Source organism: Pseudomonas cichorii (assembly GCF_019719005.1).
Classification (GTDB): Bacteria; Pseudomonadota; Gammaproteobacteria; order Pseudomonadales; family Pseudomonadaceae; genus Aquipseudomonas; species Aquipseudomonas cichorii_E.
In genome coordinates, this window is sequence record NZ_JAIGPJ010000043.1 from 1 (window position 1) to 47,181 (window position 47,181).

At 58.4% G+C, this 47,181-nt stretch carries 42 protein-coding genes and 3 pseudogenes; 18 read left to right on the forward strand and 27 right to left on the reverse strand.

Annotation, left to right across the window (positions count from 1 at the left end; genetic code table 11):
• Positions 1–171: 171 nt before the first annotated feature.
• Positions 172–693 carry a lactoylglutathione lyase gene (gene gloA, locus K5D32_RS22810; protein ID WP_221601899.1) on the reverse strand — a complete coding sequence of 174 codons (522 nt, stop codon included), beginning with the start codon at positions 691–693 and terminating at the stop codon, positions 172–174.
• Between the two features lie 154 nt (positions 694–847).
• Here gloA and K5D32_RS22815 point away from each other — a divergent pair, with 154 nt between their 5' ends.
• Complete coding sequence (locus K5D32_RS22815; protein ID WP_221601900.1) at positions 848–1,390, forward strand: DUF4946 domain-containing protein; 543 nt, start codon at positions 848–850, stop codon at positions 1,388–1,390.
• A 573-nt stretch (positions 1,391–1,963) separates the two neighbouring features.
• On the opposite strand, the gene K5D32_RS22820 is transcribed toward K5D32_RS22815, so the two are convergent.
• From K5D32_RS22820 to K5D32_RS22885, 15 genes and pseudogenes are all read right to left on the reverse strand, one after another.
• Positions 1,964–2,329 (reverse strand): histone-like nucleoid-structuring protein, MvaT/MvaU family, encoded by a 366-nt coding sequence (locus K5D32_RS22820; protein WP_221577386.1) that lies wholly within the window; start codon positions 2,327–2,329, stop codon positions 1,964–1,966.
• Between the two features lie 406 nt (positions 2,330–2,735).
• Positions 2,736–3,836 carry a tetratricopeptide repeat protein gene (locus K5D32_RS22825; RefSeq protein WP_221577387.1) on the reverse strand — a complete coding sequence of 367 codons (1,101 nt, stop codon included), beginning with the start codon at positions 3,834–3,836 and terminating at the stop codon, positions 2,736–2,738.
• Between the two features lie 145 nt (positions 3,837–3,981).
• Positions 3,982–5,379 (reverse strand): efflux transporter outer membrane subunit, encoded by a 1,398-nt coding sequence (locus K5D32_RS22830; RefSeq protein WP_221577388.1) that lies wholly within the window; start codon positions 5,377–5,379, stop codon positions 3,982–3,984.
• Positions 5,379–8,570, reverse strand: a complete 3,192-nt coding sequence (locus K5D32_RS22835) for an efflux RND transporter permease subunit (protein WP_221593724.1) — start codon at positions 8,568–8,570, stop codon at positions 5,379–5,381. Before K5D32_RS22835 ends, K5D32_RS22830 begins: the two co-directional genes overlap by 1 nt.
• A 12-nt stretch (positions 8,571–8,582) precedes the next feature.
• Complete coding sequence (mexE, locus tag K5D32_RS22840) at positions 8,583–9,824, reverse strand: multidrug efflux RND transporter periplasmic adaptor subunit MexE (protein ID WP_221601901.1); 1,242 nt, start codon at positions 9,822–9,824, stop codon at positions 8,583–8,585.
• Positions 9,825–10,087: 263 nt separating this feature from the next.
• Positions 10,088–10,855, reverse strand: a complete 768-nt coding sequence (locus K5D32_RS26400) for a methyl-accepting chemotaxis protein (RefSeq protein ID WP_371874282.1) — start codon at positions 10,853–10,855, stop codon at positions 10,088–10,090.
• 90 nt (positions 10,856–10,945) lie between these two features.
• Positions 10,946–12,028 (reverse strand): annotated as a pseudogene (locus K5D32_RS26405) (cache domain-containing protein); the annotation flags it as partial.
• A 167-nt stretch (positions 12,029–12,195) separates the two neighbouring features.
• Positions 12,196–12,975 (reverse strand): IclR family transcriptional regulator, encoded by a 780-nt coding sequence (locus K5D32_RS22850; protein ID WP_221601902.1) that lies wholly within the window; start codon positions 12,973–12,975, stop codon positions 12,196–12,198.
• 6 nt (positions 12,976–12,981) lie between these two features.
• On the reverse strand, positions 12,982–13,545 hold the full coding sequence (locus K5D32_RS22855; protein WP_221601903.1) for a sarcosine oxidase subunit gamma: 564 nt from the start codon (positions 13,543–13,545) through the stop codon (positions 12,982–12,984).
• A 2-nt stretch (positions 13,546–13,547) separates the two neighbouring features.
• Positions 13,548–16,454, reverse strand: a complete 2,907-nt coding sequence (locus K5D32_RS22860) for a 2Fe-2S iron-sulfur cluster-binding protein (RefSeq protein ID WP_221601904.1) — start codon at positions 16,452–16,454, stop codon at positions 13,548–13,550.
• Positions 16,451–16,756, reverse strand: a complete 306-nt coding sequence (locus K5D32_RS22865; protein ID WP_025259939.1) for a sarcosine oxidase subunit delta — start codon at positions 16,754–16,756, stop codon at positions 16,451–16,453. Before K5D32_RS22865 ends, K5D32_RS22860 begins: the two co-directional genes overlap by 4 nt.
• A 13-nt stretch (positions 16,757–16,769) precedes the next feature.
• Positions 16,770–18,011 (reverse strand): FAD-dependent oxidoreductase, encoded by a 1,242-nt coding sequence (locus K5D32_RS22870; RefSeq protein WP_025259940.1) that lies wholly within the window; start codon positions 18,009–18,011, stop codon positions 16,770–16,772.
• On the reverse strand, positions 17,993–18,898 hold the full coding sequence (gene folD / locus K5D32_RS22875) for a bifunctional methylenetetrahydrofolate dehydrogenase/methenyltetrahydrofolate cyclohydrolase FolD (protein ID WP_221601906.1): 906 nt from the start codon (positions 18,896–18,898) through the stop codon (positions 17,993–17,995). The genes K5D32_RS22870 and folD overlap by 19 nt, the downstream gene beginning before the upstream one ends.
• The gene (purU, locus tag K5D32_RS22880; protein ID WP_221577396.1) at positions 18,895–19,761 is read right to left on the reverse strand and encodes a formyltetrahydrofolate deformylase; all 867 of its coding nucleotides are present in this window, start codon (positions 19,759–19,761) and stop codon (positions 18,895–18,897) included. The genes folD and purU overlap by 4 nt, the downstream gene beginning before the upstream one ends.
• Positions 19,762–20,031: 270 nt before the next feature.
• The gene (locus K5D32_RS22885) at positions 20,032–20,637 is read right to left on the reverse strand and encodes a cupin domain-containing protein (protein ID WP_221577397.1); all 606 of its coding nucleotides are present in this window, start codon (positions 20,635–20,637) and stop codon (positions 20,032–20,034) included.
• A 287-nt stretch (positions 20,638–20,924) separates the two neighbouring features.
• On the opposite strand from K5D32_RS22885, the gene glnT reads away from it, so the two are divergent.
• The 5 genes from glnT (at position 20,925) to K5D32_RS22910 (ending at position 26,807) form a co-directional block, all read left to right on the forward strand.
• A complete protein-coding gene (gene glnT, locus K5D32_RS22890) occupies positions 20,925–22,259 on the forward strand; it encodes a type III glutamate--ammonia ligase (RefSeq protein WP_221593731.1) in 1,335 nt (444 codons plus the stop codon).
• Positions 22,260–22,394: 135 nt separating this feature from the next.
• Complete coding sequence (locus tag K5D32_RS22895; protein ID WP_221601908.1) at positions 22,395–23,300, forward strand: glutamine amidotransferase family protein; 906 nt, start codon at positions 22,395–22,397, stop codon at positions 23,298–23,300.
• 11 nt (positions 23,301–23,311) lie between these two features.
• Positions 23,312–23,995: a protein glxC gene (locus tag K5D32_RS22900; protein WP_221577399.1), complete on the forward strand. Its 684-nt coding sequence runs from the start codon at positions 23,312–23,314 to the stop codon at positions 23,993–23,995.
• Positions 23,996–24,010: 15 nt separating this feature from the next.
• Complete coding sequence (locus K5D32_RS22905) at positions 24,011–25,333, forward strand: FMN-binding glutamate synthase family protein (RefSeq protein ID WP_201005251.1); 1,323 nt, start codon at positions 24,011–24,013, stop codon at positions 25,331–25,333.
• 148 nt (positions 25,334–25,481) lie between these two features.
• Positions 25,482–26,807, forward strand: coding sequence for an ammonium transporter (locus K5D32_RS22910; protein ID WP_221601910.1), 1,326 nt, complete (start codon positions 25,482–25,484; stop codon positions 26,805–26,807).
• Between the two features lie 61 nt (positions 26,808–26,868).
• Here K5D32_RS22910 and K5D32_RS22915 read toward each other — a convergent pair whose 3' ends face one another.
• From K5D32_RS22915 to K5D32_RS22925, 3 genes are all read right to left on the reverse strand, one after another.
• Positions 26,869–27,906 carry an LLM class flavin-dependent oxidoreductase gene (locus tag K5D32_RS22915; RefSeq protein WP_221601912.1) on the reverse strand — a complete coding sequence of 346 codons (1,038 nt, stop codon included), beginning with the start codon at positions 27,904–27,906 and terminating at the stop codon, positions 26,869–26,871.
• 184 nt (positions 27,907–28,090) lie between these two features.
• Positions 28,091–29,533 (reverse strand): glycosyltransferase family 39 protein, encoded by a 1,443-nt coding sequence (locus K5D32_RS22920; protein WP_221601913.1) that lies wholly within the window; start codon positions 29,531–29,533, stop codon positions 28,091–28,093.
• A 38-nt stretch (positions 29,534–29,571) separates the two neighbouring features.
• Complete coding sequence (locus K5D32_RS22925) at positions 29,572–30,312, reverse strand: SDR family oxidoreductase (protein WP_221601914.1); 741 nt, start codon at positions 30,310–30,312, stop codon at positions 29,572–29,574.
• A gap of 417 nt (positions 30,313–30,729) precedes the next feature.
• Here K5D32_RS22925 and norR point away from each other — a divergent pair, with 417 nt between their 5' ends.
• From norR to K5D32_RS22940, 3 genes are all read left to right on the forward strand, one after another.
• Positions 30,730–32,280, forward strand: coding sequence for a nitric oxide reductase transcriptional regulator NorR (norR, locus tag K5D32_RS22930; RefSeq protein WP_221601915.1), 1,551 nt, complete (start codon positions 30,730–30,732; stop codon positions 32,278–32,280).
• Between the two features lie 125 nt (positions 32,281–32,405).
• On the forward strand, positions 32,406–32,630 hold the full coding sequence (locus K5D32_RS22935) for a DUF6555 family protein (RefSeq protein ID WP_038399834.1): 225 nt from the start codon (positions 32,406–32,408) through the stop codon (positions 32,628–32,630).
• A gap of 98 nt (positions 32,631–32,728) precedes the next feature.
• On the forward strand, positions 32,729–34,207 hold the full coding sequence (locus K5D32_RS22940) for an MFS transporter (RefSeq protein WP_221601916.1): 1,479 nt from the start codon (positions 32,729–32,731) through the stop codon (positions 34,205–34,207).
• Here the strand turns inward: K5D32_RS22940 and K5D32_RS22945 are convergent.
• The 3 genes from K5D32_RS22945 to K5D32_RS22955 all read right to left on the reverse strand — a co-directional run bounded on the left by K5D32_RS22945 (position 34,173) and on the right by K5D32_RS22955 (position 35,247).
• The gene (locus K5D32_RS22945; RefSeq protein WP_221577407.1) at positions 34,173–34,397 is read right to left on the reverse strand and encodes a hypothetical protein; all 225 of its coding nucleotides are present in this window, start codon (positions 34,395–34,397) and stop codon (positions 34,173–34,175) included. The genes K5D32_RS22940 and K5D32_RS22945 overlap by 35 nt on opposite strands.
• Before the next feature lie 115 nt (positions 34,398–34,512).
• Complete coding sequence (locus tag K5D32_RS22950) at positions 34,513–34,707, reverse strand: hypothetical protein (RefSeq protein ID WP_025259955.1); 195 nt, start codon at positions 34,705–34,707, stop codon at positions 34,513–34,515.
• Positions 34,708–34,776: 69 nt separating this feature from the next.
• Positions 34,777–35,247: a DUF3828 domain-containing protein gene (locus tag K5D32_RS22955; protein ID WP_221577408.1), complete on the reverse strand. Its 471-nt coding sequence runs from the start codon at positions 35,245–35,247 to the stop codon at positions 34,777–34,779.
• A 45-nt stretch (positions 35,248–35,292) separates the two neighbouring features.
• On the opposite strand from K5D32_RS22955, the gene K5D32_RS22960 reads away from it, so the two are divergent.
• The gene (locus tag K5D32_RS22960) at positions 35,293–35,445 is read left to right on the forward strand and encodes a hypothetical protein (RefSeq protein WP_221577409.1); all 153 of its coding nucleotides are present in this window, start codon (positions 35,293–35,295) and stop codon (positions 35,443–35,445) included.
• Here the strand turns inward: K5D32_RS22960 and K5D32_RS26150 are convergent.
• Positions 35,376–35,537: pseudogene (locus tag K5D32_RS26150) on the reverse strand (LysE family translocator); the annotation flags it as partial. The gene K5D32_RS22960 and the pseudogene K5D32_RS26150 overlap by 70 nt on opposite strands.
• 5 nt (positions 35,538–35,542) lie before the next feature.
• Here K5D32_RS26150 and K5D32_RS26055 point away from each other — a divergent pair.
• Positions 35,543–35,614: pseudogene (locus tag K5D32_RS26055) on the forward strand (Lrp/AsnC family transcriptional regulator); the annotation flags it as partial.
• A 48-nt stretch (positions 35,615–35,662) separates the two neighbouring features.
• On the opposite strand, the gene K5D32_RS22965 reads toward K5D32_RS26055, so the two are convergent.
• The 3 genes from K5D32_RS22965 to K5D32_RS22975 form a co-directional block, all read right to left on the reverse strand.
• A complete protein-coding gene (locus K5D32_RS22965; protein WP_221577410.1) occupies positions 35,663–35,959 on the reverse strand; it encodes an RcnB family protein in 297 nt (98 codons plus the stop codon).
• Between the two features lie 71 nt (positions 35,960–36,030).
• Positions 36,031–36,330 (reverse strand): RcnB family protein, encoded by a 300-nt coding sequence (locus K5D32_RS22970; RefSeq protein ID WP_221601917.1) that lies wholly within the window; start codon positions 36,328–36,330, stop codon positions 36,031–36,033.
• Between the two features lie 99 nt (positions 36,331–36,429).
• Positions 36,430–37,287, reverse strand: a complete 858-nt coding sequence (locus K5D32_RS22975; RefSeq protein ID WP_221601918.1) for an SDR family oxidoreductase — start codon at positions 37,285–37,287, stop codon at positions 36,430–36,432.
• Between the two features lie 90 nt (positions 37,288–37,377).
• On the opposite strand from K5D32_RS22975, the gene K5D32_RS22980 reads away from it, so the two are divergent.
• Entirely contained in the window at positions 37,378–37,797 is a 420-nt protein-coding gene (locus K5D32_RS22980; protein WP_221593740.1) for a helix-turn-helix domain-containing protein, read from the forward strand.
• A gap of 135 nt (positions 37,798–37,932) precedes the next feature.
• Positions 37,933–39,822 (forward strand): penicillin-binding protein 2, encoded by a 1,890-nt coding sequence (gene mrdA, locus K5D32_RS22985; protein ID WP_221601919.1) that lies wholly within the window; start codon positions 37,933–37,935, stop codon positions 39,820–39,822.
• Between the two features lie 6 nt (positions 39,823–39,828).
• Here mrdA and K5D32_RS22990 read toward each other — a convergent pair whose 3' ends face one another.
• Positions 39,829–41,091 carry an MFS transporter gene (locus K5D32_RS22990; RefSeq protein ID WP_221601921.1) on the reverse strand — a complete coding sequence of 421 codons (1,263 nt, stop codon included), beginning with the start codon at positions 41,089–41,091 and terminating at the stop codon, positions 39,829–39,831.
• Between the two features lie 280 nt (positions 41,092–41,371).
• Here K5D32_RS22990 and K5D32_RS22995 point away from each other — a divergent pair, with 280 nt between their 5' ends.
• From K5D32_RS22995 to K5D32_RS23015, 5 genes are all read left to right on the forward strand, one after another.
• Positions 41,372–42,283, forward strand: coding sequence for a LysR family transcriptional regulator (locus K5D32_RS22995; RefSeq protein ID WP_221601923.1), 912 nt, complete (start codon positions 41,372–41,374; stop codon positions 42,281–42,283).
• Between the two features lie 188 nt (positions 42,284–42,471).
• A complete protein-coding gene (locus tag K5D32_RS23000) occupies positions 42,472–43,098 on the forward strand; it encodes an antibiotic biosynthesis monooxygenase (protein ID WP_221601924.1) in 627 nt (208 codons plus the stop codon).
• A 145-nt stretch (positions 43,099–43,243) separates the two neighbouring features.
• Positions 43,244–45,082, forward strand: a complete 1,839-nt coding sequence (locus K5D32_RS23005) for an amidohydrolase (RefSeq protein WP_221601928.1) — start codon at positions 43,244–43,246, stop codon at positions 45,080–45,082.
• Positions 45,083–45,138: 56 nt separating this feature from the next.
• Positions 45,139–45,762: an isochorismate family cysteine hydrolase YcaC gene (gene ycaC / locus K5D32_RS23010; protein WP_025259968.1), complete on the forward strand. Its 624-nt coding sequence runs from the start codon at positions 45,139–45,141 to the stop codon at positions 45,760–45,762.
• Between the two features lie 517 nt (positions 45,763–46,279).
• A complete protein-coding gene (locus K5D32_RS23015; RefSeq protein WP_221601926.1) occupies positions 46,280–46,600 on the forward strand; it encodes a hypothetical protein in 321 nt (106 codons plus the stop codon).
• Positions 46,601–47,181 lie beyond the last annotated feature (581 nt).

The following is a 47,181-nucleotide window of genomic DNA, read 5'->3' on the forward strand; positions in this document are numbered from 1 at the left end:
CTTCGCGCCCGTGTCCATTGCACCTTCCTGAAAAGAAGTTAGAAGGTGTAAACCTTATTCAGGACGGGACAGCAGATACAAAAAAGCCCCATGAGTGATCATGGGGCTTTTTTTATGTACATGGACCATTCGCGAATAAATTCGCTCCTACGGTGTACATAAGGTGACGGGTTACAGCGGCGTCGGCTGGATGATTTCCACCCAGTAGCCATCCGGGTCCTTGATGAAGGCCAGGTTGTTCATGCGGCCATCGGCCAGGCGTTTCTGGAAGTCCACACCGAGCTTTTCAAAACGCTCGCAGGCCGCATGCACGTCCGGTACGGAGATGCAGATATGTCCGAAGCCACGCGGGTCGCTGTTGCCGTTGTGGTAGCTGAAAGCCGGGTCTTTTTCGGTGCCGTGGTTGTGGGTCAGTTCCAGAATGCCGGGGATGGATTTCATCCACTCGTGGCGAGCCTTGTCGTCGGCAGGGATCTGGGCCTTGTCGACCAGTGCCAGGAAGTACAGGCTGAACTCGGCTTCCGGGAAGTCGCGCTTTTCTACCAGGCTGAAACCCAGTACACGGGTGTAGAAGTCCAGCGAGGCAGTGACGTCCCTGACGCGCAGCATGGTGTGGTTGAACACGAAGCGCTGTGTGGCCGCTTCGGGTTCAGCGGTCACGCCAGGGAAGGTGTTGAGTTCTTGCAGGCTCATGGGGATCTCCAACAGAGTGTTCAAAAATTGCCAAATGATACGGGGCAGGGCGGCCAGTGCCAAACCTTGCGCTGATCAAAAAGTGCTTCGGCCCTTGCTCGTGGCGGGCGACAGGCTCAGAATTTCCAGTTTCCTGTACTGAGTAGCTCCGATCATGACGTTCTTGCCATGCAGATCCTTGTTCATCAGCCTGTGCCTGGCTGCAGCAGGTGCACATGCCGCCGATGCAATGATCATCTGGCCGGCGGGCTGGGAGGTGGAATCGCTGCCGGCAGCGGATCCTGCCACTCAACCGTCCGTGCAAGTCAGACAACGCGCAGTCAAAAACGATCAGGCCGGTAATCCGAGTATGGTGATGGAACTGACCCAGTCACGTCTGGTGCCTGGCCATGAAGTCAATGTTCAGGCTGTTTTGCTGGAGATGCGCAAGTCGATTCAGGTCAATTTCGCTCGCAGCGGCATGCAGAGCGTGTGCACCCATGTGCGCGAAGGGCGGCTCAGTGTGATCCCTTCGCTGGAAACCACCTGTACGGTGACCCAGAACGGCGTGCATGTAATGACCCAGACCCTGGTGGCAGCGGCGAACAAGGAGATGGCGTGGTCGTTGTCCTATGCCGGATCGGTGGATGGTTATGCGGCGAACAAGGATGAGGTTTTGCGTATCAGGGAAGGGCTGAAGCTCGACTCTACGCCTTGATGCTTTCCTGCAGACAAAAAGAAGCCCGCCGAGGCGGGCATGGGGCGCTATTCCTTTAGCGGCCTTCATCTTGTAATAAGACGTGTGAAAAAAATGTGAAGTCCTGACTTGATGCTTATTACCTTGAGGTGCAGGTCGCAAATCATTTGAGCCGGTCTTTTGCACAATCCTGTCGGACACTATTCGCGACTCGTCAAAAAGTTAGCATCTTCGCGTGATCAGTCCTGCAAAGCGGCGATGATTTTCGGTGAAGCAGATGTGTAGTCGTGAGAGGAAAATGATGCACTTCACATCGAGTTACACATCGTCATGAAGCTGTCGGAATGCTGAACGAGGGGGTGAATTCTTCAAGTTGCAACAGTGGCTGCTATGTTGGTGTGCGGAGATTTTATTGGCGTCATTATTTTAACGTGAGCAGGGTCTACGGTATGTCATCAGGTGTTATATGCAAATCGTGCCGAAGTAGGCGGCATGTATATGAATTATTCATGCTTCCCTATTCATATATATGAGTTGGGTCTGTGCAATAAAAAGCCCTGCAGATGCAGGGCTTGCCTTGACGACAAAGTGTGATCAGGCGCGCAGCCAGGAATCGACAGTCTCGACGCCGTATTGCTCTTTCCAGGCTTTGAGGCCGCGGTGGTTACCGCCTTTGGTTTCAATCAGCTCGCCTGTGTGCGGGTTCTGATAGACCTTTACAACCCGCGCGCGACGGCGTTTTGGGCCCGGGGCCGGGGCAACCAGGGACGTGGAGCTGGCAGGGTCGAGGATTGCAATGATGTCGCGCAGGCTTTTGCCGTAGCTGCCCATCAGGTCCTGAAGCTTCTGCTCGAATTCAATCTCTTTTTTCAGTCCGGCATCATTCTTCAGGGATTCCAGCTGTGCAAGCTGTTCTTGAAGGGCTTTCTCTGCTGCGCGGAACTCGGCAAGTCTGGACAAATAAAATACTCCAACGGTGTAGTGGCTGTTGATAGCCCGATAAAGCGATATGACAAAAACGTTAGGCCGACTCGCTCATTTGGTTTCCTACCCGGCCCCCGCCTTTTCAATGATGAAACTAAAGGTTCCGTCAGGCGTGCGGGAGTAGTGGGTAGTTATAATCAGTTGCCCGTAAATAATGCACGTTTTTTACGAGTTAGAAAATAGTATTCTTGAAAATGATTAAATGAAACTGCGTTCATCAGTTGGCGGTTTCTATCACTGCTTGTGATATCGGACGAAGCAGGTTGTAAGTTATTTCCGATATTAGGTGGGGCGTGAAGAAGTGTGAAATATGTCGGAACAGGTTAAAAAAAGACGCGAAATGCTTACTTTCAGGCAGGTAAAAAGCCTGCCTGCCAAGCGTCTAGAGCCCCTGCTGGAGGGCCGGATCATCGGGATTCTGCTGCTCCAGCTCAGCCAGCAATACCTGTACGTTCTGCAATTGGCCGTTTTCTTTCCAGTACTGGATCAGTAAAACCCGGGCACGTCGGTTGGCAGGCTGGTTCTGCAGTATCTGAGCCAATTGTTTTTGCGCGGCTTCCAGTTGATCCAGATCATGCAGCGCTACTGCCAGGTCATAGCGGTAATCATTGTTCCCCGGTTCAAGTTCTGCCGCTTTGGCCAGGCTGAGCAGTGCGTACTCGCTCTGTCCATGGTGCAGCAGCCACATGCCCAATGCGTGTTGCAGCACAGAGGACTCCGGGTTGCGCTCCAGTAACTTCGCGAAAAGGCTGCGGGCCTGATCCGCCTGGCCCTTCTTGTCCAGCAGTTCGATATGCGCAAGGGCGGCTTCGATGTTATCCGGGTCCAGGGCAATGGCGTTCTTCAGGGCTGAAAGCGCAGGTTCCAGATCCCCGGTCTGCAGATAGAGTTTTGCCAGCTGTAACTGGTTCTGCGCTGTCTGTGGCTGGGTTTTCAGGGCTTCCTGATAGGTTTCGGCGCTTTGTTGCAGAACAGCGAAATACAGACCCAGATCATCCGCAGAGAGCCCAAGCAATGCGCGGGTGGCGCTGAATCTCACGGATTGTTCTGTATCTTCCAGCAAGGGGCCCAGCAACAGGCTGCGTTTGTTGTCGGGTATCAGCTCCATACTGGCTTCGATGGCCGCCTGACGCACCTGGGGCGATGGGTCCTTGAGACAGCCATTGAGTAACTTGAGTGCCTGAGGGCTTGGATAATTGCCCAGTTCGGCCAGCAGGGCCATGCGATGGGTAGGTGAAAGGTCCGTACGCGCCAGTTGCTGATAAAGCATGCGCGCTGCGCCAGGCTTGCCATCATGAGCCTGCTGCATTGCCTGAGCGTAGGTGTGATTCAGTTTTGCGGCGGGTTGGGCAGGGGGACTGCGCCATGACCACACGACCAATGACAGCGCCACCAGCATGACGGATGCAACGGCGATACCGACCAGCCTGCGGCGTCGGGTGCCAGGGTGAGGCGATGAGCCCTGTAAAGGCATTTTGGGCATACCGGGTTCCAGTTCCAGACGGCATGAAGCTTCGGGCAGTGACTGGCTGCTGTCAAACTTCAATCTTGAATAGCCTGTGAATACGGGACGAAAAAAAGCCCCGCGCTCAAGGAACGCAGGGCTGATCGGTCATGTAATCAAGCTGTCAGGCTTGCGGTTGCCACCCGCCGCCCAAAGCCTTGTAGATGGCCACGATCCCGCGATAGGTCTCGATCTCTGCCTGAGCCTGGGAATCTTCGGCGGCCAGTCGCTCCCGCTCGGCATCCAGCAGGACCAGGAAGTCCGCCGTGCCTTCGCGGTACTGGATGGACGCCAGCCTCGCTGCGGCACGACTCGATTCGCTCTGGCGAATCAGAGCCAGCAGGCGTTGCTGGCGTTTGTCGTAGTCGCTGAAAGCGTTTTCCGACTCTTCGAGTGCCAGCAGTACTTGCTGTTCATAGTTCGCCAGCGCGCCTTCGGCATCGGCATCGGCGCTGCGGATCTGGGCGCGGACGCTGCCCAGATCGAAAGCGGCCCATGTGATGTTCGGGCCAAGCGCCCAGGCTCGTGCAGCCGAAGAGCCTATCTGCGAACCGCGTCCGGCAGTAAAGCCCAGGAAGCCGCTGAGGCTGACCCGCGGGAACAGATCGGCAGTCGCCACGCCGATACGTGCGGTGGAGGCCGCCAGTTGCCGTTCGGCTGCACGGATGTCAGGACGCTGACGCAAGACCTGCGCCGGATCGCCAATCGGCAAGGCCTTGGCAATGGCCGGCAGTTTTGCCGGGCTCAGGTCCACACTGAGGTTCTCGGGCCGTTCGCCCAGCAAGGTCGCGATGCGGTTGCGCTGACGCACCTGCTCGGCCTGCAACTGCGGCACGCTGGCTTCGACGGCGGCGAGGCGGGCGTCGGCGCGTACCACGTCCAGTTCGTTGCCGACACCGGCATCGCGCAACTGGGTGGTCACGCCTCGGGAGTCCTGCTGGTTTTTCAGGTTGTCCCGGGCAATCGCCTCACGTAGTTGAGCACCGCGCAATTGGCCATAGGCATCGACCACTTCGGCAATCAGCGTTACCTGAAGCTGATACAGGTTGGCTTCGGCGGCTTCCTGATCGGCTTCGCTGGCTTCAAGTTGCCGTTGGATGCGACCGAACAGATCCAGCTCCCAGGCCATGTCCAGACCCAGGTCATAGCGTTCGGTGTTGACCCTGCGCTCGGTGGTGCCCGGTTGCTGGCCTTTGCCCAGATCGCTGCTGGCACGGCTGGTGATCACGGGCATGGCGTCGTTGCTGACGTCATCGCGAATCGCCCGTGCCGATTTCAGGCGGGCAAAGGCCACGCGCAGGTCACGGTTGCCATCCAGTGAACGGCTGACCAGCGTGTTGAGGGTCGGGTCGTCGAACTGCTGCCACCACAGGGTATCCACCTTGCTGCGGTCGTGGTTGCCCTGAGCGGCCGAAGCGAGTTTTGCCGGAGCCGTTTCGGGTGCCTTGTAGTCCGGGCCGACGGCACAAGCCGCCAGCGCCAGAACCAGCAGGGTCGGAGCGAAAAGTTTAAGCGCGCTCATCAATGCATCTCCGCAGGCAAGGTGTTCAGTTTCTGTGCCCTGGCTGCCTTGCGGACTTCCTGGCGCTCTACATAGTTACGGATCAGCACATAGAACACCGGCGTCAGCAGCAGACCGAAGAAGGTCACGCCAAGCATCCCGGAGAACACCGCCACGCCCATGGCATGACGCATCTCGGCACCGGCACCGCTGGAGATCACCAGTGGTACCACACCCATGATGAAGGCGAACGAGGTCATCAGGATCGGGCGTAGACGCAGGCGGCAGGCTTCCAGCACCGCATCCAGCGGGCTCATGCCTTCTTCCTGTTTATCCTTGGCGAACTCGACGATCAGAATCGCGTTCTTGCACGCCAGGCCCACCAGTACGATGAGTCCGATCTGGGTAAAGATGTTGTTGTCGCTACCGGCAATCATGACCCCGGCGATGGCTGACAGCAGCGTCATCGGTACGATCAGGATCACCGCCAGTGGCAGGCTCCAGCTTTCGTATTGGGCCGCCAGTACCAGGAAGGCCAGCAGCACACAGAGCGGGAAGACAAACAGCGCGGTATTACCCGAGAGAATTTGCTGGTACGTCAGGTCTGTCCACTCGTAGACCATGCCGTTGGGCAGTTCTTCCTTGAGCAGTTTCTCGATGGCGGCCTCTGCCTGACCGGAGCTGTAGCCCGGTGCAGCAGCACCATTGATTTCTGCGGTAATGAAGCCGTTGTAGTGCATCACTCGGTCGGGGCCGGCGGTATCGCTGATCTTGACGAAGGTCGCCAGTGGGATCATTTCACCCAGATTGTTGCGCACCTTGAGTTGCCCGATCTGGTCAGACTCCTGACGGAACTGCTGCTCGGCCTGGACGTTGACCTGGTAGGTGCGACCGAAGCGGTTGAAGTCGTTGGCATACAACGAGCCCAGGTAAACCTGCAGGGTGTCGAAGATGTCGCTGATTGCAACGCCGTGGGTCTTGGCTTTTTCGCGGTCGATGGCGGCATCGACCTGCGGCACGTTCACGGTGTAGCTGGTGAACAGGCCTGCCAGTTCCGGCACGCTGCGGCTCTTGGCGATGACGTTCTGGGTTTCCTTGTACAACTCGTCATAGCCCAGGTTGCCACGGTCTTCGACTTGCAGACGGAAACCGCCAATGGTGCCCAGCCCTTGTACCGGCGGTGGCGGGAAGATCGCCATGTAAGCATCCTGAATGGAGGCGAACTTGCCGTTCAGCGCGCCAGCGATGGCATTGGCCGACTGGCTCGGGTCCTTGCGCTGGTCAAAGTCCTTGAGTGCAACGAATACCACACCATTGTTGGGGCTGTTGGTGAAACCGTTGATCGACAGGCCCGGGAAGGCAATGGCGTTTTCCACGCCCGGCTGTTGCAGCGCCAGATCGGACATACGCTTGATGACATCTTCGGTGCGATCCAGGCTGGCGGCGTCTGGCAACTGGGCGAAGGCGACCAGATACTGCTTGTCCTGGCTCGGTACGAAACCGGTCGGCGTGCTGGAGAAGCCCATCCAGGTCATGACCATCAGACCGGCGTAAACCAACAGTGCGATACCGCTGCTGCGGATGACACGGGCGACGGTGCCGACATAGCCATGGCTGGCTTTCTCGAAGAAACGGTTGAACGGACGGAACAGCCAGCCACCGAGTATCCGGTCCAGGAACAGTGAGAACTTGTCTTTTGGCGCACCATGAGCCTTGAGCAGGACCGCGGCCAGAGCGGGCGACAGGGTCAGGGAGTTGAATGCCGAGATCACCGTCGAGATGGCAATGGTCAGGGCGAACTGTTTATAGAACTGGCCTGTCAGCCCGGAAATGAACGCTGCCGGTACGAAGACCGCACACAGCACCAGCGCCGTGGCGATGATCGGCCCGGTCACTTCGCCCATGGCCTTGTGGGTCGCCTCCATGGGCGACAGTCCCAGCTCGATATTACGCTCGACGTTTTCCACCACGACGATGGCGTCGTCCACCACGATACCGATGGCCAGTACCAACCCGAACAGTGACAAAGCGTTCAGGGAGAAGCCGAACATGTGCATGACCGCGAATGTACCGATCAGCGAAACCGGTACAGCCACCAGCGGGATGATCGAGGCGCGCCAGGTCTGCAGGAACAGGATCACCACCAGAACAACCAGAATCAGCGCTTCAAACAGTGTATGGATCACCGCTTCGATGGAGCCGCGCACGAAAATGGTCGGGTCATAGACGATGCTGTAGTCCATGCCTTCAGGGAAGCCTTTTTTCAGCTCGGCCATTTTGCTGCGCACGTCATTCGAGATATCGATGGCGTTGGAGCCTGGGCGCTGGAAGATCGGCAGGGCGACCGCCGGTTTGTTGTTGAGCAGCGAGCGCAAGGCGTACTGGTTGGAGCCCAGTTCCACACGGGCTACATCCTTGAGGCGAGTGATTTCACCATCCGCACCGGCGCGAATGACGACGTTCTCGAACTCTTCTTCAGTGACCAGACGGCCCTGAGTGTTGATCGACATCTGGAAGCTGGTGGCGCTCGGGGAGGGCGGTGCGCCCAGTTGACCTGCAGCGACCTGACGGTTCTGCTCACGAATGGCATTGACCACATCGGTTGCGGTCAGATTGCGTGAAGCGGTCTTGTTCGGGTCCAGCCAGACACGCAGCGAGTAGTCACCCATACCGAACAGTTGCACGTCACCGACGCCGCCCAGTCGTGCCAGCTCATCCTTGATGTTGAGCACGGCATAGTTGGACAGATACAGCATGTCGTAGCGGTTGTCCGGGGAGGTCAAGTGCACGACCATGGTCAGGTCGGGAGACGCCTTGTCCACGGTGATACCGATACGGGTCACTTCCTCGGGCAGCTTGGGTTCGGTACGGGTCACGCGGTTCTGTACCTGTACCTGAGCGTTGTCCAGGTCAGTGCCCAGCGCAAAGGTGATGGTCAGGGTCAGCTTGCCGTCGGCCGTGGACTGCGAGGACATGTACAACATGTTCTCGACGCCGGTGATGGCCTGTTCCAGTGGCGAAGCAACGGTTTCACCGATGACCTTGGGGTTGGCGCCGGGGAAGCTGGCACGTACCACGACTGTGGGCGGAACCACTTCCGGGTATTCGCTGATCGGCAACTGGAACAGCGAGATGGCACCGGCGATCAGGATCAGCAGTGACAGCACTGCCGCGAAGATCGGCCGCGTGATAAAGAATTTGGAGAAGTTCATCGGACGAGTCCCTTAGCCGCGAGGCGCAGTTGCGCTGGCGATTTTGACGGCCGCCTTGGGCGCCACTTGTGACAGATTGCTGGCTTCGAGGGCCTGGCGTTGTTTGAGCAGTGCAGCCAGTGTTTCGCTGGAGGCCATTGGCGTCACTTCAGGGTCTACAGGCTGGCCAGGGCGAACGCGCTGCAAGCCTTTGACGATGATGGTGTCGTCTTTGCCCAGGCCGCTGCGCACGATGCGCAGACCTTCAAGCTTGGGGCCCAGCTCGACGAAGCGATAGGTCGGCTTGTTGTCCTTGTCCATCACCAGCACGAATTTCTTGCCCAGATCGGTGCCCACGGCTTCATCGTTGATCAGCACGGCCGAATAGGTGCCGCTACCCACCAGCTTGAGGCGTGCGTACAAGCCGGGAGTGAAGCTGCCGTCGGTGTTGTCGAACACGGCGCGACCGCGAATGGTGCCGGTCCGGGGATTGACCTGGTTGTCGACGAAGTTCATCTGGCCCAGATGAGGGTTGCCGGCTTCGTTGGACAGCCCCAGATAGACCGGAGTGGTCTGGCCACGCTGGCCCTTGCGCGCCAGTTCGGTGTACTTGAGGAATACGCGCTCGTCGGCGTCGAAGTAGGCGTAGACCTTGTCGGTGGACACCACACTGGTCAGCGGCGTGACATCGGCAGTCACGATGTTGCCGGCAGTGATTTCGGCACGGCTGACGCGACCGCTGATGGGCGCAGTGACGCGGGTGAAGCTCAGGTTGAGTTTGGCCACGTCCAGTTGTGCCTGGATTGCTGCAACGCCGGCTTTTGCTTCCTGGGCCGAGGTGGTGCGCGAGTCGGCCAGTTCGGCGGAAATGGCATTGTTGGTGCGCAGACGCTCACCGCGTTCGGCTTCGTTTTCACTGCGATTGGCTACGGCGCGAGCCTGTTGCAGTTGAGCTTCAAGACGGCGGACTTCCGCCTGGAAAGGACGAGGGTCGATCTGGAACAGCAAGTCGCCTTTCTTCACCAGCGAACCGTCGGTGAAAGCAACCTGATCGATCTGCCCCGAAACCCGTGGACGGACCTCGACGGTTTCCGGCGCTTCGAGGCGACCGGTGAACTCATCCCATTCGTTGATTGGCTGTTCCAGCACCTTGGCGACGCTGACTTTGGCGGCTGCTGGAGCCATGGTGGCCTCTGGTGCGCGTCCACAGGCACTGATCACGATCAGGGCGAGGGCGGTCAGGGGATAGCGCAAATGAGAGAGAGACTTAGACATGGGAAAATCCGCCGATAGTATGAGATGGGCGGATTCTGTTGTGAGGGGGTTCTATTAACGAATCGAATAAACCGAAGGTTATTATCAGCGGGAATGATAAAGGGAACCTTTGGCTTTTTCAGGGATCACGCCATTCGTTGCAGTAGTGGTGTAGAGGGGGGCTGCGGGGTAATGCTGATCAGTCTTGTGGGAGGGGCCTTGGCCGCGACAACTGGCTGTCGCGGCCAAGGCCCCTCCCACGGATTGTGACCAGGTTATCGCTATCAGGTCTTGAACTTGCGTACCAGGGCATCCAGCTCGTTGGAGAGGGTTGCCAGGCTGTGGGAGTCATTGCGGGCCGAGTCGGAGAGGTCGGCAATCAGTTGTGCATCGCCATGGATCTGGCTGATGTGGCGGTTGATGTCTTCTGCTACCTGATGCTGCTCTTCGGCCGCTGTGGCGATCTGAGTATTCATGTCGCGGATCACGTCCACCGATTCGCGGATTTGCCCGAAGCTGCTGCGAGCCTGACCGATCTTGGTGACCGATTGCTGCGAGACATCCAGGCTGGCGTGCATCTGTTGCGCCACGGACGCGGTGCGCCGTGCCAGGTTACCCAGCAGGGTATCGATCTCGGCTGTCGAGTCGGCGGTGCGTTTGGCCAGGGCGCGGACTTCGTCGGCGACTACCGCAAAGCCACGGCCTTGTTCGCCAGCACGAGCAGCCTCGATGGCGGCGTTGAGCGCCAGCAGGTTGGTCTGTTCGGCGATGGAGCGAATGGTGTCGAGGATCGACTGAATGTCGTTGCTGTCTTTTTCCAGGTCCGACATGTCCTTGGCCGAGCGGGCGATTTCCGAACTCAGCTTGTCAACACTGCTCACCGCGTCATCAATCTGCCGCTGACCTTCGCGGGCCTGCTGTTGACCGTTGTCGGCCGATTCCGCAGCCTGGCTGCAGGAGCGGGCGACTTCGTTGGCGGTGGCGACCATTTCATGGAACGCCGTGGACACCATATCCACCGCTTCACGCTGACGGCCTGCCGCTTCTGCCATGTCATTGGAGACACGGGTAGAGCTTTGCGAGGTGTCGAGGATCTTGTGCGCGGCTTGCCCGATATGCTGGATCAGGCTGCGGATCGCGGCCAGGAACTGGTTGAACCAGCCGGCCAGTTGCGCGGTTTCATCCTTGCCGCGCACAGGCAGGCTGTGAGTCAGGTCGCCTTCACCTTGGGCGATGCCTTCAAGGCCGCTGGACACGCTATGGATCGGACGCACGATCACACTGGCGAAGCTGGCACCGACGATGGCGAAGACGATTGCCAGTACAGCAGCGATGATGCCGATCAGCCAGGTCAGGCGGGTGGCTGAGGCCATTACTTCATCCTGCTTGATCAGGCCGATGAAGCTCCAGCCAAGCTCAGGAGACGGGTAAACGTTGGCCATGTAGCGCTCGCCATTGAGCTGCACTTCAACCATACCCTTGTCGGTTTTGGCCAATTGCGCGAAGCCATCACCCAGGTCGCCGAGTTTCTTGAAGTTATGCTCCGGCTGCTTGGGATCGACCAGCACATTGCCGTTCTTTTCCAGCAGGATCAGGTAGCCGCTGTCGCCGAGCTTGATGTCTTTGACGATGCCGGTCAGTTGCTTGAGCGATACGTCGATGTTCACGACACCGCCAGGGTTGCCCAAGGTGTTGGGGATCGCTCGTATGGTGCTGACCAGCACGGCGTCATCGCCAGCCCAGTAGTAGGCATCGCTGCGCACGGTCTTGCCCACGTTATTCATGGCCGTCTTGTACCAGGGACGAACGCGTGGGTCGTAATTGCTCATCTTCGGATCTTCCGGCGTCATCACGTAGCTGCCGTTGATCAGGCCGTAGGAGACGTAGGAGTAAGCCGGGTGAGCCTTGGCAATGCTGACAAGGAATTCGGTGGTCAGCTTGTCGTTTTCAGACTGGGGTGTCGGGGTCGCGCCCGTGTAGTTTCTCAGGTCGCCACCGGCACCTGCGATCAGGGGATGCGAGGCAATGTAGTTGACGTTCTGGCTGATGCCATCGAAGAACAACTGCATGGCGTTATCGACCTGACGAATTTCGCGGCTGCTGCTGTTCACGAAGTTGTCAGTCGCATTTTCTCGCAGGTTCACGATAACGATAATTGCAACGACGACGATGGGCAGGCATGCAATGACTGCAAAAGCCCACGTCAGTTTTTGTTTGATGTTCATCCATGCTCCAGATTTTTTTATAAATCGTTATCTGACGACAGCACGCACAAGCAGAACCCAGGCTAAAAACCAGCCGCAACTCCTGTCTCATGGCATACCGAGAATTTCGGCCGTCCTGAGAGAATCTTTAGCAAACAGAATGCCATCATTTTCATGAGGGTTTTGTGTCACTTTGTATGGCCGAGCTCGCGGCTGAGGGTGGCGCTGCACTCAAGTAACAAGGCCTGAAAACGCTCTTTGGCACCTTCCGGGTCCATGACCGCATCCGGGCCGGACAGGTTGATGGCCGCAATGACCTGACCCGTGTGATCCTTGATCGAAGTGGCAATTGCTGTCGAATAATCGGAGCGATGCAACACCCAGCCACGCTCCCGATCGCTCTGGATCAGGGCCTGCAGCTCGGGCAATGTGCGCGGGGCAGGTGACGGGTAATCGTCCAGCCGAATGTGCTGATAGAGGGCACCCAGTTCTGCTTCCTTCAAGGCCGTGAGCAACATGCGCCCCATAGCGGTGCAGTGACAGGCAATGCGAGTGCCCACCGGGATATTCACCGACAGGCGTTGCGCCGCGAATGCGCGATACAGGTACAGGCTGTCGGTCTGTTCGCGAATGCTCAGGTGGCACGACAGCGAAGTACGGTCGCGCAACTCGTTCAGATGCGGCATGGCAACTTCGACGATATCGCGGCTGGCCAGGTAGCTGAAACCATCGCTGATGACCCTGGCGCCCAGCTCGTACTGGCTGTTGACCTTGTTCAGGTACCCCATGTCGGTCAGGGTAAACAGAATCCTGTAGACCGCCGATGTGCTCACTTCCAGGCGTTCGGCGATCTCATTGATGCCGAGCGAGCGCGTCCTTGCGTTGAACATGCCCAGCACACTCAGGCCCCTGGCGAGAGCCGGCACGCTGTAGTCGATGTCCTTGTTATGGGGGGCAAGGTTTTTCATGAAATGTTAACCATTGAACTCGTTCATGGCATCCAGCACCGCGCCCTTGAAATATTCCAGTGAAGCGCGGTCGCAGAGGATCTGGAAGCAGGGCGTTGTCTCCAGGCCTGCATTGATCACTATCACATTGATACGCGCCGCTGAAGTCTGGGCCACTGCGCCAGGGCCGAATGCCTGAGTGCGCAGGTCCACGCCGCAGAGTTTGGCCATTACTTCGGCAATACAAGCACCGCTCAACTGCAGCCAGGCATGGCTGTCCTGGCGCGGCAGCAGGTAATTGGCGCTATGGTCCAGTTCCCAGCGTGCCTCTTCGTCGGCGATGCGTTCGCCATGGTCGTTGAGGCTGCCCAGAATGAAATACTCAGTCTGCGACAGGCGGGCGACATGGCTGCCGTCAGCCTGGGTCACGGCCCGGTTCGGCGCATCCGGCAGCGTGAAGCCACGGGCCCGCAAATAATCGGCGCTTTGCGTGCCGCGAAAGCCCACACGCGGGGTATCGGTGAGGTCCAGCAGCGTGCACAACTGAACAGGGCTTAGCCCGATAGGGTTTTCGGCATTGAGGCTGGACATGATCAAAGCTCCTGGCGCTGGTTTTCAGGATCGAAGAAGGGCAGTTTCACCACGGTGGCCTGGACCACGACACCGTCCTCGACCCGGATCGGAATCTGCTGGCCGGGCGTGCTCTGATCAAAGGCGGCGTAGGCCAGGCCAATAATCTTGCCCAGGGTCTGTGAATATTCGCAGGAGGTCACGTTGCCGCTGATGTCCGGCCCCTTGAGCACCAGATGGCCCTCCAGTGGTTGCGGGCTGGCCTTGGGCAGGGTGAAGCCCACCAGCTTGCGGGTCTGCGGCTGGGCTTCAAGGATGTCCACCGAGCGGCGGCCGACAAAGAACGGTTTTGTACGGCTCACCGCCCAGCCCATGTCGATTTCGCCTGGATGGGTCATGCCGTCGGTGTCCTGGCTGATGATCACGTGGCCTTTTTCAAGGCGCAGCAGGCGCTGGGTTTCTACCCCGAATGGACGTATGTCGTACGCCTTTCCGGCCTCGACCAGTGCATCCCACAGTTGCAGGGCATGGCGCGCCGGAACGTGGATTTCATAACCCAGTTCACCGACGAAACCCACTCGCAGCAGACGTGCCTTGATCCCGGCCACAGTGCCTTGGCGCACTGCCAGATACGGGAAGCCTTCAGCCGAAAGATCCAGGTCCGAGCAGACTTTTTCCAGCACCTTGCGCGAGTCCGGGCCAGCCACGTTGACCGCCGAAATCGCCGCCGTGACGTTGGCGATGTCCACGTTCAGACGCCATTGGGCATTCCACTTGAGCATCTGTTGATAGATACGATCCACGCCGCTGGTGGTGGCGGTGACGTAGAAATGGTTATCGGCGAAGCGGGCGCAGACGCCATCGTCGATCACCACGCCATGTTCGTTGGTCATCAACGCATAGCGCGAACGGCCCACCGGCTGCTTGAGGAAGGCAAAGGTGTACATGCGATTGAGCAGTTCGGCGGCATCCGGGCCACGCACATCCAGGCCGCCCAGTGTCGAGACGTCGATGATGCCGACCTTGGTGCGCACGTGATGCGCCTCTGCCTGCATGCAGGCGTCACGCTGCGAAGGCTTGCCGTAAAACGCAGGGCGCTGCCAGATACCGGCAGGCATCATCTTCGCCCCGGCTTCCACATGACGGCGGTGCATGGGCGTCTGGCGATAAGGGTCGAAGGCGCGACCGGCTACATGGGCCAGCTTCTCGGCCTCGAACGGCGGGCGAGCGGTGGTAACGCCGGTTTCGCTGATACTGCGCTGGGTTGAAGACGCCACCAGACGAGCCGTTGGCAGCGCGGAATGCCGACCTTGTGACGGCCCCATGCCGACCGTGGAGTAGCGTTTGACCAGTTGCACGTCGCGGTAGCCGATGCGCGTGGCGTTGACGATGTCGCGCACTTGCAGGTCCTCGTCGAAATCGACGAAGTCCTTGCCCTTGGGGTGAGGAAAGATCGGCCAGGCAAAGTTGACGCGAGCCTCGCTGCGCAGCGGCAGCGGGCTGGTGTTGAGTGCCAGGCCCAGCGCGGCAACAACCTCGGCGCTGGCATGAATGGCATCGGCCAGTACGTTGTCCAGTGCATGGTAGCCATGGGCCGAACCGGCCACGCTGAGGTTTTTCGGCAAGCCGCTCAGGGTGAATTCCGAGAGCTGATCGTCATAGCTCAACTTGCCGCCCGCCTGGCACAGCAACTGGTAGACCGGCATATACCCGCCGGACATGCACAGCAGATCACAGTCGATTGTCAGGCCGCTATTGGCGACCTGACCTTGCCCTGTGATTTTGCGCAAGTCCACGCCGCTGACATGGCGCATGCATTTTTCATGCAGCGCTTCATAAACAGTCGTGCTTGGGTGACAACGGATGCCGCGTTTTTCCAGTGCGTTCAGCAGGTCGCTGTCGACAGGGTTGGCGCGCATGTCGGCCACGGCGACCACTTCTACACCCTGATCGTGCAAGTCCAGAGCGGCCAGATAGCCGTCATCGTTACCGGTCAGGATCACGGCGCGTTTGCCGGGCTTGACGGCATACAGCTTCATCAGACGCTGGGCGGCGCTGGTCAGCATCACGCCGGGCAGGTCGTTGTTGCGGAAAATCACCGGCTGGTCGAACGAGCCGCTGCACACCAGGCAATGGGTCGCTCGCACCTTGTACATGCGCTTGCCCTGAATCACCGGCAGGTAGTTATCGGTGAACCAGGCGTTGCAGGTAGCCTGCTTGAGCACACGAATATTGGCATGACCTTCCACGGCATCGATCAGGTTGCGGCGCAGTTTTTCGGCCCGTTGGCCTTCGATATCGAAACGGGCATAGGTCAGCGAACCGCCGAGAATCGGCTGCTGTTCGATCAGCAACACCTTGGCTCCGGCATTGGCGGCAGTCAGTGCCGCCTGCAGGCCAGCCGGGCCGGCACCAATAATGGCCAGATCGGTAAACAGATAAGCCTTGTCGTAATACTCGGGCTGGAATTCAAGGTCCAGCACACCCAGCCCGGCTTTCTTGCGGATGATCGGCTCCCAGACTTTCCACATGCCCCTGGGCTTGTAGAACGAGCGGTAATAGAAGCCCACCGGCATGAATTTCGAGAACTTGCCCAGGTAGGCGTCCTTGTCGTTATCCAGTGAGCCGTTGAAGTTTTGCCCGGTCACTTGCAGGCCGGCTTCAAGTGCATGGGCATCGGCCAGCACGTTGGGTTCGCTGGGCAACTGGATCAGCGTATTGGCATCTTGCCCGGCCATGGTCAGCGGGCCACGCGGGCGGTGGTACTTGAACGAGCGCGACAGCAGGAAGCGTCCGTTGGCGAGCAGGGCGCTGGCGATGCTGTCGCCTTGCAGGCCCTGATAGGATTTACCGTCAAAACTGAAGGTCAGCGGCTGATTGCGATCGATCAACAGGCCCATGGGGGCTGGCAGGCGGGTCAGGGTGCTCATCCTGCGATCTCCTTGGACGGGGCCGGTGTGAAATCGACGCGGGCGGTAAAGATTTCCCGTGGGTCGAAGGTGCGGATGATTTCGTCGCTGGCGGTATGGCGCTCGGCCAGGAACCAGTAGCTGGACGGGTTATGCATCCACCATTCGCGTACCACGCCCAGGGTGTCCTCGCTGTTGAAGACGTAATCGGCCCATTCGGCATCGGTGCAGGTCTGGGGATCGGGCATGAGCTTGAACTCGCCGCCGTAAGTGAATTCGCTGATATTGCGTGGCCCGTTGAGCGGGCATGTCATGACTTTCATGTGTCGCTCTCCGTCAGTGGCTGGCCGCTGTCGCGCCCATTTCGTTGACTTGCCGGAAGGTCGAGAAACGTTCCAGGCCAAAGGGCTTGATCAGGTCCGGCACCTTGCCGCCGCTGGCCACGAGTTCCGCCATGGTCTTGCCGCAGATGGGCGTGGCTTTGAAGCCCCAGGTGCCCCAGCCTGCATCCAGGTAATAATTTTTTACCGGCGAAAGGCCCATGATCGGGCTGTAATCCGGGGTCATGTCGGTGATCCCGGCCCACTGGCGCATCAGCTTGGCGTTGGCCAGGAACGGGAACATCTCGATGGCGTGTGCCAGCAGGCTTTCCTTCAGGTCCAGGGTGGAACGGGTGTTGAACAGCGGGTAAGGATCGGAGCCGCCGCCAAACACCACTTCGCCGCGACTGGTCTGCTGCACGTAGCAATGCAGGGCCGATGAACTCACCAACGGGTCGAGAAACGGCTTGAACGGCTGGGTCACCATGGCTTGCAGCGGGAAGGTCTGGATCGGCGAGCGAATCCCGGCTTTCTTCATCAATTGCGAACTCATGCCCGCCACCGCCTGCACTGCGCAGCCGCATTTAATGGTGCCGCGATTGGTCTTAACGGCGGTGATGGTGCCGTTTTCGATGACCAGTTCCTGAACCTCGGTGAGCTGATGGATCTCTACGCCACGCTTGGCCGCCTGCTTGGCATAACCCCAGGCCACGGCGTCATGCCGGGCGGTAGCACCGTCGATGTGCCACAGACCGGCGATCACCGGCAGATGGCCCGGATCGAGGTTCAGGGAAGGCACCAGTTCACGGATCTGCTGGCGGTCGATCATTTCGGTACGGCCACCGAAATGCTTGTTGACCTCGGCGCGCTGGCGGAACGAACGCACCGTCGCGTCGGTATGCGCCAGGGTGAGTTGCCCGCGATGGGAGTACATGATGTTAAAGTCGAACTCGTTGGACAGGCCTTCAAACATCCGCACCGATTCGGCGTAGAAACGCACGCCTTCGCTGGTGAGGTAATTGGAGCGGATGACGGCTGTGTTGCGTGCTGTGTTGCCACCGCCTAGGTAGCCTTTTTCCAGCACGGCGATATTGGTGATGCCGTGGTACTTCGACAGGTAGTACGCAGTGGCCAGGCCGTGACCGCCACCGCCGATGATCACCACGTCATAAGAGGTTTTGAGTTCCTTGGGCGCAGGCAGATCCACCTCGACCGGATACTCCGAGCTGAGCCCGTACTTCAATAGATTGAAAGGCATACGGCCTCCGATTGGCTGCGTTGTGCTTGGGCCTGCTGACGGGCAGCGGTCACGGTGTTTTTCATGAGAAAGGCAATGGTCATGGGGCCGACGCCGCCGGGCACCGGAGTGATGGCCGAAACGCGGGACAGCGCGCTGTCGAAATCCACATCGCCGACCAGACGGCTGCGGTCGTTGTCCTGAATACGGTTGATGCCGACGTCGATCACCACTGCGCCTGGCTTGAGCCAACTGGCATCGATCATGCGCGGACGACCGACTGCTGCGACCACGATGTCGGCCAACTGGCACAAGGCCTTGGCGTCGGTGCTGCGCGAATGTACGACAGTCACCGAGCAATGCGCCTTGAGCAGCAGGGCGGCCATGGGTTTGCCGACGATATTGGAGCGGCCGATTACCACGGCATGCTTGCCGGTGAGATCACCGCAGGCCTCTTCCAGCAATTGCATGCAGCCACTGGGCGTGCAGGGGGTCAGCACATCGCGGCCCTGACTCAGGCCGCCGACGTTTTCACTGTGAAAACCGTCCACGTCCTTGCACGGATCGATGGCCTCCAGGGCCAGGGTTTCTTCTATATGGGAGGGCAGAGGCAATTGCAGCAGAATGCCGTTGACCTTCGGGTCTGCATTCAACTCGGCGATCAGCGTCAGCAAGCGTGCCTGCGAGCTCTCTGCAGGCAACCGGTACTCCAGCGAATGAATGCCGGCTTCCTCGGCGCGCAGGATCTTGTTGCGCACATAGACCTGACTGGCCGGATCTTCACCCACCAGAATCACCGCCAGCGCAGGTTCGATGCCCTCGGTCTTGAGTCGCTGGACATCGGTTTTGACCTGTTGCAGCACTCGACCTGCGGCCGCCTTGCCATCAATCAGTTTTGAAGTGTTCACCGGAAGATCACCGTTCTGTCCGTGTTGAGGAACACACGATGCTCCAGGTGGTATTTCACCGCCCTGGACAGCGCAATGGTCTCGTTGTTACGGCCAGCGGCCACCAGATCGTCGGGCAGGTAGACATGATCTACGCGCTGCACTTCCTGCTCGATGATCGGCCCTTCGTCCAGATCGCTGGTGACGTAATGCGCGGTTGCGCCGATCAGCTTCACGCCACGTTCGTAAGCCTGGTGATAAGGCTTGGCGCCCTTGAAGCCGGGCAGAAAGGAGTGATGAATATTGATCGCCCGGCCCGAAAGTTGCTGGCACAGGTCATCGGAAAGAATCTGCATGTAGCGGGCGAGCACCACCAGTTCAGTGCCGGTTTCATCGACCACCTTCATCAGCGCCGCTTCCTGCTGAGCCTTGGTTTCCTTGGTGACCGGCAGATAGATGAAACGAATGCCTTCGCGCTCGGCCATCGGGCGCAGGTCCAGGTGGTTGGAAACGATGGCGGTGATGGTCATGTCCATCTCGCCCTTGTGATGGCGGTACAGAAGGTCGGTCAGGCAATGGTCAAACTTGCTGACCATCAGCAGTACGCGCATGGGTTGGCGCGTGTCGTGCAGTTCCCACTGCATGGAAAAGTCGCTGGCGACGGCGTCGAAACCGTCCTTGAGCTGCTGGATATCGCCTTGATGGCCATCGTTGAACCGGAACACCGCACGCATGAAGAATTTGCCGCTGAACTCATCATCGAACTGGGCCATTTCACCGATGTAGCACTGGTTGTCTGCCAGATAGGAAGTCACCGCCGCGACAATGCCGGAAGTCGCCGGGCAACTGATCTTGAGGATGAAATGGTTCTTTTCGTGTTGCATGGCTTGTCCTCTGGAAAGTGGCGGCAGCTCAGCGCAGGGCGAAAGATTTGGGGGTGAACATTATTTTTGCGGATGAATAAAAATTCCTGATAGGAATTAAATATTCACGATTGGCGTTTTATAGGCGAAAGGATTTGCAGCGTCCAGAGATTTTTGGAAACTTTTTTTACTGAGGGGAATTTTTTAGTGCGGGCGGTTCGCGAATAAATTCGCTCCTACCGAGGTCGGTGTGGGAGCGAATTCATTCGCGAAAAGGCATCAGGGGCTAGATCACTCGCCCTGCGCCCCATAATTCATGATCGACAGCAGGCGAATCGGCACTTGCACCAGTCGCTCCGGCCCGTGAGGAATTTCGCCGTCGAAGGTCAGGCTGTCCCCGGCCTCCATTCGATACACCTGATTGCCATGGCGGTAGATCAGTTCACCTTCCAGCAAGTGCAGAAACTCGGTGCCGGGGTGGGAGAAGGTCGGGAACTCTTCGCTGGCGTCGTCCATGGTCACCATGTAGGCCTCGAAACTCTTCTTCGGCCCGCGGGTGTGGTTGAGCAGGTGATAGGTGTGGCCTTTCTCGGTGCCGCGTCTCACCACTTCCAGCCCTTCGTCGGCCTTGACCAATAACGCGCTGCTGCCTTGCTGATCGTACTGGCTGAACAGCTTGGACATGGGCATGCCCAGCACGTCGCAAAGACGGCTGAGGTTATCCAGGCTGGTGGAAACCTGAGCATTCTCGATTTTGCTCAGCATGCCCTGGCTGATACCGGCGATACGTGCCACATCGGCCAGTTTCAATTCCTGGGCCTGACGCTGGCGCTTGATCTGGATACCCAGGTATTGCTCAAGCTTCAGCTTGGGTTGGGGTTCGTTCGGCATATTCATCGGCTTTGCACGGTTTCCGCTCAATAATTTTTATTTCGCACCATGAATGTGCGAGATCCCTGTCCGCGCAGTGGTGTGCGTCGGTTTATTCCCTCAAGGAAAACGAGTTTCCCATATATACAGCGGAAATTCCGCCTTTGGCTGAATTCGACTTTTGGTATACCAAGCTGGCAAGGGCTTTGCATTCCTGTTGGGAAAGTAAATTTCCTGCTTGGAATAACCATTCCGGCAGGAAGTGAAACAACGTCCCCACCTCAACGTTTTGCTTTCGCCAGGAGACAAGTCTCATGTTGCCAACAGAAACACAGCGTCTGATCGAGGAGCACGGCATCAAGTACGTGCTGGCTCAGTTCGTGGATATCCATGGCTCCTCCAAGACCAAATCGGTTCCTGTCTCGGGCCTGGAGATGGTGATCGAAGATGGCGCCGGTTTTGCCGGTTTCGCCATCTGTGGCATGGGCATGGAGCCTCATGGCCCGGATTTCATGGCCAAGGGCGATCTCTCTTCGCTGACGCCGGTGCCGTGGCAGCCGGGTTATGGCCGGGTGGTGTGCATCGGTCACGTCGAAGGCAAGCCCTGGCCTTATGACAGTCGTTACGTGTTGCAACAGCAGGTCGAGCGTCTCAGCCTGCGGGGCTGGACCCTCAATACCGGTCTGGAACCTGAGTTCAGTCTGTTCAAGCGCGATGCGGCGGGCAGTCTGCAACTGGTGGATAACAGCGACAGCCTCGACAAGCCCTGTTACGACTACAAAGGCCTGTCACGTTCCCGGGAATTCCTTGAGCGCTTGACCGAAGCCTTGCAGCCAGTGGGTTTCGACATCTATCAGATCGACCATGAAGACGCCAACGGCCAGTTCGAGATCAATTACACCTACAGCGATGCGATGGAGTCGGCGGACCGTTTCACCTTCTTCCGCATGGCAGCCGGCGAGATCGCCAATGACATGGGCATGATCTGCTCGTTCATGCCAAAGCCTGATCCCAAGCGCGCCGGTAACGGCATGCACTTTCATCTGTCGATCAGCAGCGCCACCAACAAGAACATGTTCCATGACGCCAGCGACCCGAGCGGCATGGGCCTGTCGAAAATGGCTTACCACTTCGCCGCCGGGCTGCTGGCCCACGGCCCGGCCCTTTGTGCCTTCGCGGCACCGACGGTCAACTCCTACAAGCGCCTGGTGGTGGGTAATTCGCTGTCCGGTGCGACCTGGGCACCAGCCTTTATCGCCTTCGGTGCCAACAACCGCTCGGCCATGGTGCGGGTGCCTTACGGCCGCCTCGAATTCCGCCTGCCGGACGCCGGTTGCAACCCGTATCTGGTCAGCGCCGCAATCATCGCAGCAGGCCTGGACGGCATTGACCGCAAGCTGGAAGTCGACCAGGTCTGCAATGAAAACCTCTACAAACTGAGCCTGGAAGAAATCGCCGCACGGGGCATCAAGACCCTGCCGCAATCCCTCAAGGAAGCCTGCGACGCACTGGAAGCCGACCCGCTGTTCGCCGAAGTGCTGGGCAACGAAATCGTCGGCGAATTCATCAAGCTCAAACGCATGGAATGGGTGGAATACAGCCGCCACGTCAGCGATTGGGAAGTGAAGCGGTATACGGAATTCTTTTGAATTCAGCTGCAAGTTTTCAGCTGCAAGCTGCAAGTAAAAGCAGTTTGGAGTGAATGCAGAATTTGTCATCAACGCAGTCAGCTTGCCGCTTATAGCTTGCCGCTTGCTACTGCCGAACAAAGTGAGACTGCCCCTATGTGCGGAATTGTTGGTTTATACCTGAAAAACCCGGCGCTGGAATCCCAGCTCGGAAAGCTGTTCGAGCCGATGCTTGAGGCGATGACCGATCGTGGTCCTGACAGTGCCGGTTTTGCGATTTATGGTGATGAAGTGACCGATGGCTGGGTCAAGCTGACCTTGCAGGCCACCACCGAAGGATACGATTTCAAGGCGCTGATCGCGGCGCTGGAAGGCAAGCTCGGTGCGTCGCTGGACTGGTTCCAGAATGCGAGCGCCGTGGTGCTGAAGATCCAGGCTGAAGAAGCCGTTGTGCGTGCTGCATTGGGCGAACTGGCACCGACCGTGCGCATCATGAGTGCGGGCAAGAGCATCGAGATCCTCAAGGGCATGGGCTTGCCGAAAGAAATTTCCGAGCGTTTTGGCCTGGGCAGCATGAAAGGCAGCCACATCATCGGCCATACGCGCATGGCCACTGAAAGCGCCGTGACCATGGAAGGCAGCCACCCGTTTTCCACCGGTGCGGATCTGTGCCTGGTACACAACGGCTCGCTCTCCAATCACTTTCGCCTGCGTCAGGAACTGCGCCGCGAAGGCATTCACTTCGACACCGAGAACGACACCGAAGTCGCTGCCGGTTACCTGGCCTGGCGCCTGCAACAGGGCGACTCGCTGAAGACCGCGCTGGACAGTTCGCTCGAAGCACTGGACGGCTTCTTCACCTTCGCCATCGGCACCCGCAACGGCTTTGCGGTGATTCGCGATCCGATTGCCTGCAAGCCCGCCATCCTCGCCGAGACCGATGACTATGTGGCCATGGCTTCGGAATATCAGGCGCTGTCCAGCCTGCCGGGGATCGAGAAGGCCAAAGTCTGGGAACCTGTTCCCGCCACCATGTACATCTGGGAACGCGAGTCGGCTTAAGGAGCACGCACATGAAAACCATCGATCTGTCCAACGCTACTGTGCGTGACCTCAATCAGGCGCTGCACGATCAAGTCAGGCAACTCGAGGAACGCGAGTGGGTTGTGACCCATCCCAACGGCGCTCACAACCTGGCGGTCGGCGTCAACGAAGCGGTGTCCGTGGATATTCAGGGGCACGCCGGTTATTACTGCGCGGGCATGAACCAGAAGGCCTCGATCACCGTGCATGGCAACGTCGGCGTCGGGTGCGCCGAAAACATGATGTCCGGTTATGTACGGGTCAAAGGCAGCGCCTCACAAGCTGCGGGCGCGACTGCTCATGGCGGTTTGCTGGTCATCGAAGGCGATGCCGGTGCCCGTTGCGGCATTTCCATGAAAGGCATCGACATTGTGGTCGGTGGCAGCATTGGCCACATGAGCTGCTTCATGGGCCAGGCCGGTCGGCTGGTGGTCTGTGGCGATGCAGGCGATGCACTGGGTGACTCGCTGTACGAAACGAAGATTTTCGTCAAAGGCAGCGTGGAGTCACTGGGTTCCGACTGCATCGAGAAAGAGATGCGCCCGGAGCATCTCGAAGAGCTGCAAGAGCTGCTCAATCGCGCTGGCTTCAATGAAAAGGCCGCCGATTTCAAGCGCTACGGCTCGGCCCGTCAGCTCTACAACTTCAAAGTCGATAACGCCTCCGCGTACTGATCCAGGAGCATCATCATGAGTGACAAACCAACTCCAGTCCTGCGCGAGTCCGCGACCTTCGACCGCCTGACCATTCAGGAAATCCAGCGTGCCGCGGAAACCGGCATCTACGACATTCGCGGCGGCGGCACCAAGCGCAAGCTCCCGCATTTCGATGATCTGCTGCTGCTCGGCGCCAGTGTTTCCCGCTACCCGCTGGAAGGCTATCGCGAGAAGTGCGGCACCGATGTCATCCTTGGCAATCGCTTTGCCAAGAAGCCGATTCACCTGAAGATTCCGGTGACCATCGCGGGCATGAGCTTTGGTGCCTTGTCGGCCAATGCCAAGGAAGCACTGGGGCGCGGCGCGACCATCGCTGGCACCAGCACCACCACCGGTGACGGCGGCATGACCCCGGAAGAGCGCGGTCAGTCCCAACATCTGGTCTATCAATACCTGCCGTCGCGCTATGGCATGAACCCCGATGATCTGCGCAAGGCCGATGCCATTGAAATCGTGTTGGGGCAGGGCGCCAAACCGGGTGGCGGCGGCATGTTGCTGGGCATGAAAGTCACCGAACGTGTGGCGGGCATGCGCACCTTGCCGGTGGGTGTCGATCAGCGTTCGGCCTGCCGTCATCCCGATTGGACCGGGCCTGACGACTTGGCGATCAAGATTGCCGAGATCCGCGAGATCACCGACTGGGAAAAACCGATCTACGTGAAGATCGGCGCGAGCCGCCCGTATTACGACGTCAAGCTGGCGGTCAAGGCCGGTGCCGATGTGATTGTGCTCGACGGCATGCAAGGCGGTACGGCGGCGACTCAGGAAGTCTTCATCGAACACGTGGGCATTCCGATTCTGCCGGCCATTCCCCAGGCCGTTCAGGCTTTGCAGGAAATGGGCATGCATCGCAAGGTGCAACTGATCGTGTCCGGTGGCATTCGTAACGGTGCCGACGTGGCCAAGGCCATGGCCCTCGGTGCCGATGCGGTGGCCATCGGCACTGCGGCACTAATTGCGCTGGGCGACAACCATCCGCGTCTGGACGAGGAATTGAAGAAAATCGGCTCGGCTGCCGGTTTCTACGATGACTGGCAAAACGGCCGCGACCCGGCAGGCATTACCACCCAGGACCCGGAACTGTCCAAACGTCTGGACCCGGTCGAAGGTGGGCGTCGCCTGGCAAACTACTTGCGTGTCCTGGTGCTGGAAGCCCAGACCATGGCCCGCGCCTGCGGCAAGTCGCACCTGCACAACCTCGATCCCGAGGATCTGGTGGCGCTGACGGTGGAATCTGCAGCCATGGCGCGCGTGCCATTGGCCGGAACCAGCTGGATTCCGGGTCAGCAGTACTGACTACAAGGAGCGAATTCATTCGCGAAAAGGTTCGCGAATGAATTCGCTCCTACGGAGTTTTATCTATAAAGAGGCCGCAAAGGCCCGCAGTTTCAAACCTCTCTGCTTTCTGCCAGACACTTTCCATTCCCATGCAGGAGCTTTGATAATGGTTAATCGTCCTATCGGCAAATCCCTTCTGGCGTTACTGGCCGTCGGCGCTTTCTCTCCTTTGGCCATGGCGGCCGAAACCCCTGTTCTCAATACCGGCAGCACCGCCTGGATGATCACCGCCGCGGTGCTGGTGTTGTTCATGTGTCTGCCCGGTCTTGCGCTGTTTTATGGCGGGTTGGTGCGGGCCAAGAACATGCTTTCGCTGTTTACCCAGTGTTTCGGTATCGCTGGCGTGGTTGGTGTGTTGTGGATCATCTACGGCTACAGCATGGTGGTCGATACCAGCAACATGGTTGAAGGTGAAGTGACCTTCAACAGCTTTGTCGGCGGCCTGAGTCGTGTCTTTCTGGCGGGCATGACGCCGGACAGTCTGGTGGGCGAGATTCCGGAAGGGGTGTTTGTGACCTTTCAGATGACTTTCGCCATTATTACTCCGGCACTCATAGCAGGCGCTTTTGCCGAGCGCATGAAGTTCTCGGCAGCGCTGCTGTTCATGGCGATCTGGTTCACTCTGGTCTACGCGCCGGTGGCTCACATGGTCTGGGGCGGAGCGGGGGCCTTGATGCATAACTGGGGCGTGCTGGACTTTGCGGGCGGCACCGCCGTGCATATCAATGCCGGGGTTGCGGCACTGGCGGCCTGTCTGGTGCTGGGCAAGCGCAAGGGCTATCAGAACACGCCAATGCCCGCGCATAACCTGAGCCTGACCATGGCCGGTGCAGCGATGCTCTGGGTCGGCTGGTTCGGCTTCAACATCGGTTCGGGCGGCGGCTTGAGCGGTACGTCGGGCATTGTCATGCTCAACACTCAGGTGGGTGCCTGCGCCGGTATTCTGGGCTGGATGTTTACCGAATGGTTCAAGGTCGGCAAGCCCAGCGCACTGGGTCTGGCCAGCGGCGCATTGGCCGGTCTGGTGGGGATTACCCCGGCTTGCGCCTATGTCGGCGTCGGCGGTGCCCTGGCAATCGGTTTGCTGTGCGGTGTGTTCTGCTACCTGAGCGTGACGGTCCTGAAGAAGCGTCTTGGCTATGACGACAGCCTGGACGTTTTCGGCCTGCACGGTGTAGGCGGCATGATCGGTGCGGTGCTGACCGGTGTGTTCTGTGTACCGTCGATGGGCGGTCTGGTGCCGGATGTGAGCATGGGCGCTCAGGTCATCGCGCAGATCAAGGGTGTGCTGTTCACCACGGTTTATTGCTTCGTGGTCAGTTGGGGGATTCTCAAGCTCGTCAACGCCCTGATCGGCTTGCGTGCTCATGAGTCGGTGGAAGAGATGGGGCTGGATCTGGCCGAGCACAATGAGCGTGCCTATAACCATTAACACTGGGGTGGGAGCGAATTCATTCGCGATTTTCGCGGATGAATCCGCTCCCACAAACGCCTCAACGAAACGCTGGCACTACATGCTTGATAAACAGTTCCAGCGATTTCTTCTTCTCGGCGTGTGACAGGCTGTTGTCGCACCAGAAGCTGAATTCATCGACACCCAGTTCCTGGTAGTAACGGATACGCGGGATGATTTCTTCCGGGGTGCCGATCATGGTGTTCTTGCGGATGCTTTCCAGCTCGAACTCCGGACGCTCCTTGAACTTTTCTTCCGGGCTGGGTGCCAGGAAGCCATTGACCGGTGTCTGCTTGTTGCCGAACCAGGCATCGAAGGTGCGGTAGAACTTCGAGATCGCGGTCGCGCCGACTTTCCAGCCCTCAGGCTCGTCTGCGGTGTGAACGTGGGTGTGGCGCAGCACCATCAGTTGCGGGCGAGGGACGCTTGGGTTGTTGTCCAGCGCGGCCTGGAACTTGTTCTTCAGGTCCAGGACTTCTTCGTCGCCTTTCATCAACGGCGTGACCATGACGTTGCAGCCATTCTGCACCGCGAAGTTATGGGAGTCCGGGTCGCGGGCGGCGATCCACATCGGTGGCGTCTTGATCGGTTTCGGCACGCTGGTGGAGGTGGGGAATTTCCAGATATCGCCGTCGTGGGCGTAGTCGCCTTGCCACAGGGCCTTGACCACCGGAACCATCTCGCGCAGGGCCTTGCCGCCTTCCGATGCAGGCATGCCGCCGGCCATGCGGTCGAACTCGACCTGATAGGCACCACGGGCCAGACCTACTTCCATACGGCCATTGCTGATGACATCCAGCAGTGCGCATTCGCCCGCCACCCGCAGCGGGTGCCAGAACGGAGCAATGATGGTGCCTGCGCCCAGGTGGATGGTGCTGGTTCTGGCAGCAAGATAGGCCAGCAGCGGCATCGGACTTGGAGAAATGGTGTATTCCATCGCATGGTGTTCGCCGATCCAGACGGTGCTGAATCCGCCTTGTTCGGCCAACAGCGTCAGTTCGGTCAGGTCCTCGAACAGCTGACGATGACTGACTTGCTCATCCCAGCGTTCCATGTGCACGAACAACGAAAATTTCATGACACTCACCTCGGTTCAATCGTGGCACTCCGCAAGGGCGGAGCCGATATTTTTTTTGGTATACCGCAATGCTGTGTGGTGATGCAGCTCAGACGTGTGGGTTAGCCTGTTTTGTCTGATGGTATACCGTAATACTTTCTGTGCAAGTATTTTTTGGTGAGGGTCGGCTTCTGCGCAAGGAAACTCACTTCATGTGCAGCGCATAGCCTGGCGTCCAGCTTTCCAGCCGGTATTGCTCGGCAACCATGGCGCAGTAGCTCAGGCGGGTCAGGTACGCACCGCGGGCGTCGAGGTAGGAATGGATCTGCGCGGCTTCACTGCATATCGCCAGTTTGCGCCCGCGCAGCAGACCGAATGACTGGGCCGAACGCATGGCGCCCATGGGTTCTGGGTCGGCAATCAGCAATGCGCCTTCGGGCACTGAGGCTTCATAGACCCTTACGAAGCGCTCGGCAGATCGATCCGGCAGGTAAGGCGCCATGAAGTAATGAATGTCATCGCGAAACGGCAGCGCCTCGATATGCGTCGGCAAGCGGATCAGGCCACTGCTGTAGAGAAAGTAGACGAACAGGATCACGATGGGCGAAGTCAGTGCAGACAGATTCAGCAGGGCAGTTCTCATGCGACAGCGGGCCAGTAACGCCTGAAGCTGAATCACGCCCAGGATGCTGAACAGCACCACGCCCGGCAGAAAGAAAACAAAGCGATCGGTCACGTTGTACGAGGCCGCGAACACCAGATTCAGCAACGCCGCGCCCCACAGCAGGCGCAGCCTTTTGCCACGGGGAAAGACCAGCAGCCCCAACAGTTGCGGCCCCAGCAATGAAAGCAGCAGCAAGCCTACGGATTTTTTCTCGTACCACATGATATCGAAGCGCAGCAGACTGCCTTCCCGGTTGACGTCACCGACAATGGCGGACGAACCGGTGAAGTAGCGGCGGCCTGTTTCCAGCATGCTCATCGGGGCCTGCAGGTCATGGATGATGGCTGGCAAGGCGACAGCGATACCCGCAATGAAGCCTGGCAGGGTCATCAGAGTGCGCAGCTTGTGCCGGTACAGCAACTGAATGTAGAGCGGCAGCAGCACCACAAAGGTCAGTTGGTGAGTCGCAGCGCCAAGCCCGGTCAGCAGGCCGATGACAAGCAGCTTCCTGGAATCACCCAGGCGCGGTCCTGCACTGAACTGCACCCAATAGGCCAGCAGCACCGGCAAGGTATGCAGTACATACACATCTGCCTTGGTCGATACCCAGAACACGGCATGGGACAGCACGCTGACTGCGGCGGCGAGCATGGCCTGGCGTGAGGTGGCGCCTGCGCTCGCGGCTAACTGATAGATGATCCAGGCCAGCGGCAGCAGAAGCATCGAGTTGAGCAGGCTCAAGGTCTGAGGGCCGAATAACTGGAAGAACAGAGTCGTGACGAACCGATAGAGGGGATGTTCTACCGGGCCAAGTGACTGGCTGAAGTACTGACCCTGACTGGCATCGACCAGCAACAGGCCGTTGTCTCGCCACTGGATAGGGCCGCTGGAGGCGATAAAGCTTGCGGCAATCGCGGCACACACCAGCAGCAGGGGAATGAGAGGGAGCAATGACGAGGCGCGCTTGTTTTTGTCCGGGCTCATGGAGGGTTCTCGCGGGCAAGTGGGGGATGGCGCTTGAGTTACAGATCGAGCCGTTTGAACAGTGGCTGGGGAATCGAACGGATCACCCACATGAGCAAGACCCAGAAGCCCGGTGCATAGAGGATCGTCGTCTTGCGCTCGATACCGCTGACGATGCGTTCAGCGACCTGTCCGGGTTGCGCGACCAGTGCCGCCGGCATCGACATGCCCCGAGTCATGGGCGTATCGACAAAGCCTGGTTTGATGATCATTACATGTACGCCCACCTTGAACAGGCGGGCCTGCAGACCTTCGCTGAATGTCGAGACGGCCGCCTTGGCTGAGCCGTACAGATAATTGGAAGGCCGACCCCGGTCACCCGCCACGGACGAAATCACCGCCAGACTGCCGCTGCGCTGCAATTCGAATTGCCTGGCCAGCAAGGTCAGCAGGGCAATCACCGTAGCGGCATTGGTGATGAACTCCTGGAGCATCAGCCCCACATTCTGCTCGCAGGCTTGCTGATCGGGCAGGGTGCCATGGGCAATCAGGGCGACATCGATCTGGCCTATTGCCGAGAGGCAGTCGACGAGCATTTTCGGGTGTTCGGCAAAATGCGTGGCGTCCATTTCATGCAGCGTGATGTTCTTCGCGCCCCTGGTCTTGAGGTCGGCTGCGGTGGCGTGCAGCTTGCTGGCATTGCGTCCTACCAGAAAGAAATCACAGCCCTGTACGGCCCATAGCCGGGCGCAGGCAATGGCGATGGCGGATGTAGCGCCGATAATAAGGATTCGTTTCATAGAGCCACTCGTTTTCGAGGCGGGAGATCAGCGGACATGGCAAAGCAACGCCTGATTTAATAAAGCGCTCTTCAAGATCCATAACTAAAGGATTAACGAGCAAGGGTTCGCCCTTGAATGAGGGACATGGAGAGCTCTTTGTTAATCTTTGTGAACACTATGGAACGAAAGTGAACGAATGCCACTTCAATAAAGTTAAAGGGGGTATAGCCATTTCGTCATCGGGCTGGCGTCAGAAAATCCGGGAGCGAAAGGGCTTGGTATAACGGCTGAACTGTTTCAGCTATTGAACATTTGTTCCCATCACCAAGGGTTAGTTGTAAAGAAAAAGAGATGTTCTGTCAGGGAATATAAATGTCGCATTAACATTGTGTGGAGTCATAATGACCCGTTTCCGGCCATGATTCAGGAGTCGTAATGCCCAATTTCTTGCTATCGGCGCTGGTTCCTCTGGTGGCCGACCTCACCCGCGAGCTGCCGCAAGAGGAGCGCTATCGACGCCTGTTGCATGCCTTGCGCCAATGGCTGCCTTGCGATGCCGTGGCCCTGCTCAGGCTTGAGGACGATGTACTGATCCCGCTGGCTGTCGATGGTTTGAGCCCTGATACCCTGGGGCGCCGGTTCCGGGTGCAGGAGCATCCCCGGCTCAGGGTCCTGCTGGAAAGCCAGGGACCGGTGCGTTTCTCCATGGATTGCGACCTGCCTGACCCTTACGACGGTCTGGTGGAAGGGCATGGCCAACTGGAGGTGCATGACTGTCTGGGATGTGCGCTGTATTTTCAGGAAAAGCCCTGGGGGCTTATCACTCTGGACTCTCTGGACCCTTCCAGTTTCGGCAGTGTGGACCTTGAGAATCTGCAGGCATTTGCCAGCCTGGCTGCTGCAACCGTCATGGCCAGTGACCGGATCAGCCAGTTGGGTCGCAACTATGAAGAGCAGCGGCAACTGGCCGAAGTCTACAAGCGGGCAGCAGGCGGTCGGGCACCGCGTGAACTGATCGGCCAGAGTGCTGCGCACAAACGCATGCAGCAGGAAATACAGCTGGTCGGCAACAGCCCGCTGACCGTGCTGGTCACCGGCGAAACCGGGGTCGGCAAGGAGCTGGTCGCCGAGTCGATCCACATGAATTCCTCAAGGGCGCACAAGCCCTTGATCAGTCTCAACTGCGCGGCCCTGCCTGAAACCTTGGTAGAAAGCGAACTGTTCGGACACGTCAAGGGCGCGTTCTCTGGTGCGGTCAATGGTCGTAGCGGCAAGTTCGAGCTGGCTGACGGCGGCACGCTGTTTCTGGATGAAGTGGGCGAGTTGCCGCTGACGGTACAGTCAAAGTTGCTGCGTGTGCTGCAAAGCGGCCAGTTGCAGCGGGTCGGCTCTGATCAGGAGCATCGTGTGGATGTGCGCATCATCGCCGCTACCAACCGCGATCTGGCCGAGGAAGTCCGGTCAGGGCGTTTCCGCGCTGATCTCTACCATCGGCTGAGCGTCTATCCTCTGCACGTGCCGCCTCTGCGCGAGCGGGGGCGTGATGTGTTGCTGCTGGCCGGCTATTTCCTGGAAGAGAACCGCATGCGCATGGGGCTGCGCAGCCTGCGACTCAATGCCGAGGCCCAGAAGCTGCTGCTTGCCCATGCATGGCCCGGCAATGTGCGTGAACTGGAGCACTTGATCAGCCGTGCGGTTCTCAAGGCCTTGTCCGGCCATGGGGACAGGCCGCGAATCCTGACCATAGAAGCCCATGCCCTTGGGCTCGACGATCAACTGCCAGCGACACTAGTGGCCAGTGTGTCGGACGCGGGCCTTGCGATCGCCGCAGGGCAGGGGCTCAAGGAGGCTGTGGACGCTTATCAGCGAGCATTGATTGTCGATGCGCTTGAGCGGCATCAAGGCAAATGGGTCGAGGTGGCGCGGGAATTATCGGTGGATCGGGCAAACTTGAGTCGTCTTGCCAGACGTTTGGGAGTTCGCTGAATATTGTCCTGGTGTCAGACAATAGGGGTTCACTGGTCGCCTGTTATTAAAAAAGAATGAATTTTCTGGCTCGGTGTTGTGTCATCTCTAGTCCATAGTCACAACACAAGAGGTATAGCCTAATAATGGCACTGCCCAAGCACTACCGGATTGATTACTTATTAAACGGAACGTTCAAAAGTTTTTATATTCGTGCCGATAATATGGACAACGCCGAGGCATGGCACCACGCAAGTGTAGACGCCGGTCTGGCTCGTATTCCCAAATACCGACTGGAGAAAGTACCCCGTGTAACGAAGCCACATGCTGAACATTTTGGCATCACCAATGTTGAGTGGGTAAAAACCTGATAGCCCGCTTAGTTGTCGTTATTGCTGCATCGGGCGGGTTTTGATCCTGCCTGATGCGCTTATCCTGATGCATGAATTTTCCTTGAGTGAAGCCGGCCATGACCACCATTGTGCAATCTCGGCAGGGGCGTGTCTTCGAGACGGATCTGCCTGCGCGGCTGGATCGGTTGCCGTGGGGCCGGTTTCATACCTTGCTGGTAATAGCCCTGGGGATCACCTGGCTGCTTGACGGCCTGGAGGTGACCCTGGCCGGCTCTGTGGCGGGCGCTCTGAAAGACAGCCCGGTTCTCAAGCTCTCCAACAGTGATATCGGCCTGGCCGGTGCGGTGTACATCGCCGGTGCGGTGCTGGGTGCGCTGTTCTTCGGTTGGCTGACCGACCGCCTCGGGCGTCGCAAGCTGTTTTTCATCACCTTGCTGCTGTATGTGGGGGCCACAGCCGCCACAGCGTTTTCATTCAACTTGTGGAGCTTCCTGCTGTTTCGCTTTTTGACCGGCATGGGCATTGGCGGTGAATACACCGCAATCAATTCGACCATTCAGGAGTTCACGCCCGCCCGCTACCGCGGCTGGGTGGACCTGAGTATCAACGGGACGTTCTGGCTGGGCGCAGCCCTTGGCGCCGGTGGTTCGATCCTGCTGCTGGACCCGCAGTGGCTGGGAAGCGAATTGGGTTGGCGGCTGTGTTTCGGCATTGGCGCCATCCTCGGCCTGTTTATCCTGCTGATGCGTCTCTGGCTGCCGGAAAGCCCGCGCTGGCTGCTGATCCATGATCGACCCGAAGAAGCCAGGCGTATCGTGGAGCAGATCGAAGCCGATATGCGTCGTCAGGGGCATGTACTGCCCGAGCCACAAGGTCGACCGTTGCGTTTGCAGGCACGCGATCACACTCCGCTGGGGGAAATAGCCCGAACCCTGCTGGGGACTTTCCGTCAGCGCTCACTGGTCGGGCTGACCCTGTTGACGGCCCAAGCCTTTTTCTACAACGCGATTTTCTTTACCTACGCCCTGGTGCTCACCGAGTTCTATGGTGTCCCGTCAGCACAGGTCGGCTGGTATGTGCTGCCTTTGGCGCTGGGTAATTTCTGCGGGCCGCTGCTGTTGGGGAGACTGTTCGATGTCATCGGGCGGCGGATTATGATCAGCTTCACTTACGCGATTGCCGGTGTGCTGCTGACCATCAGTGGTTATCTGTTTGCTCAAGGACTGCTTGATGTCAGGCAGCAGGCCATTGCCTGGATGGTGATCTTCTTTTTTGCCTCGGCCGCTGCCAGTTCTGCTTACCTGACAGTGTCGGAAACTTTCCCGCTGGAGATTCGTGCCTTGGCTATTGCCGTGTTCTATGCCTTTGGCACTGGCCTGGGAGGCATCATCGGCCCGACGCTGTTCGGCCAACTGATAGAAACCCAGGATCGCGACAATGTGCTCATCGGCTATCTGATCGGGGCCGGGCTGATGATGATCGCTGCTCTGGTGCAGGCCATCTGGGGCGTGGCAGCCGAGCGCAAGTCGCTGGAGGAGGTTGCCCGGCCCCTGTCACAGGTCAGAGAGCAGGAGGCGTCTGATCGATCAGCCTGACAACGCCGCGCAGATCCTGAACCGAAGCCTGCAAACCTTCGATCTTGGCGCTGACTTCAAGCATTTCGGTCGGTCGGAAGGTATGTTGCAGGTACATGACGTGGCCTGCCAGATTCATTGACACCTGCTCCAGATCGTTCGCTGTCCGTTGCAAATACTCCTGAATGTCTTTCAGTGGTTCGATTTGCACCAGCTTCTACTCCGGCAGTTGCGTGTCAATGGTTTGGTTGAGTCCCGTCCTTTGGCGTGTATGGTCTGTATATCGGCAATAATGGCATTATGCTTTAGTTTATTTTGTCAAACGCTCACAGCTCGTCGGATTCCGAATACGAATCCAGCAGTTCAGCCAGCGCACGGGTGCGTTCAAGGCCGCTGGTGGTAGACATGATCTGCGCTACGGCTTCAATGGCGTCCGCCTTGGCTGCGGCGCGCTCGGCATCGGTGTTATTGGGCGTGGCGTCCTGCGCGGCTTCAATAATCGATTGCTCAAAGGTGTTCATGGTTCTCGCTCTTTGGGGCAAATGTCTTTGATACCCATAGCGGGCCGTTATTTCAAGTCTCAGCTTTGCTCAGTCTCCCTCGTAGGGGAAATCCTGCAGGGTCTGCACCAGAGATACATCGTCCGGTCCTTGAAGGTTGTCCAGCACCCAGCATTGGCCGCCAGGGTTCCTGGTCAGCAGCAGGCGAGTGCTCTGGGTGCTCGCGCCCAGCGGATAAACCATCTCGACCACGGCCTGCTTGTCGGAACTGGACACCAGCTTCCACTCGGTCGCCTGGATGACCTCGTTATCCTGGGTTCCGGTCCACGGATCAGCGCTGATCGCGCACTGCTCACCTGGCTGCTGGCAACTCCAGTCCTTCTTCAGCAGGCCCAGCAAGTTCTTGGACAGATACTCCGGTCCACCTTTGCCACTGACATAGAAATCATGGTGATTGGTGTAGATCCAGCGTGCCGTATCGACCGGAGTGCCAGCGGGGCAGGCGGCCTGAACGGCGGTTGAAAATACACAGGCAAGAACGATGGCAAGAGATCTGGACATGGAGCGAAACTCGGCAAATGGGTAGTCGATGAAGATGTAACATTGATGAAACAGTATTTGGAGGCCAAGCGCGGGAAAAAGCAATGGTTTTGGCGCCAGATTGATCCGGCCCGATCATTTCACGAGAGTCAACGGACCATCATCGATGCGGCGGCCATCAGCATGATTGCCGCTGCACCACGAAACAGCTTTCGCTGAGCGGACTGGCCTGAGAGTAAATGGCGGATTCGGACGGCTGCGAGAATAAAAAGCGCTCCAACAGCCAGCAGCACCAGGACGGTAAGCGGAACCCGGCATGAGTTACAAGGCGGTGCTGGACCGACGCAAGATCGGGCTCGGTGTCATGGTGTTCATACGGGTCAGTATCCTTCCCGGTCAAAGGCCCTCAAGCCTGAGGGCGTGTGCTCTGACCGTTTCATTTCGGTGCCTCGACAATCTCCACGATTTTGCCTGTGCTGATCTGCACACGTGCGTATTTGTCCTGAATGCGCACCCACTGGCTATTGGTGCCTGGTGACTTCAGGCCTTTGTCTTTCCAGTCGTCCATGGCGGCCTTGGAACTCTGGAATCTTTGTGGCACCAGTGAACCGACATCCAGCTCCTGGAAGGCACTGCTGGTGGCTTCTACCCGTTGTGCCGCCTGGGCGGGCAGGGCAGTGATGGCGAAGCAGCCCAGCAGTGCCATACAGGCGGTCAATGATTTGCTATTCATGTCAGGTTCCCGGTGCGTTGAATGATGGTTTTATGCACCGGGAGCTTCTACATTGCAAATCATTCGGCGGGTTACTTCTTCGAGACAGGAACGATATCGACGATTTGCCCATTGGTGATCTGCACGCGGACATATTTGTCATTGATCCGCACCCACTGGCTTTCTTTGGCGGGTTCGGCGAGGCCTTTGCTTTTCCAGTCGCTGATGGCGGCGTCAGGGCGCTGGAATTGCTGCGGTGCCCGTGAGCCCAGTTCCAGCTCGTGCATGTTGTCTGCGGACTCTTCGACTTTCTGCTCCGCCTGTACAGGCAGGCTGGTGAAAGAGAAGCAGCCCAGCAGGGCCAGGCAGGCGATCAACGATTTGCTGTTCATGTCAGAGACTCCCAGTCTATTGATTCATGGCTTTATGCCGGTTACATAGACTGGGACCCCGGTCACTGCAAATCATTCGATTGGATATGGTGCTCTCGATTATCCAGCCAATGCAGCAGCAATGCTGACCGACACCGGCGTGGTGGCGCGGCCTATGAGTGCGCTGAGTTGGTGGCTGTCATCGTAGAGTGCGCCTTTGGATGCGCCGCTGTCGGAATCGGCCAGCAGGTGAGCAATTGGCTGGGGCAAACCGGCGTTTTCCAGCGCGCCCTGATAATCCGCCTGTGTGAGGTTCACGTAAGGCAGGGTTTTTCCGCTTTGTTGCGACAATTGCGCGGCAAAGTCGGTCAGGGTGTAGGACTCATCGCCAGCCAGCTCGTAGACACGGCCTGCCTGATTCTCGTTTGAAGTCAGGACCACTGCAGCGGCTTCTGCATAGTCCTGGCGGCTTGCCGAACTGATACGGCCATCGCCCGCGCAGCCATAAACCGAGCCCAGGCCCAGAGCAGCCGGAATGCCCGCGGTGTAGTTTTCGTGGTACCAGCCGTTGCGCAGAATAACGGTGGGCACACCGCTGTCGCGCAAGGCGCTTTCGGTTTCGGTGTGCTCTTGTGCCAGGCCCAATACGGAAGTATCGGCATGGAGAAGGCTGGTGTAGGCTAGCAATTTGACATCATCGCGTTTGGCGGCGTCGATCACGGCCTGGTGCTGTGGCAGGCGCTGGCCTACTTCGCTGGACGAGATCAGCAGCACCTTGTGCGCCCCGGCCAGGGCACCGTCGAGCGTAGAAGGCTGCGAATAGTCCGCATGGCGAATCTGCACGCCCAGCGCCGCGAGGTCGGCAGCTTTTTCCGGGCTGCGTACAGCTGCGACGATCTGCGAAGCCGGAACGCGCTTGAGCAGTTGTTCAATGACGAGGCGGCCAAGCTGGCCGGTGGCACCTGTGACGACGATCATGAGTGGACCCTTTAACTCATTGAATTGAAGTGAAAGGCCAGCATAGACTTTAAGCTAACCTTTCGTAAGTACTAACTAAAAGGTAAGTATATGAGCCACCTTATAAGTGACCCTCGGTCTTCCGAGTCATCGAACGCTATCTGCGGGCGTCAGGGTGAGCTGATGGCCGCCGAGTGCCCATCGCGCAGTGTGCTTAGCCATGTGTGTAGCCGTTGGGGTGTTCTGGTGCTGGTGGTGCTGCGTGACGGCACCCATCGCTTCAGCGAGATTCGCCGCAAGATCGGTGGAGTCAGCGAAAAGATGCTGGCGCAAACCCTGCAAAATCTGGAATACGACGGGTTTGTGAATCGCAAGTCCTTGCCGGTCGTGCCGCCTCATGTGGAATATCGCCTTACCCCGATGGGCGAAGAGATAGCCTTGCAGGTCGAAACCATGGCCCGCTGGATAGAAGGCAACATGCCACGCATCATGCAGGCCCGTGAAGCCGTTGCAGAGCCATTGCTGGAGTAGCCTCTTTAGCGGGGTGTCGCGCTTCCTCTCGGCAGACAATCCCCTGCAACCCTCAACTTCTTGGTATCGTGCGCGCCGAAATATTTACTTACATATGTCGCCCGCGTCGTTTGTCATTACCGAGAAGCTGTAGAAATGCCTAATCCTATTCCTCTGAAGGATCATGAAACAGAGAGTCGCCTGGTCAATTTGCGTGTACTGGCCTGTGCGTTGCTGGTCATTGCGTTGAGCGGCTGCCTGATCGCTCGCATGTACTTTCTGCAAGTCATCGAGTTTGACTATCACTCCACCATCTCCGAAAACAATCGGGTGCATGTGCTGCCGATACCGCCCGAGCGCGGCTTGATCTATGACCGCAATGGCGTGGTGCTGGCCGACAACCGTCCCAGCTTCAATCTGACCCTGACCCGCGAGCGTGCCAACGACTGGCACAAGGTCATCGACGAGTTGATGAGCATCCTGTCGCTCCCCGACGAGGACCGCATCCTTTTCGAGAAAGAGCTGAAACAGGTACGCCACCCGTTTGAACCCGCCACCTTGCTCTACGAATTGACTGAAGAGCAGATCGCCTTGCTGGCGGTCAATCAGTTCCGCTTGCCGGGTGTCGATGTGGCGCCGCAGTTCATTCGCCACTATCCCCTGGGTGCGCACTTTGCTCATTCGATCGGCTATGTCGGGCGCATCAACGAGAAAGAATCCAAACAGCTAGACACCGATTACCGTGGCACCCAGTCCATCGGCAAGACCGGCATCGAGCGTTTCTACGAGCCCGAGCTGCATGGGCATGTGGGTTATGAGGAAGTCGAGACCAACGCTCAGGGCCGTGTGCTGCGGGTGCTCAAACATACCGATCCGACTCCCGGCAAGAACATCACCTTGAGCCTGGATGTACATTTGCAGGAAGCGGCCGAGAAGGCTCTGGGTGATCGTCGCGGCTCGGTAGTGGCGCTGGACCCGGCGACCGGCGAAGTGCTGGCGATGGTCAGCAAGCCCAGCTTCGACCCCAACCTGTTTGTGACGGGTATCAGCTTCAAACAGTATGCCGCGTTGCGGGACTCCATCGACCGGCCGCTGTTCAACCGGGTGCTGCGCGGCCTTTATGCGCCGGGCTCGACGGTCAAGCCGGAGGTGGCCATTGCCGGGCTTGATACCGGTGTGGTCAATGCTTCTACAAAGGTGTTCGACCCCGGTTATTTCCAGTTGCCGGATTTCGATCACAAATACCGCAACTGGAACCATAGCGGCGATGGCTGGGTGGACATGGACACCGCGATCATGCGTTCCAACGACACCTATTTCTACACCCTGGCCCACAAGCTGGGCATCGACCGCCTGCATGACTACATGGCCATGTTCGGCCTGGGCCAGAAAGTCTCGCTGGACATGTTCGAGGAATCTGCAGGCCTTATGCCTTCGCGGGAATGGAAGCGGGCGACGCGCCGTCAGGCCTGGTTCCCGGGCGAAACGGTGATTCTGGGCATTGGCCAGGGCTACATGCAGGTCACGCCGCTGCAACTGGCTCAGGCGACTTCACTGATTGCCAGCAAGGGCGTCTGGCATCGTCCGCACCTGGCTGTCGAGGTGGGGAATGTAGCGCCGGTGGATGAACATCCGATGCCCAATATCGTGCTGCATGACCCGAACGAATGGAATCAGGTCAATCTGGGCATGCAAATGGTCATGCACGATCCGCGTGGCATTGCCCGTGACGCGGCCAAGGGCGTGCAGTATCACATCGCTGGCAAGAGCGGCACCGCGCAGGTGGTTGCGATCAAGCAGGGTGAGCGATACAACCGCCTCAAGACTCTGGAGCGCAACCGGGACAACGCCTTGTTCGTCGGCTTCGCCCCGGCCGAGCATCCGAAAATCGTGGTTTCCGTCATGATCGAGAACGGCGAGGCGGGTGGCCGGGTGGCGGGGCCTGTGGTCAGGGAAGTCCTCGATGCCTGGTTGCTGGACGATGCCGGCAAGCTCAAGCCGCAATATGCAGCGCCGGGCAAGGCTGAAGGTCCTCCCCATGCGTGAAGATGTTCATTTGCCTTGCGGGCCGGTTTCTCGCAGGAAAACGGCCAGCACCATGGCGATCACGATACCCGCCAGCAGGTAGCTGCCTGCCTGCTGGAAGACCGAAAGGGACAGGTCGCCACCTGCGGCGATTCGAGTCAGCAGATGGCCGAATACCGGTGTCAGCAGGGCGCTGAAGGTAAACACCAGAAAGTTGATGGCACCGGTTGCGCTGCCTTTCACATTGTCCGGGTTGACCTCCTTGATGATGGTGTAGGGAATCATCGCGGCTCCCGAACCAATGCCCAGCAGCAGGCCGAACAGGTAAGGCGGGGCGATGCCTGCGGGCAGATACAGAATCGCGGCACAGGACACCAGCATCAGCAAGGCGCCCGCCAGCATGACCGGCTTGCGCCGGCCCATCCGGTCCGAAATATAGCCCAGCAACGGACAGCCGATCACCCAGCCCAGCGGCACCATGCTGCTGCGATTCACCGCCTCGGCGTAACCGATGGACAAGCCTTCGCGCAGGAACGGAACACCCCAGATCATGTCGCCGATGGTGGTCGGTAGAAACAGCAGGCCCGCGCTGAAGCCGCACAGGTAAGACTGCGGATTGCTCAGCACCTGCTTGTATGGCGTGAGTATCGAACCTGCCGAGCCGCTGCTGTTGAGCGGCCTTGGATCATGGCCTTTGGGCGTCGCAATCAGTACCAGAATCGCAACCACCGCCAGACAGGCTGCGGAAATGAACCAGAACTGCTCCCAGAGGATCGTGCCGTGAATCAGCGGCCCGACCCCGAACTGCCCGGCAAAACCGCCCAGCATGCCGAAGCATTGGGTAAACCCCACGGCGGTTGCCAGATAGCGCGACGGAAAACCGTGGGTGGCCAGATAGACCGCTCCGATAAAGGAACAGGCCGAACCTGCACCTTGCAGCAGGCGCCCGATCTGCGCGGCCTGCAATTCGCCGAGGCCGAACAGGGCGGCACCGAGGGCAACCATCAGGATGCCCAGAGGAATCACATACTTGGCACCCAGGCGATCCAGCGCAGCGCCCGCGATGATCGAGAATACCGAGTAGGTGTAGTAATAGAGTCCGATCAGGGCGCCGATTGCCACCACATCCTTGCCGAATGCCTGGGTCAACTCCGGCATCATCACGCCAGGCGCAGAGCGTAGTGAATACTGAATGAAGTAGAAGAGGGCGCAGAACAGCCAGGCAATCACAAAGCCCATATGCAACCGCTCTGAGCGTATGGACAAGGTTGCGGAGGAGGCGGGTGGCATGGTGTGGGCTCGCTTACAGCAAAAGGAGATTCCCAACCATAGTCCGCTTTGGCGAGCAGGACCTTGCAGCAGGTCAATAAAAACGCTGTAACACCTGAGGCAGAGCGATGCCGATCAGTTAAGGTCATCAATCACTTTGTGGGAGGCAGCTTGCTGGCGACTTGTCGTCGTATGCCCCAGGCTTCCCTGTCGATCATTTAAAGGCACAGGCGTACAAGGCTTGCGCAGACCGCTCATGCCTACTGTGGAGTCTGCATCGGGCAGCCTCTGGAAACTTCACATGAATCGCAATGACCTGCGCCGCGTTGATCTGAACCTGTTGGTGATTTTCGAGGCCTTGATGTTTGAGCGCAACCTCACCCGTGTTGCCGAGAAGCTGTTTATCGGTCAGCCAGCGGTCAGTGCCGCGCTGGGGCGCTTGCGCGATCTGTTCGATGATCAACTGTTGATGCGCAATGGCCGGGCCATGGAGCCTACAGCCAGAGCCCTGGCTATCCTCAAGGAAATCCGTCCTGCGCTGGATACCATTTCCGGCGCGGTCAGCCGGGCCAAGGAGTTCGATCCTTCCACCAGCAGCGATGTCTTTCGCATCGGTCTGTCCGATGATGCCGAGTTCGGCTTGTTACCGCCGTTACTCAAGCAGCTTCGTGAAGAGGCTCCCGGCATCATCGTGGTCATTCGCCGGGCCAATTACTTGCTGCTGCCTGCCTTGCTGGCTTCAGGGGAAATCTCGGTAGGCGTCAGCTACACGGTGGATCTGCCCGCCAACGCCAAGCGTAAAAAGCTGCGCGAAATCGGCTGCAAAGTGATTCGTGGTGATGCCCGTCCGGGTACCTTGAGCCTGGATGAGTACTGTGAGCGCCAGCATGCGATGGTGTCGTTTTCCGGTGACCTGAGCGGCAATATCGATCTGGACCTGGCCAGAGTCGGTCGCGCCCGCAAGGTGGTGCTGGCGGTGCCGCAGTTCAATGGCTTGCGGGCCTTGCTGGCGGGCACCGAGCTGATTGCCACTGTGCCGGATTACGCAGCCTGTGCGCTGGTGGAAGGCAGCACATTACGTGCCGAGGATCCGCCATTCCCCATCGTGCCTGCCGAGTTGTCCATGGTCTGGAGCGGTGTTCATGACAATGACCCCGCCGAACGCTGGCTGCGCTCGCGCATTGCCCAGTACATGGCAATGCCGATCATTTAAGGCCTGTATGTCCGGCAGGATGCCGCCCGCGTAGGAGCAATTCATTCGCGAAGAGCGAGGGTATCAATCCAGATACAAGACAGCACATACGTTCAATTTTTGCCCCGTAATCAACGGCACTATCTCTATCGGTCAAGCACATCGTCTGACCTGGAGATTTCCATTCGGTGTTTACGGAGCTGCCGACCATGTCTGAATCCTCTCGCCTCGACGCACAAAATCGTGTCTTGAGCAGTCCGGTCTTCAATGAAGTCGTCACCCTGGTCATCAAGCACCGGATCAAGGCCGGACAAGAAGCCGCTTATGAAGCCTGGTTGCGGCGCATTGTCACCATTGCCAGCGGCTACCCCGGACATCTGGGAGTGGATGTGATCCGCAGCAAGTCTGGCGGCCTCCATCTGTTTACCTGTGTCCTGCGTTTTCACTCCACCGAAGCCATGCAGAGCTGGCTGGACTCCGATGAGCGGCGGCAACTGGTGCAGGAGGCCGCGCCTATGCTTGCCGATGGTGATCAGACGCAGGTCAACCCGCATAACGAGTTCTGGTTCACCCCGGTGACCGATGACGTCGGGCCACCGCCACGCTGGAAGCAGGCGTGCGTGACCTTTCTGGTCATCCTGCCGCTGAGCCTGTTGATTCCCCTGCTGTGGAAGCCGGTCTTTGTGCTCATTCCATGGCTGTCGGGTTACCTCGTCAGCAACGCGCTGGTGACGGTAACCATCGTTCTGCTGGTGGTTTATCTGTTGATGCCTGCGGCTACGCGCCTGTTTGCATCCTGGCTGAAAAACTCCGGCAAGGCTCCACAAGGAAAGTGAACCCATGAGTGACGAGAAAACCGATTTGCAGCGCAGACGCTTCATTGCCAAAGGCTCATTGCTGAGCGCCGCTGCGGCGATCCTGCCTGCCTTGCCATTTTCCGGTTATGCCGGTGCCTCCCAAACTTTTGCCAAAGGTGCTGCAATGAATGTCGAACTGATTCTCTTCAACGGTCAATTTCATACGGTCGATCGTGAAAAGCCCAAGGCCAGTGCCGTGGCGATCAGTGGCGGACGTTTTGTCGCCGTGGGCACCGAGGCCGAAGTCATGGCATTGCGTGGCAGCGCGACTCAGGTCATCGACCTGCAAAAGCGCACCGTGATTCCCGGCCTCAACGACTCGCACCTGCACTTGATTCGCGGTGGACTCAATTACAACCTGGAACTGCGCTGGGAAGGCGTTCCGTCCCTGGCCGATGCCTTGCGCATGCTCAAGGAGCAGGCCGACCGCACGCCGACGCCACAATGGGTGCGTGTTGTGGGTGGCTGGAATGAATTCCAGTTTGCCGAAAAGCGTATGCCGACCCTTGAAGAACTCAATCAGGCGGCGCCCGATACCCCGGTATTCGTGCTGCATTTGTATGACCGCGCCTTGCTCAACCGTGCCGCCTTGCGCGTGGCAGGCTATACACGCGATACCCCGAACCCGCCAGGCGGCGAGATCGTTCGGGATTCGCAGGGTAATCCCACCGGCATGCTGGTGGCCAAACCCAATGCCATGATTCTGTATTCGACCCTGGCCAAGGGGCCGAAGCTGCCGCTGGAGTATCAGGTCAACTCGACCCGCCAGTTCATGCGTGAACTCAACCGATTGGGTGTCACCAGCGCCATCGATGCGGGCGGCGGCTTCCAGAACTATCCCGACGATTACGCGGTGATAGAACAGCTGGCCCGTGAAAAACAGCTGACGGTGCGCATCTCCTACAACCTGTTCACCCAGAAGCCCAAGGAAGAGCTGGCTGATTTCAAGAACTGGACCAGCACGGTCACTCTGCATCAGGGTGACGATTTCCTGCGGCATAACGGGGCAGGGGAGATGCTGACCTTCTCGGCTGCCGACTTCGAAGACTTCCTTGAACCCCGTCCGGACCTGCCGCCCGGCATGGAGCAGGATCTTGAACCGGTGGTTCGGCACTTGGTCGAGCATCGCTGGCCGTTCCGGTTGCATGCGACCTATGACGAATCCATCAGCCGGATGCTGGATGTCTTCGAGAAGGTCAACCGCGATATCCCGTTCAATGGCTTGCCGTGGTTCTTCGATCATTGCGAAACCATTACTCCTCGCAATATCGAACGGGTCAGGGCGCTGGGCGGTGGCATTGCGATCCAGGACCGCATGGCGTTCCAGGGCGAGTATTTCGTCGACCGTTACGGCGCCAAGGCTGCCGAAATGACGCCGCCGATCAAGCGCATGCTGTCCGAAGGCGTGCCGGTGGGGGCGGGCACTGACGCTACACGGGTTTCCAGCTACAACCCCTGGACGTCGCTGTACTGGATGGTCAGCGGGCGCACGGTTGGCGGGCTTGAGCTGTATCCCGAAGGCTTGCCTCGTGAAACCGCCCTTGAACTCTTCACCCATGGCAGCGCCTGGTTCTCGTCCGAACAGGGCAAGAAGGGCCAGATCAAGGTCGGCCAACTGGCGGATCTGGTCGCCTTGTCGGCGGACTACTTCAGTGTCGAGGAAGAGTCCATCAAGTGGATCGAGTCGGTGCTGACCGTCGTTGATGGCAAGGTTGTCTTCGGCTCCGGCGATTTCGAGAAGCTGGCTCCCACGAGTCTGCCCGTGCTGCCGGACTGGTCGCCGGTGGCCAAGGTCGCCGGTCACTGGCGTCCAGCCTCACCGGTACTCGCCCAGGTTCACCACTGCAGCGGCCCTTGCGCCGTTCACTCCCACAGCCATGAGCGCGCACGGCTTTCCAGCGTGCCGGTCAGCGACTTCCAGGGTTTCTGGGGCGCGTTTGGCTGTTCATGTTTTGCGTTCTGATTGTTTCACCCTTGCATGCAAACACCGGATGTCGATAAAAAACCAAGGAGTCAACCATGAGCACCCCGTACAAACGCTTGAACAAAGATGACGCAGCGGTTCTGTTGGTCGATCACCAGACGGGCCTGATTTCACTGGTCCAGGACTTTTCGCCCAACGAATTCAAGAACAATGTCCTGGCCCTGGGCGATGTGGCCAAGTTCTTCAACTTGCCGACCATCCTGACCACCAGCTTCGAGCAAGGCCCCAACGGCCCGCTGGTGCCTGAACTCAAGGAAATGTTCCCGGATGCTCCATACATTCCGCGTCCAGGGCAGATCAATGCCTGGGATAACGAGGATTTCGTCAAGGCCGTCAAGGCGACTGGTCGCAAGCAACTGATCATCGCAGGTGTGGTGACTGATGTTTGTGTGGCATTCCCGACCCTGTGCGCTCTGGCCGAAGGTTTCGAGGTGTTCGTGGTGACCGATGCTTCCGGCACCTTCAATGAGACGGTCCAGCAAGCCGCATGGGCGCGCATGACCGCTGCGGGTGCGCAACTGGTCAACTGGTTCTCGGTGGCCTGCGAACTGCAGATCGACTGGCGCAACGACATGGAAGGCCTGGCCAATCTGCTTTCCCAGCGCATCCCCAACTACCGCAATCTGATCAACAGCTACACCGCTTTCACTGCCCGCTAAAACCGTCAGCCCCTCTACGTCAGCGGTGACCGGATAGTCACTGCTGACGCGTGTTTCGCGGATTTCAAGAAATTATGTAGTGATCAAAAATAATCACTACATATTTGTTGACGCCTGCCTTTTCCTTTTGCATTATGCAGCTGTCTCCCTGATCGGGAGCGCTGGAAAAGATGTACTGAACAGGCTCGGCAAGCCGTCGAGATGTTCCCCGGATGCAGGCTGCCCACAAGGCAGATTGATGAAGCTGACCCGGCATGGCCCGTCCGACAGGGCGAGCAGCTGGCGAAACGTCCTCATGATACTTGTGGCAGACCTTGTAACGGTCGCCAGCCAGGTCTTTGGCTTTCGCTACGCTCTCCTTCCGTGACGCCTCCCTGTTGTAGTGGCTTTATCTCAAGGCTACCTGCATGTCCTCTGGGTCGGGTTGCAAGACGTGAACATGACGCACTGTCTCTCCCGACAGGCAAGTTTATCTATCAATGGTCTTAAACAGGTTAACGAGCGAAGGAGCATCAACATGAATATCAACAATCGTCCAACTATTGATGAACTGGCTCGTCTGTTTGCAGCGCGCAAAGATACTCTGGACAGTCATATCCTCTGGATCGAACACTCGGGTAAGGTCCATATCGACCCCATGTCGCCCTGCACGGCAGAGAGCGAATTCCAGGAAAACCACCCGCAAATGCTGGCCTGCCTGAAGATGTTCCGCAGAGGGCAGGGCTATGTCGGCAAGAAGGCCGCCGCTGATACCGAGTTCATGAAAGGCCTGTTGCAGAACCTGAAAGATGAGTGGCAAAACGCTAAAAAACAACAGCGCTTTGTTCGGGTCGCCTGATAGATACGGCAACTGAAAAATACACGATTAGTTAAATATGCCCTCTCACCGAGGGCATTTTTTTAACGGCGCTATCAATCCTTAAAAGATAACACTGACAAACCCTCTTGCAGCCCTGCACTTTTCTTGCCGCTTGCCCGCGTAACAAACCCGATACACGGCCAATACAGAAATTTGACGTCATAATGATGGCGATCTACAATCGCGCCGAATTTGATATCAATATGATATTGCGGGGATTCGCGCCGTGTACTTATCCGCCCAGAGACGGCTTCGCCAGTCCTGCACGCTGCCATTTCTCTGGTTTCCCCGACCATTCCCGCTCCCGCCTCCGGTGAGCAGAACCTGATCTGCCGATCAGTGTTCGCTTCGAACTGCTTTTCAAAATCTCTCCAGACTTTCTGATTCCCGCAGGAATACTTCCGCATGGACGCCAAGCATCTCGCCTTCCTGGCCCGTCAACCGTCGGCCCGTGTCCAATCGCGTGAACACTTCTGGGGCCTGCCCAAACGCGGCATTGCGCTGATCCTGGCCAATGCGATGTTCTGGCAGCCGATGTGGGCGCAGGCTGATGGCGTGGT

Excerpts from the sequence above, each read along its gene's own strand:
- gloA (WP_221601899.1), bottom strand. The coding sequence starts at position 693 with ATGAGCCTGCAAGAACTCAACACCTTCCCTGGCGTGACCGCTGAACCC.
- K5D32_RS22815 (WP_221601900.1), top strand. The coding sequence starts at position 848 with ATGACGTTCTTGCCATGCAGATCCTTGTTCATCAGCCTGTGCCTGGCT.
- K5D32_RS22825 (WP_221577387.1), bottom strand. The coding sequence starts at position 3,836 with ATGCCCAAAATGCCTTTACAGGGCTCATCGCCTCACCCTGGCACCCGA.
- K5D32_RS22830 (WP_221577388.1), bottom strand. The coding sequence starts at position 5,379 with ATGAGCGCGCTTAAACTTTTCGCTCCGACCCTGCTGGTTCTGGCGCTG.
- K5D32_RS22835 (WP_221593724.1), bottom strand. The coding sequence starts at position 8,570 with ATGAACTTCTCCAAATTCTTTATCACGCGGCCGATCTTCGCGGCAGTG.
- mexE (WP_221601901.1), bottom strand. The coding sequence starts at position 9,824 with ATGTCTAAGTCTCTCTCTCATTTGCGCTATCCCCTGACCGCCCTCGCC.
- K5D32_RS26400 (WP_371874282.1), bottom strand. The coding sequence starts at position 10,855 with ATGGCAGAAGCGGCAGGCCGTCAGCGTGAAGCGGTGGATATGGTGTCC.
- K5D32_RS22850 (WP_221601902.1), bottom strand. The coding sequence starts at position 12,975 with ATGAAAAACCTTGCCCCCCATAACAAGGACATCGACTACAGCGTGCCG.
- K5D32_RS22855 (WP_221601903.1), bottom strand. The coding sequence starts at position 13,545 with ATGTCCAGCCTCAATGCCGAAAACCCTATCGGGCTAAGCCCTGTTCAG.
- K5D32_RS22860 (WP_221601904.1), bottom strand. The coding sequence starts at position 16,454 with ATGAGCACCCTGACCCGCCTGCCAGCCCCCATGGGCCTGTTGATCGAT.
- K5D32_RS22865 (WP_025259939.1), bottom strand. The coding sequence starts at position 16,756 with ATGAAAGTCATGACATGCCCGCTCAACGGGCCACGCAATATCAGCGAA.
- K5D32_RS22870 (WP_025259940.1), bottom strand. The coding sequence starts at position 18,011 with ATGCCTTTCAATCTATTGAAGTACGGGCTCAGCTCGGAGTATCCGGTC.
- purU (WP_221577396.1), bottom strand. The coding sequence starts at position 19,761 with ATGCAACACGAAAAGAACCATTTCATCCTCAAGATCAGTTGCCCGGCG.
- K5D32_RS22885 (WP_221577397.1), bottom strand. The coding sequence starts at position 20,637 with ATGAATATGCCGAACGAACCCCAACCCAAGCTGAAGCTTGAGCAATAC.
- glnT (WP_221593731.1), top strand. The coding sequence starts at position 20,925 with ATGTTGCCAACAGAAACACAGCGTCTGATCGAGGAGCACGGCATCAAG.
- K5D32_RS22895 (WP_221601908.1), top strand. The coding sequence starts at position 22,395 with ATGTGCGGAATTGTTGGTTTATACCTGAAAAACCCGGCGCTGGAATCC.
- K5D32_RS22900 (WP_221577399.1), top strand. The coding sequence starts at position 23,312 with ATGAAAACCATCGATCTGTCCAACGCTACTGTGCGTGACCTCAATCAG.
- K5D32_RS22905 (WP_201005251.1), top strand. The coding sequence starts at position 24,011 with ATGAGTGACAAACCAACTCCAGTCCTGCGCGAGTCCGCGACCTTCGAC.
- K5D32_RS22910 (WP_221601910.1), top strand. The coding sequence starts at position 25,482 with ATGGTTAATCGTCCTATCGGCAAATCCCTTCTGGCGTTACTGGCCGTC.
- K5D32_RS22915 (WP_221601912.1), bottom strand. The coding sequence starts at position 27,906 with ATGAAATTTTCGTTGTTCGTGCACATGGAACGCTGGGATGAGCAAGTC.
- K5D32_RS22920 (WP_221601913.1), bottom strand. The coding sequence starts at position 29,533 with ATGAGCCCGGACAAAAACAAGCGCGCCTCGTCATTGCTCCCTCTCATT.
- K5D32_RS22925 (WP_221601914.1), bottom strand. The coding sequence starts at position 30,312 with ATGAAACGAATCCTTATTATCGGCGCTACATCCGCCATCGCCATTGCC.
- norR (WP_221601915.1), top strand. The coding sequence starts at position 30,730 with ATGCCCAATTTCTTGCTATCGGCGCTGGTTCCTCTGGTGGCCGACCTC.
- K5D32_RS22935 (WP_038399834.1), top strand. The coding sequence starts at position 32,406 with ATGGCACTGCCCAAGCACTACCGGATTGATTACTTATTAAACGGAACG.
- K5D32_RS22940 (WP_221601916.1), top strand. The coding sequence starts at position 32,729 with ATGACCACCATTGTGCAATCTCGGCAGGGGCGTGTCTTCGAGACGGAT.
- K5D32_RS22950 (WP_025259955.1), bottom strand. The coding sequence starts at position 34,707 with ATGAACACCTTTGAGCAATCGATTATTGAAGCCGCGCAGGACGCCACG.
- K5D32_RS22955 (WP_221577408.1), bottom strand. The coding sequence starts at position 35,247 with ATGTCCAGATCTCTTGCCATCGTTCTTGCCTGTGTATTTTCAACCGCC.
- K5D32_RS22960 (WP_221577409.1), top strand. The coding sequence starts at position 35,293 with ATGAAACAGTATTTGGAGGCCAAGCGCGGGAAAAAGCAATGGTTTTGG.
- K5D32_RS22965 (WP_221577410.1), bottom strand. The coding sequence starts at position 35,959 with ATGAATAGCAAATCATTGACCGCCTGTATGGCACTGCTGGGCTGCTTC.
- K5D32_RS22970 (WP_221601917.1), bottom strand. The coding sequence starts at position 36,330 with ATGAACAGCAAATCGTTGATCGCCTGCCTGGCCCTGCTGGGCTGCTTC.
- K5D32_RS22975 (WP_221601918.1), bottom strand. The coding sequence starts at position 37,287 with ATGATCGTCGTCACAGGTGCCACCGGCCAGCTTGGCCGCCTCGTCATT.
- K5D32_RS22980 (WP_221593740.1), top strand. The coding sequence starts at position 37,378 with ATGAGCCACCTTATAAGTGACCCTCGGTCTTCCGAGTCATCGAACGCT.
- mrdA (WP_221601919.1), top strand. The coding sequence starts at position 37,933 with ATGCCTAATCCTATTCCTCTGAAGGATCATGAAACAGAGAGTCGCCTG.
- K5D32_RS22990 (WP_221601921.1), bottom strand. The coding sequence starts at position 41,091 with ATGCCACCCGCCTCCTCCGCAACCTTGTCCATACGCTCAGAGCGGTTG.
- K5D32_RS22995 (WP_221601923.1), top strand. The coding sequence starts at position 41,372 with ATGAATCGCAATGACCTGCGCCGCGTTGATCTGAACCTGTTGGTGATT.
- K5D32_RS23000 (WP_221601924.1), top strand. The coding sequence starts at position 42,472 with ATGTCTGAATCCTCTCGCCTCGACGCACAAAATCGTGTCTTGAGCAGT.
- K5D32_RS23005 (WP_221601928.1), top strand. The coding sequence starts at position 43,244 with ATGAATGTCGAACTGATTCTCTTCAACGGTCAATTTCATACGGTCGAT.
- ycaC (WP_025259968.1), top strand. The coding sequence starts at position 45,139 with ATGAGCACCCCGTACAAACGCTTGAACAAAGATGACGCAGCGGTTCTG.
- K5D32_RS23015 (WP_221601926.1), top strand. The coding sequence starts at position 46,280 with ATGAATATCAACAATCGTCCAACTATTGATGAACTGGCTCGTCTGTTT.